The sequence below is a fragment of the Clostridium muellerianum genome, assembly GCF_012926525.1.
GTDB classification, from domain to species: Bacteria; Bacillota; Clostridia; order Clostridiales; family Clostridiaceae; genus Clostridium_AM; species Clostridium_AM muellerianum.
Genome location: NZ_JABBNI010000066.1, coordinates 1 through 57,671, shown reverse-complemented (window position 1 = coordinate 57,671; position 57,671 = coordinate 1). Strand labels below are relative to the sequence as shown.

Annotated in this window: 64 protein-coding genes (1 of these 64 running past the window's edge); 8 read left to right on the top strand and 56 right to left on the bottom strand. The window is 29.0% G+C overall.

The features are described from left to right. The 17 genes from HBE96_RS23865 to HBE96_RS23785 form a co-directional block, all read right to left on the bottom strand. Positions 1-253, bottom strand: partial view of a DUF47 domain-containing protein gene (locus tag HBE96_RS23865; RefSeq protein WP_169300215.1) — the 5' end (the start) only. The gene continues 371 nt to the left of window position 1, outside the view; the window shows 253 of its 624 coding nt (coding positions 1-253); its start codon is at positions 251-253; its stop codon lies beyond the left edge, outside the window. A 378-nt stretch (positions 254-631) separates the two neighbouring features. After that, positions 632-1,288 (bottom strand): phosphate signaling complex protein PhoU, encoded by a 657-nt coding sequence (phoU, locus tag HBE96_RS23860; protein WP_169300214.1) that lies wholly within the window; start codon positions 1,286-1,288, stop codon positions 632-634. Between the two features lie 66 nt (positions 1,289-1,354). Beyond that, on the bottom strand, positions 1,355-2,104 hold the full coding sequence (pstB, locus tag HBE96_RS23855; protein WP_169300213.1) for a phosphate ABC transporter ATP-binding protein PstB: 750 nt from the start codon (positions 2,102-2,104) through the stop codon (positions 1,355-1,357). A gap of 12 nt (positions 2,105-2,116) precedes the next feature. After that, positions 2,117-3,004, bottom strand: a complete 888-nt coding sequence (pstA, locus tag HBE96_RS23850) for a phosphate ABC transporter permease PstA (RefSeq protein ID WP_169300212.1) — start codon at positions 3,002-3,004, stop codon at positions 2,117-2,119. Further along, on the bottom strand, positions 3,005-3,910 hold the full coding sequence (gene pstC, locus HBE96_RS23845) for a phosphate ABC transporter permease subunit PstC (protein ID WP_169300211.1): 906 nt from the start codon (positions 3,908-3,910) through the stop codon (positions 3,005-3,007). It lies immediately after the preceding gene. 59 nt (positions 3,911-3,969) lie between these two features. Continuing rightward, entirely contained in the window at positions 3,970-4,848 is an 879-nt protein-coding gene (locus HBE96_RS23840) for a phosphate ABC transporter substrate-binding protein PstS family protein (RefSeq protein WP_169300210.1), read from the bottom strand. Positions 4,849-5,165: 317 nt separating this feature from the next. Continuing rightward, positions 5,166-6,866 (bottom strand): two-component system histidine kinase PnpS, encoded by a 1,701-nt coding sequence (pnpS, locus tag HBE96_RS23835; RefSeq protein WP_169300209.1) that lies wholly within the window; start codon positions 6,864-6,866, stop codon positions 5,166-5,168. Between the two features lie 11 nt (positions 6,867-6,877). Continuing rightward, complete coding sequence (locus HBE96_RS23830; RefSeq protein ID WP_169300208.1) at positions 6,878-7,573, bottom strand: response regulator transcription factor; 696 nt, start codon at positions 7,571-7,573, stop codon at positions 6,878-6,880. A gap of 24 nt (positions 7,574-7,597) precedes the next feature. Continuing rightward, a complete protein-coding gene (gene pgeF / locus HBE96_RS23825) occupies positions 7,598-8,305 on the bottom strand; it encodes a peptidoglycan editing factor PgeF (RefSeq protein WP_169300207.1) in 708 nt (235 codons plus the stop codon). A 173-nt stretch (positions 8,306-8,478) separates the two neighbouring features. Then, the gene (gene nrdR / locus HBE96_RS23820) at positions 8,479-8,934 is read right to left on the bottom strand and encodes a transcriptional regulator NrdR (protein ID WP_169300206.1); all 456 of its coding nucleotides are present in this window, start codon (positions 8,932-8,934) and stop codon (positions 8,479-8,481) included. Positions 8,935-9,024: 90 nt separating this feature from the next. Continuing rightward, positions 9,025-9,288: a YlmC/YmxH family sporulation protein gene (locus tag HBE96_RS23815; protein ID WP_169300205.1), complete on the bottom strand. Its 264-nt coding sequence runs from the start codon at positions 9,286-9,288 to the stop codon at positions 9,025-9,027. A 138-nt stretch (positions 9,289-9,426) separates the two neighbouring features. Next, positions 9,427-10,200, bottom strand: coding sequence for an RNA polymerase sporulation sigma factor SigG (gene sigG, locus HBE96_RS23810; protein ID WP_169300204.1), 774 nt, complete (start codon positions 10,198-10,200; stop codon positions 9,427-9,429). Positions 10,201-10,276: 76 nt separating this feature from the next. Next, positions 10,277-10,984, bottom strand: a complete 708-nt coding sequence (gene sigE / locus HBE96_RS23805) for an RNA polymerase sporulation sigma factor SigE (protein ID WP_169300203.1) — start codon at positions 10,982-10,984, stop codon at positions 10,277-10,279. 65 nt (positions 10,985-11,049) lie between these two features. Then, positions 11,050-11,844: a sigma-E processing peptidase SpoIIGA gene (gene spoIIGA / locus HBE96_RS23800; protein WP_169300202.1), complete on the bottom strand. Its 795-nt coding sequence runs from the start codon at positions 11,842-11,844 to the stop codon at positions 11,050-11,052. A 211-nt stretch (positions 11,845-12,055) separates the two neighbouring features. After that, entirely contained in the window at positions 12,056-13,183 is a 1,128-nt protein-coding gene (gene ftsZ, locus HBE96_RS23795) for a cell division protein FtsZ (RefSeq protein ID WP_169300201.1), read from the bottom strand. Positions 13,184-13,198: 15 nt separating this feature from the next. Next, positions 13,199-14,470: a cell division protein FtsA gene (gene ftsA / locus HBE96_RS23790; protein ID WP_169300200.1), complete on the bottom strand. Its 1,272-nt coding sequence runs from the start codon at positions 14,468-14,470 to the stop codon at positions 13,199-13,201. Positions 14,471-14,643: 173 nt separating this feature from the next. Beyond that, on the bottom strand, positions 14,644-15,918 hold the full coding sequence (locus tag HBE96_RS23785) for a glycosyltransferase (protein ID WP_169300199.1): 1,275 nt from the start codon (positions 15,916-15,918) through the stop codon (positions 14,644-14,646). A 421-nt stretch (positions 15,919-16,339) separates the two neighbouring features. Here HBE96_RS23785 and HBE96_RS23780 point away from each other — a divergent pair, with 421 nt between their 5' ends. After that, positions 16,340-16,495 carry a hypothetical protein gene (locus tag HBE96_RS23780; protein WP_169300198.1) on the top strand — a complete coding sequence of 52 codons (156 nt, stop codon included), beginning with the start codon at positions 16,340-16,342 and terminating at the stop codon, positions 16,493-16,495. A 40-nt stretch (positions 16,496-16,535) separates the two neighbouring features. Here HBE96_RS23780 and HBE96_RS23775 read toward each other — a convergent pair whose 3' ends face one another. The 35 genes from HBE96_RS23775 to HBE96_RS23610 all read right to left on the bottom strand — a co-directional run bounded on the left by HBE96_RS23775 (position 16,536) and on the right by HBE96_RS23610 (position 48,412). After that, positions 16,536-17,591, bottom strand: coding sequence for a PilT/PilU family type 4a pilus ATPase (locus HBE96_RS23775; protein WP_169300197.1), 1,056 nt, complete (start codon positions 17,589-17,591; stop codon positions 16,536-16,538). A gap of 269 nt (positions 17,592-17,860) precedes the next feature. Further along, positions 17,861-18,562 (bottom strand): RNA polymerase sporulation sigma factor SigK, encoded by a 702-nt coding sequence (gene sigK, locus HBE96_RS23770; protein WP_169300196.1) that lies wholly within the window; start codon positions 18,560-18,562, stop codon positions 17,861-17,863. Between the two features lie 226 nt (positions 18,563-18,788). Beyond that, entirely contained in the window at positions 18,789-20,189 is a 1,401-nt protein-coding gene (locus tag HBE96_RS26900; protein WP_342590222.1) for a penicillin-binding transpeptidase domain-containing protein, read from the bottom strand. Positions 20,190-20,203: 14 nt separating this feature from the next. Further along, positions 20,204-20,446, bottom strand: a complete 243-nt coding sequence (locus HBE96_RS26560; RefSeq protein ID WP_243187055.1) for a hypothetical protein — start codon at positions 20,444-20,446, stop codon at positions 20,204-20,206. A gap of 59 nt (positions 20,447-20,505) precedes the next feature. Beyond that, positions 20,506-21,132, bottom strand: coding sequence for a uridine kinase (udk, locus tag HBE96_RS23760; RefSeq protein ID WP_169300195.1), 627 nt, complete (start codon positions 21,130-21,132; stop codon positions 20,506-20,508). Between the two features lie 25 nt (positions 21,133-21,157). Then, positions 21,158-22,378, bottom strand: a complete 1,221-nt coding sequence (locus tag HBE96_RS23755; protein WP_169300194.1) for a peptidase U32 family protein — start codon at positions 22,376-22,378, stop codon at positions 21,158-21,160. 1 nt (position 22,379) lies between these two features. Further along, the gene (locus tag HBE96_RS23750; protein ID WP_169300193.1) at positions 22,380-23,027 is read right to left on the bottom strand and encodes an O-methyltransferase; all 648 of its coding nucleotides are present in this window, start codon (positions 23,025-23,027) and stop codon (positions 22,380-22,382) included. Between the two features lie 171 nt (positions 23,028-23,198). Further along, a complete protein-coding gene (gene typA, locus HBE96_RS23745) occupies positions 23,199-25,022 on the bottom strand; it encodes a translational GTPase TypA (protein ID WP_169300192.1) in 1,824 nt (607 codons plus the stop codon). A 150-nt stretch (positions 25,023-25,172) separates the two neighbouring features. Then, complete coding sequence (locus HBE96_RS23740; RefSeq protein ID WP_169300191.1) at positions 25,173-25,523, bottom strand: YlbF/YmcA family competence regulator; 351 nt, start codon at positions 25,521-25,523, stop codon at positions 25,173-25,175. 76 nt (positions 25,524-25,599) lie between these two features. Beyond that, positions 25,600-27,267 (bottom strand): ribonuclease J, encoded by a 1,668-nt coding sequence (locus tag HBE96_RS23735; RefSeq protein WP_169300190.1) that lies wholly within the window; start codon positions 27,265-27,267, stop codon positions 25,600-25,602. 162 nt (positions 27,268-27,429) lie between these two features. Beyond that, positions 27,430-27,891, bottom strand: a complete 462-nt coding sequence (locus tag HBE96_RS23730; protein ID WP_169300189.1) for a Fur family transcriptional regulator — start codon at positions 27,889-27,891, stop codon at positions 27,430-27,432. A 156-nt stretch (positions 27,892-28,047) separates the two neighbouring features. Then, positions 28,048-28,314 (bottom strand): DUF1292 domain-containing protein, encoded by a 267-nt coding sequence (locus HBE96_RS23725; protein WP_169300188.1) that lies wholly within the window; start codon positions 28,312-28,314, stop codon positions 28,048-28,050. Between the two features lie 19 nt (positions 28,315-28,333). Continuing rightward, on the bottom strand, positions 28,334-28,750 hold the full coding sequence (gene ruvX, locus HBE96_RS23720; protein ID WP_169300187.1) for a Holliday junction resolvase RuvX: 417 nt from the start codon (positions 28,748-28,750) through the stop codon (positions 28,334-28,336). Positions 28,751-28,895: 145 nt separating this feature from the next. Further along, positions 28,896-29,147 (bottom strand): IreB family regulatory phosphoprotein, encoded by a 252-nt coding sequence (locus HBE96_RS23715; protein ID WP_169300186.1) that lies wholly within the window; start codon positions 29,145-29,147, stop codon positions 28,896-28,898. A gap of 62 nt (positions 29,148-29,209) precedes the next feature. Continuing rightward, entirely contained in the window at positions 29,210-31,849 is a 2,640-nt protein-coding gene (gene alaS / locus HBE96_RS23710; protein ID WP_169300185.1) for an alanine--tRNA ligase, read from the bottom strand. Between the two features lie 371 nt (positions 31,850-32,220). Then, positions 32,221-33,249, bottom strand: a complete 1,029-nt coding sequence (locus HBE96_RS23705; RefSeq protein WP_206155053.1) for an AI-2E family transporter — start codon at positions 33,247-33,249, stop codon at positions 32,221-32,223. Beyond that, positions 33,218-33,781 carry a PRC-barrel domain-containing protein gene (locus HBE96_RS23700; protein ID WP_243187054.1) on the bottom strand — a complete coding sequence of 188 codons (564 nt, stop codon included), beginning with the start codon at positions 33,779-33,781 and terminating at the stop codon, positions 33,218-33,220. Before HBE96_RS23700 ends, HBE96_RS23705 begins: the two co-directional genes overlap by 32 nt. Before the next feature lie 178 nt (positions 33,782-33,959). Then, positions 33,960-34,388 carry a Fe-S cluster assembly scaffold protein NifU gene (gene nifU / locus HBE96_RS23695; protein WP_206155060.1) on the bottom strand — a complete coding sequence of 143 codons (429 nt, stop codon included), beginning with the start codon at positions 34,386-34,388 and terminating at the stop codon, positions 33,960-33,962. Positions 34,389-34,393: 5 nt separating this feature from the next. Next, positions 34,394-35,596 (bottom strand): cysteine desulfurase NifS, encoded by a 1,203-nt coding sequence (gene nifS, locus HBE96_RS23690; protein ID WP_169300183.1) that lies wholly within the window; start codon positions 35,594-35,596, stop codon positions 34,394-34,396. Further along, positions 35,589-36,044: an Rrf2 family transcriptional regulator gene (locus HBE96_RS23685; protein ID WP_169300182.1), complete on the bottom strand. Its 456-nt coding sequence runs from the start codon at positions 36,042-36,044 to the stop codon at positions 35,589-35,591. Before HBE96_RS23685 ends, nifS begins: the two co-directional genes overlap by 8 nt. 79 nt (positions 36,045-36,123) lie before the next feature. Next, on the bottom strand, positions 36,124-37,383 hold the full coding sequence (locus HBE96_RS23680) for a replication-associated recombination protein A (protein ID WP_169300181.1): 1,260 nt from the start codon (positions 37,381-37,383) through the stop codon (positions 36,124-36,126). A gap of 15 nt (positions 37,384-37,398) precedes the next feature. Further along, positions 37,399-38,193, bottom strand: a complete 795-nt coding sequence (locus HBE96_RS23675) for a hypothetical protein (RefSeq protein ID WP_169300180.1) — start codon at positions 38,191-38,193, stop codon at positions 37,399-37,401. Positions 38,194-38,310: 117 nt separating this feature from the next. Next, positions 38,311-38,808: a flavin reductase family protein gene (locus tag HBE96_RS23670; RefSeq protein ID WP_169300179.1), complete on the bottom strand. Its 498-nt coding sequence runs from the start codon at positions 38,806-38,808 to the stop codon at positions 38,311-38,313. A 31-nt stretch (positions 38,809-38,839) separates the two neighbouring features. Beyond that, on the bottom strand, positions 38,840-39,613 hold the full coding sequence (locus tag HBE96_RS23665) for a histidinol phosphate phosphatase (RefSeq protein WP_342590225.1): 774 nt from the start codon (positions 39,611-39,613) through the stop codon (positions 38,840-38,842). Beyond that, positions 39,610-40,215, bottom strand: a complete 606-nt coding sequence (locus HBE96_RS23660; RefSeq protein ID WP_169300177.1) for a hypothetical protein — start codon at positions 40,213-40,215, stop codon at positions 39,610-39,612. The genes HBE96_RS23665 and HBE96_RS23660 overlap by 4 nt, the downstream gene beginning before the upstream one ends. A gap of 145 nt (positions 40,216-40,360) precedes the next feature. Beyond that, positions 40,361-40,696, bottom strand: a complete 336-nt coding sequence (gene hisE / locus HBE96_RS23655; RefSeq protein WP_169300176.1) for a phosphoribosyl-ATP diphosphatase — start codon at positions 40,694-40,696, stop codon at positions 40,361-40,363. A gap of 28 nt (positions 40,697-40,724) precedes the next feature. Beyond that, a complete protein-coding gene (gene hisI / locus HBE96_RS23650) occupies positions 40,725-41,060 on the bottom strand; it encodes a phosphoribosyl-AMP cyclohydrolase (RefSeq protein ID WP_169300175.1) in 336 nt (111 codons plus the stop codon). A gap of 166 nt (positions 41,061-41,226) precedes the next feature. After that, positions 41,227-41,988 (bottom strand): imidazole glycerol phosphate synthase subunit HisF, encoded by a 762-nt coding sequence (gene hisF, locus HBE96_RS23645; RefSeq protein WP_169300174.1) that lies wholly within the window; start codon positions 41,986-41,988, stop codon positions 41,227-41,229. Between the two features lie 24 nt (positions 41,989-42,012). Next, positions 42,013-43,077 carry a histidinol-phosphate transaminase gene (gene hisC, locus HBE96_RS23640; protein WP_169300173.1) on the bottom strand — a complete coding sequence of 355 codons (1,065 nt, stop codon included), beginning with the start codon at positions 43,075-43,077 and terminating at the stop codon, positions 42,013-42,015. Positions 43,078-43,187: 110 nt separating this feature from the next. Then, on the bottom strand, positions 43,188-43,901 hold the full coding sequence (hisA, locus tag HBE96_RS23635) for a 1-(5-phosphoribosyl)-5-[(5-phosphoribosylamino)methylideneamino]imidazole-4-carboxamide isomerase (protein WP_169300398.1): 714 nt from the start codon (positions 43,899-43,901) through the stop codon (positions 43,188-43,190). A 15-nt stretch (positions 43,902-43,916) separates the two neighbouring features. After that, a complete protein-coding gene (gene hisH / locus HBE96_RS23630; RefSeq protein WP_342590221.1) occupies positions 43,917-44,528 on the bottom strand; it encodes an imidazole glycerol phosphate synthase subunit HisH in 612 nt (203 codons plus the stop codon). 10 nt (positions 44,529-44,538) lie between these two features. Then, positions 44,539-45,123: an imidazoleglycerol-phosphate dehydratase HisB gene (gene hisB, locus HBE96_RS23625; protein ID WP_169300171.1), complete on the bottom strand. Its 585-nt coding sequence runs from the start codon at positions 45,121-45,123 to the stop codon at positions 44,539-44,541. A gap of 66 nt (positions 45,124-45,189) precedes the next feature. Next, entirely contained in the window at positions 45,190-46,491 is a 1,302-nt protein-coding gene (gene hisD / locus HBE96_RS23620; protein WP_169300170.1) for a histidinol dehydrogenase, read from the bottom strand. A gap of 49 nt (positions 46,492-46,540) precedes the next feature. Continuing rightward, positions 46,541-47,200, bottom strand: coding sequence for an ATP phosphoribosyltransferase (gene hisG, locus HBE96_RS23615; protein ID WP_169300169.1), 660 nt, complete (start codon positions 47,198-47,200; stop codon positions 46,541-46,543). A gap of 36 nt (positions 47,201-47,236) precedes the next feature. Then, a complete protein-coding gene (locus HBE96_RS23610; RefSeq protein WP_169300168.1) occupies positions 47,237-48,412 on the bottom strand; it encodes an ATP phosphoribosyltransferase regulatory subunit in 1,176 nt (391 codons plus the stop codon). A 192-nt stretch (positions 48,413-48,604) separates the two neighbouring features. Here HBE96_RS23610 and HBE96_RS23605 point away from each other — a divergent pair, with 192 nt between their 5' ends. The 3 genes from HBE96_RS23605 (at position 48,605) to HBE96_RS23595 (ending at position 50,548) form a co-directional block, all read left to right on the top strand. Then, the gene (locus tag HBE96_RS23605) at positions 48,605-48,808 is read left to right on the top strand and encodes a cold-shock protein (protein ID WP_169300167.1); all 204 of its coding nucleotides are present in this window, start codon (positions 48,605-48,607) and stop codon (positions 48,806-48,808) included. A gap of 219 nt (positions 48,809-49,027) precedes the next feature. Further along, positions 49,028-49,669 carry a lactate utilization protein gene (locus HBE96_RS23600; RefSeq protein ID WP_169300166.1) on the top strand — a complete coding sequence of 214 codons (642 nt, stop codon included), beginning with the start codon at positions 49,028-49,030 and terminating at the stop codon, positions 49,667-49,669. Positions 49,670-49,807: 138 nt separating this feature from the next. Then, the gene (locus HBE96_RS23595) at positions 49,808-50,548 is read left to right on the top strand and encodes an ATP-binding protein (protein WP_169300165.1); all 741 of its coding nucleotides are present in this window, start codon (positions 49,808-49,810) and stop codon (positions 50,546-50,548) included. Between the two features lie 788 nt (positions 50,549-51,336). On the opposite strand, the gene HBE96_RS23590 is transcribed toward HBE96_RS23595, so the two are convergent. Beyond that, entirely contained in the window at positions 51,337-51,783 is a 447-nt protein-coding gene (locus HBE96_RS23590) for a DUF4883 family protein (protein ID WP_243187053.1), read from the bottom strand. A 125-nt stretch (positions 51,784-51,908) separates the two neighbouring features. On the opposite strand from HBE96_RS23590, the gene HBE96_RS23585 reads away from it, so the two are divergent. After that, positions 51,909-52,739, top strand: coding sequence for a Cof-type HAD-IIB family hydrolase (locus HBE96_RS23585; RefSeq protein WP_169300163.1), 831 nt, complete (start codon positions 51,909-51,911; stop codon positions 52,737-52,739). A gap of 75 nt (positions 52,740-52,814) precedes the next feature. On the opposite strand, the gene HBE96_RS23580 is transcribed toward HBE96_RS23585, so the two are convergent. Together HBE96_RS23580 and HBE96_RS23575 are read right to left on the bottom strand one after the other, a co-directional pair. Then, positions 52,815-53,285 carry a threonine/serine exporter family protein gene (locus HBE96_RS23580; RefSeq protein ID WP_169300162.1) on the bottom strand — a complete coding sequence of 157 codons (471 nt, stop codon included), beginning with the start codon at positions 53,283-53,285 and terminating at the stop codon, positions 52,815-52,817. Positions 53,286-53,287: 2 nt separating this feature from the next. After that, complete coding sequence (locus tag HBE96_RS23575; protein ID WP_169300161.1) at positions 53,288-54,055, bottom strand: threonine/serine exporter family protein; 768 nt, start codon at positions 54,053-54,055, stop codon at positions 53,288-53,290. A 267-nt stretch (positions 54,056-54,322) separates the two neighbouring features. Between HBE96_RS23575 and glyA the strand changes: the two genes are divergently transcribed. The 3 genes from glyA to HBE96_RS23560 all read left to right on the top strand — a co-directional run bounded on the left by glyA (position 54,323) and on the right by HBE96_RS23560 (position 57,183). Beyond that, a complete protein-coding gene (gene glyA / locus HBE96_RS23570; protein WP_169300159.1) occupies positions 54,323-55,558 on the top strand; it encodes a serine hydroxymethyltransferase in 1,236 nt (411 codons plus the stop codon). Between the two features lie 239 nt (positions 55,559-55,797). Continuing rightward, a complete protein-coding gene (locus HBE96_RS23565) occupies positions 55,798-56,043 on the top strand; it encodes a hypothetical protein (RefSeq protein WP_169300158.1) in 246 nt (81 codons plus the stop codon). Positions 56,044-56,529: 486 nt separating this feature from the next. Beyond that, entirely contained in the window at positions 56,530-57,183 is a 654-nt protein-coding gene (locus tag HBE96_RS23560) for a phosphatase PAP2 family protein (RefSeq protein ID WP_169300156.1), read from the top strand. A 167-nt stretch (positions 57,184-57,350) separates the two neighbouring features. On the opposite strand, the gene HBE96_RS23555 is transcribed toward HBE96_RS23560, so the two are convergent. Next, a complete protein-coding gene (locus HBE96_RS23555) occupies positions 57,351-57,527 on the bottom strand; it encodes an H-type small acid-soluble spore protein (RefSeq protein ID WP_169300155.1) in 177 nt (58 codons plus the stop codon). Between the last annotated feature and the right edge of the window lie 144 nt (positions 57,528-57,671).

Below are 57,671 nucleotides of genomic sequence, written 5' to 3'. Positions count from 1 at the left end.
CCATATCCTTTGCTATAATGTAAATATCCTCCCTATCAAAGGGTGTTATAAAAGTCTTATTTAGTTGTTCAAGTATTTGATGCTGCTTTCTATCTCCTTCGTGTTCCACCTCTTTAAGTTTTTTTAAATTTTCCTCTGAATTGTCAAGATTCTTTAGAAATTCTACTAACATATTAGAAGCCTTATAAGCTATATTAGCAGTTTCTACGAAAAATTCGAAAAATTTGTCTTCTTTTGGAGTCAAACTAAACAATTCTATCCCTCCTGCTTTAAAAGTATAAATTTTCGACCTTATAAAGTATAACATAGATTTTATAAAAATAAAATATAAACTTACCATATATTTGTCTAGTAATCATTTTATAGTGGTACAGTCTACCTTCATTTTTCCATACTTTCTACATTATACTACACAAATATTCTCTATACTACATATTTTCCTAAAACACCTTCATTGATTACAATTAATCCTCTTTATACTGATTTTTTTTAAGATATGTAAATTATAATTTAACTTAGCTGACAAAATATAAAAAGGATGCTGATATTACTTCAACCTCCTTTTTGTAATGCCCATCAATATATCATTTAAAGAATAATGCAAATTTCTATATAATCAAAATTTATTTTTCTATTCATTTAAATCTTTCAATTCTCCTGTAACTAAATATATAGTCCATTCACATATATTAGTTACATGATCTCCAATCCTTTCTAAATATTTACATACAAATAAAAGCTGAGTTATTTGATTTATATTTTCTTTGCTGCTTGCCATTATTGTTATGAGTTCAGTTAAGACACTTTTATATAACCTGTCTATGTCATCATCCATTTTGCATACATCATAAGCTCTGTCAACATCCCTATCTACGTAAGCATCTAAAGCACTTCTTATCATCTTTTTTACTATATCCGCCATTTTAGGAATATCTATAAGCTCCTTAACATACTTTTCATTTTTAAGCCTCTTTGTTATTTTTGCTATATCTACTGCATAATCTGCCATTCGTTCCAAATCCGTTACTAATTTAGTAGTTGTAAAAATATTTCTTAAATCTATAGCTAATGGTTGTTCTCTAGCTATAAGCATTATACACTTATTCTCTATTTCCTTTTGAAGATTGTCTACTAAATCATCATTTTTTATTATGGTATCCGCTAATTCAACATCTTTCTTAACTAATGATTCTATACACTCATATATTTGCTTTTCAACTATGCTTCCCATTCTTAAAAGATCATTATGAAGTTCTTTTAAAGCAGTATCAAATCCAGTTCTGGTCATTAATCATCACCTCTACTTAAATTAAGTTTCTGCATATTAAATATATATTTTTGTTTATAAATAGTTTTAACCAAATCTTCCTGTTATATAATCCTCTGTCCTTTTATCCTGAGGTTTATAAAAAATACTTTCAGTTTTTCCACTTTCAACTATTTCACCATTAAGAAAAAATGCTGTATAATCCGATATTCTTCCTGCCTGCTGCATATTGTGGGTAACTATAATTATAGTATACTTTTTCTTTAGTTCATCCATGAGTTCTTCTATTTTTAATGTAGATATTGGATCTAATGCGGAAGTTGGCTCATCCATAAGTAGTACTTCTGGCTCTACAGCCAAAGTCCTTGCAATACATAATCTCTGCTGCTGTCCACCTGAAAGTCCTAATGCGCTTTTATTCAGCCTATCTTTTACTTCATCCCAAAGTACAGCACCTCTTAAACTATTTTCAACTAATTCATCTAACTTACCTTTATCTTTTACTCCGTGTATCTTAGGTCCATATACTATATTATCGTATATAGACATTGGAAAAGGGTTAGGCTTTTGGAAAACCATACCTACTCTTTTTCTAAGATCTATTACATCGTAATCTTTATATATATTTTTATCTTCAAATAGTACTTCTCCTTCTATTTTTACAGATTCTATTAAATCATTCATTCTATTTAAAGTTCTTAAAAAAGTTGATTTACCACAACCCGATGGACCTATTAATGCTGTAACTGCATTTTTTTCTACATCTAAATTAATTTTTTTCAAGGCCTGAGTACTTCCATAATATAAATCAAGCGCCTTAGTTTGTATTATACCCATTTAGCTTCCTCCTTATTTTTTACCAGCATACGATTCATATATTTTTTTTCCTAATATTCTAGCAATTAAATTAAATAATAAAACCATTATTATAAGTACTGCTGATGATCTATTAGCTATAGCTGTTGCATCTGGTACCATACCCTCTGAATTAAGTTTCCAAATATATACTGACAATGTTTCTGCAGGTCTCATTACACTGAAAGGAGATGATTTTCCGACTAAGCTAAAGTTATCAAACGGAAGTACTGGTGCACTCATACCTGCCGTATATAAAAGTGCTGCCGCTTCACCAAATATTCTTCCTGATGCCAATATTATTCCTGTTAAAATTTGAGGAATAGCCGAAGGTAATATGACATTTTTTATAGTTTGCCACTTAGTTGCTCCAAGACCAAGGCTTGCTTCCTTTACAGATTTACCCGCTGCCACTATAGCATTTTCACTAACCCTTGTTAATGATGGTAAATTCAACACTGTTATGGCTAATGCTCCTGATAAAAGTGTAAACCCCCAGTTAGTCATACCAACAAACACTAAAAGTCCGAAAAGACCTACTACTATAGATGGCAATGAAGCCATAGTTTCAATACATAGCCTTATTATATTTAGTAAAAGTCCCTCTTTTGCATATTCCGCTAGATATATGCCAGCACCTACTCCAAAAGGCACAGTTATTATTAAAGATATAACTAACATGTAAAAGGAATTGAATAACTGAGGCCCTATTCCTCCTCCAGCTTCTCCAACTTTAGGTTTTCCAAATAAGAAAGAAGGATTCAGCGAGTTTCCTCCCTTATACAATATATATCCTATCAAGGCCATTAGAAGCAATATTACAAATCCAGATATAACATATAAAATTCCAGTCCATATCTTATCTTTTAATTTAGCATTCATTTATTTAAGTTCACTCCTTTTCCCAATGGCTCTTATTAACAAAATAAATAGAAATGATATCACTAAAAGCAATAAAGCAAGTGACCATAATGCATCATTCCACGCAGTTCCTGATATTGTATTCCCCATATCCATAGTCAAAATACTAGTTAAAGTAGCCGTTGGGCTTACTAAATCTTTAGGAAATTTGATTGAATTACCTATAACCATTTGAACAGCTAAAGCTTCTCCAAAGGCTCTTGCAATTCCTAATACTATTGAAGTTAATATACCACTTTTAGCTGCTGGCAATATAACCTTACTTATAGTTTGCCATCTAGTCGCACCCAGTCCATAGGATGCTTCTAAATAGCTCTTAGGAACAACTCTAACAGCGTCTGCTGATAAACTAGCTATAGTTGGTAGTATCATAACACTTAATACTATAATACCTGCTATTAAGCTAAATCCAATACCTCCAAAACCTTTTTTAATAAAAGGTAGTAAAACACTAAATCCTATCCAACCATAAACAACTGAAGGTATTCCTACAAATAATTCTAATGCAGGTTGAACTAATTTCTTTCCTATACTTGGTGAAATGAAGTTCATAAAAATTGCTAGCGCAATACTTATAGGTGCACTCAAAATAACTGCACCTATAGATACTAAAGTAGAACCTGCAATAAATATAAGTGCTCCCAATTTAGGTTTTTCACTATCCGGATTCCAATTAGCAGTAAATAAAAAGTCTTTTAATGAATATCCATGCTTTATAAAAGTATTTAATCCCTTTACAGTTACAAACCCTATTATACTTAAAGTTAAAATTATTATTAACATTCCACAAAATATGGCAAAGCCTTTGCCCAAATATTCAGTTTTTAACTTTTTCCAAAAGGTTCTTTTCTTTATACTATTCTCCATGCTCTCTACCTCAATATTAATTTAATGGCTGACTGATTAAGCAGCCAGCCTCCTAGAAACTATTTATTTTTAATTTCGCCCATTGGAATATATCCTAATTTTTTAATTAATTCATTATTTTCACTGTTTACCATGTAATCAATAAATGCTTTTGATAAATCTTTAGCTTCACCCTTTGTATACATATGCTCATATGACCAGAAAGAATATTTTCCAGCAACTATATTTGCTTCATTTGCATCTACTCCATCTATTTTTAATGGTTTCACATTTTCTTTAACCTTATCACTTAAATATGACAGTGCTAAATAACTTATAGATCCTTTTGTAGATTCTATTCCCTTTTCAACATTTCCGTTTGAATCCTGTGTAGTTCCTAATCCTTCTTTTTCATCTTTTCCGCCCATTACTGTATCTTTAAATGTTCCCCTTGTACCAGAAGATTTAGCTCTATTTATTACATTTATAGGTAAATTATCTCCGCCCACCTGATTCCAGTTAGTAATTTCACCAGTAAATATTTTTTGTATCTGATCTTTTGTCAAAGAATCAACTTTTACATCTTTATTTACAACTACTGCAAAACCAATAGCACAAACTTTATGATCGACTAATTCTTTTACCTTTTGTGCATCTAACTTGGCTGCTTCTGCTGTTATATCAGAGTTTCCTATATCAACAGTACCTTCTGATACTAGTTTCATTCCAGTACCACTTCCTCCACCTTGAACATTAATAGTTGCTCCTGAATTTTTTTCTGTGAATTTTTTTCCAACTTGTTCAGCTAATGGTTGAAGTGCAGTAGAACCTCCTAACGTTATTTGTTTTTTACTATCTTCTGAAGATGATTGTTGTTTTGATCCACATCCTACAAATGCACCTGTTACAAATATAACTGCTAGTGCAGCTATCATAATTCTAAAGCCTTTTCTCTTCATTACATAAACCTCCTATAATTTTTAATGTTTATTAGATTTAATTTATTCCCTATGAATACTATAATAACTTTACAAGGTTAATCCATTATTATACATAGGTTAATTAAAATTAACATAGTTAATTTAATTATTTTTACCTCTTTTATTAAAAATATAATAAAAGAACATTTAAATACACTGCATTTAAATGCTCTTTTCAAAATATTCAATAAAATTATTTAATTTTACTTACTTAACAAACACTTAACATTACTACCATAAGTACCGAAAGTTTCTTACAGTAATGTAAATATTTTAAGTACTATTATAATTAAAATTTATATAATAGGTACTTCTAAAATAAATTTACTTCCTTTCTCCACTTCACTTTCTACTCTAATGCTGCCATTTAGAGACATAACTATATGTTTTACAATAGCAAGACCTAATCCTGTTCCTCCTTGTTCCCTTGATCTTGATTTATCAACTCTATAAAACCTTTCAAAAATTCTATTCATATGCTCTTTTGAAATACCTACGCCTGTATCCTCAACCCATATTATACAATTGTTATTTTTAACCCCTGTACCTATTTTTACAATTCCATTATTATCGGAGTATTTTATAGCATTGTCTATTAAATTTATAATCATTTGCTTAAATCTGTCACTATCGCCTCTTAAATTCGGAACTTTATCTCCTAATATAATAATTTTTATATTTTTCTTTTTAGCTGAATTTTTCACCAAACAACATACATCTTTTATAATAAGATTCACATCAATTTCTTCTAATTTATGCTGTATACTATTTTCTATATTTGAAAGTGTTAAAGTATCATTAATTAGCCTGGTTAACCTATCAGCTTCATCATTTATAATGTTCAAAAATTTTTCTTTATTTGCTGAATCATCTACATATTTTAAAGTTTCTGCAAAACCTTTTATTGAAGTTAGTGGTGTTTTAAGTTCATGAGAAACATTAGCTACAAATTGTGATCTCATGTTTTCCAATCTTTTTATATCCGTTATATCTTGTACTACAGCAACTGTACCAATTTTTTCTTTAACATTTATTATATCTGCAGTTCTTATCCTTAAGTTTCTTTCCTTAGGCCATAATATCCTTATTTCCCTGTAATCTTCATTAGTATTTTTAAATACATCTTCAAATTCAAAATCTCTTATATTGTCCATAAGATTTTCACCAATGATATCTTTAGTTACTCCAAATATCTTTTTTGCGTAAGGATTCATCATAATAATTTTATAGTTTACATCCACCGCTATAACTCCACTATCCATACTCTTTAGTATAGCTTCTAATTTATTTTGTTTATCTAAAACATCATTTAAAGTACTATTAAGTTTATCTGCCATATTATTAAAAGTTATACCTAATTGCCCTATTTCATCTTTAGAAATTACCTTTACCCTTCTATCCATTTTACCTGACGCAATACTTGATGTAGTGAGTTCTAAATCTTTAATAGGTTTAACTATGGTATAAGAAAGCTTTGACGCAAATATTATAGAAACTGCTATAGAAAACATCACAGTAATTATATAATATTTAAGGTAACTCATTTCTATTCCTTTAATAATTTTCATATCTATAGCACTTCTTATTATATACCCATTATTAACTGATGTAGCAAAATATAAGGTCTTTTTTCCTAAAGTAGTACTATATCTGATACTATATCCTACACCATATTTTCTTGCGTCTTTAATTTCTTTCCTGCTATTATGATTATCCATAGTTTCTGCATCGGCTGTAGTATCACTTAAAACTTTTCCTTTTTCATCTATTAATGTTTCTCTAATAACATCATTCTTAAAATTATCTCTAAAAGAAAAATTTTTATTATTAAACCCTTCAGTTTTTAATACATTTATTATAATCTGATTATTTATTTTTAAGTTTTTCTTTGCATTCTCCATGTACTCATAATTTTCAATAAATACAAATAAAGTAGTAACTATACCAAAGGTAACAAGCAAAGTAATAAGCATAGTTATCATTAATTTTTTTTTCATTTTATCACCAATTAATCTCCAGAGGTAAATCTATATCCTATTCCTCTAATAGTTTCTATAAACTTGGGGTTCTTATCATCTTCCTCTATCTTTTGCCTTAAATGTCTTATATGAACATCCACAGTTCTTGTTTCTCCTATATATTCATACCCCCATACTTTATCTAATAAAAAATCTCTTGTCATAACTCTTCCTTTATTTTTTATTAAAAGTTCTAATACTTCAAACTCTTTTAAAGTAAGCTCTAGTTTCACTCCATCTTTTAAGATCTCGTACTTTTCAAAATTTATACTTATTTTTCCAAAGTCGTAAATTTTATCTACAGATTTAGCATTAGTTCTTCTTAACACCGCCTTTACTCTAGCTAATAATTCCCTTATAGAAAATGGTTTAGTAATGTAATCGTCCGCTCCAAGCTCCAGTCCTAGTACTTTATCAAATTCTTCTCCTTTTGCAGTTATCATTATTATAGGTGTTGAGGATATAGAATTATCTTTTCTAACTTCTTTACAAACATCATATCCATCCATTCCAGGCAACATAATATCTAGTAATATTAAATTGGGATTTTCTATTTTAGCTAACCTTAATGCATCTAAACCATTACCCGCGCAAATCGTTTTATACCCATTATTATCTAAATTAAATTTCATTAATTCTGTTATGTGTTCTTCATCATCTACAATAAGTATTTTCTCTTCCGACATAAACCTTCCCCCCCATTCACAAAACTATTTTAAATAAATAAATGAGAATAATCTTCCATAATTTTTATTTCTTCTATAAGAGTGAGTTTTATATTTTTTATTACAAAATGTACATATATTTAAATCTTTTATATTGCTTTCATCTATATTTTTTAAATTTAACTGATGCATTATACACTTTTTCAAGCTCAAATATCTTTTATTACATATATCCACATTTTTATATATTTCTAAACTTTTAAACTTATCTATAAGATCTTCACTTACTTCATAACAACACTCATGTATATGAGGCCCTATATAAACTATTAAATCTTCACACTTGGTTTTATACTGCATCTCCATTTTTTCAATAGTCTTCAATACTATACAATTAAAAGTCCCTCTCCATCCACTATGTACTGCTGCTATTACATTTTTAACTTTATCATATAAAAGAATTGGAACGCAATCGGCTGTAAAAACACCTACCGCTAAATTTCTTTTATTTGTAATTAAAGCATCTCCTTCTTCTATTTCTCCTTTATAGTCAACAATTTTATCACTATGTATTTGATTTAAAAAAGCAACTTCACTTACTCCAAACCACTTTTTAATATTTTCCAAACTTTGTTTCCCACTAAAAGAATTTTTATTAAAATCCAATTCACATTCAGCAGTAGAAAAAATCATATCCGCCTCTCCTAGGGATACTTTTATAAATTTATATTGCTCAATTTTTAATTCTTCCATTTTACTCCTCCATATACAAGCCTTTAATTACATTTTAACATTGTTCTTTTTACACATATAACATTTTTAAAAAAATTAACAATTTTAACTTGAATTTAACACACTTCACTCTTATTAATAACTGTTAAATTTAATTAATGATAAATAAATAGCATACTATATAAGTATGCCATTTATTTATCACTAATTAAATTTTTAATTTCCTCCATAAAAGTATTTATGTCCTTAAACTGTCTATATACAGAAGCAAATCTTACATAAGAAACTTCATCTATGTTTTTTAGATATTCCATTATCATTTCTCCAATATATTCAGAATTTACTTCTGTTAGCATTTCATTACTAATTCTTTTTTCAATTTCATCAGCTATGCTTTCTATTTGCTGTCTAGACACAGGTCTTTTTTGACAAGCTTTTATTAATCCATTTATTATTTTTGTTCTATCAAAATATTCTCTATTCATATTTTTCTTTATTACTAGTATAGGAACATTTTCAATCTTTTCATATGTAGTGTACCTTCTACTGCATTTTAAACATTCCCTTCTTCTTCTAATAGACATATTGTCCTCTGTAGATCTTGAATCTACAACTTTACTTTCTCCATAGCCGCAATAAGGGCATTTCACATCTATTCACGTCCTTCTAAACTCAATTTTAATTTTTCTTAAGATTATTTAATATATATATTATACACTTTTTTCAATAAATTTCTACTATTAATCTTTTATAGCAAAATCCTGGCTTTCAACCAAAACTACATCTACACCTATTTTTTTAATATTCTCCCATGGAATTTCTATATCATCACTCTTGCCAAACCAAGAAATTTTTGCAGATGGTAAAACAATTGATATAATTTTGCATTCATCACAATCTACTTTTAAATCTTTTATAAACCCTAATTTTGCTCCAGTATTTATTTCTATAATTTCCATAGACCTCAAATTACCTATAGAATATAATCCTTTTTCTTCTTCCATTTTCATCCTCCTTTTTATCCTTTTTATTAATATATGAACTATGCAAACTATTAATTACTATAAAAAAAAGTGCTGAAAATAACTTAATATTTTCAACACTTTATAAAACTTATTTATAAACATTATAATTACTAATATTCAAACATACTTTCTCATATGTCTTAAAGCAGTTTTTTCAAGCCTAGACACCTGTGCTTGTGATATGCCTATCTCATCTGCCACTTCCATTTGAGTTCTCCCATCAAAGAATCTTAAATTAAGTATGAGTTTTTCTCTATCATTTAATTTTTTCATAGCTTCTTTTATAGCTATATTTTCAAGCCAGCTATCATCCACATTTTTATTATCACTTATTTGATCCATTACATAAATTGCATCCCCTCCATCATGATAAATTGGTTCAAATAAGGATACTGGATCCTGTATAGCATCTAAAGCAAACACCACTTCCTCCCTAGGAACTTTTAGTTCCTTTGCTATTTGTGCTACTGTAGGTTCTTTATTGTTTTCACTTATAAGTTTATCTCTAACCTGTAATGCTCTATAAGCAATGTCTCTAAGAGATCTACTTACTCTTATAGAATTATTATCTCGTAGGTATCTTCTTATTTCTCCAATAATCATTGGTACAGCATATGTAGAAAACTTTACATTTTGGCTTAAATCGAAATTGTCAATTGACTTAATAAGTCCTATGCATCCTACTTGAAATAAATCATCTACATTCTCTCCTCTGTTATTGAATCTTTGAATTACACTAAGTACTAATCTTAAATTTCCTTTTATAAATTTTTCCCTACAGCTTAAGTCTCCATTTCTCATCCTTATTAGTAATTCTTTCATCTCTTTTTCTTTTAAAACTGGTAGTTTTGCTGTGTTTACACCACAGATTTCAACTTTATTAATTATCATAAAGTCATCAGCCCCTTCAGAATATATCGCATTTTAATTGTTTCCTAAGGAGCTAAATTTTATACTAAAGACAACCTTATAACATTTTATTTATTTCCTTTTTCAATCTTTTTATTATCCTTTTTTCTAATCTTGAAATATAAGATTGAGAGATACCAAGCATATCAGCTACTTCCTTTTGAGTTTTCTCATTTTGTCCATTTAATCCAAATCTTAAATTAACTATTTCTTTTTCTCTATCACTAAGTTTTTTCATAGCTACCATAAGTAACTGTTTATCTACTTCATCTTCTATTAAGTTATAAACCACATCATTATCTGTACCTAATATATCAGATAAAAGCAATTCATTTCCGTCCCAATCTATATTTAAAGGCTCATAAAAAGATATTTCTGCTTTCACCTTACTATTTCTTCTTAAATACATAAGTATTTCATTTTCAATGCATCTTGAAGCATATGTAGCCAACTTTATTTTTTTGCCTGGATCAAAAGTATTAACAGCTTTGATAAGCCCTATAGTTCCTACAGAAACTAGATCCTCTACATTTACACCTGTATTTTCAAATTTTCTTGCTATATAAACTACAAGTCTTAAATTGCGCTCTATTAAAGTTGATTTAACATTTTCTTCTCCCCCATCCAGTTTTGATACTAAATCGTCTTCTTCCTTCTTAGTAAGCGGAGGAGGTAACACATCGCTTCCTCCTATATAATAAACTCTTTTAGCCAAACACTTAATTTTAATTAATATTCTATTTAGCAGTATTTTTAGTTTTATCATAATCATCCTCCAATTAATAAATGTTATTGTACTTCACCATATTTTTACAAAACTAATTTTTGTCATCATATAACTCCTCTAGATAAAAGTGCATGATATTCATTAAAATCACTTAATTTTTCTTCACAAAAGGCCACTATAACTTGTCTCACTAATTCTTCTTTTGATCCATATATTTTTATACATTCAGGTTTAAATCCTTCTAAATTACCACTTTTCCCACTAACAACTCTATAAGGAATATAAAATTTGTCATAAACGTTTAAATCTACATCTTTAAATATTGATTTTTCCACTATTATTACTGGTAAATTTGTAGCAGGTTCTCTTAATTCATTACCTGTATCTAAAAAAGCTTCCACTGTCTTTTTAGAATTTTTTAGTACAATATCTATATTGTATGTGAAACATTTTAATTCTTTTCTATCTTTTATATAAATTATTATTCTATGAATTAGCATATATATTATCATAATTGAAATCATAAGTTTTTTATAAGAAAAATTTATAATCGCAAAGTAATTATTATTGAAGCCACTGTATTCTATAAAAATACACGCACCAGCAAGTACCATAGAATATAAAACAAATATTGATAGAGCTTTACAAAAAACCATAAACTTTAATCTTCTGAAAACTATTAGTATCATAATCCCAGCCACTACCACCTTAAATGGTAAATACGAAAAAACTTTTAATTTAGGATAAAGTAAAGTTATTACATAAATACTTCCTATAGATGATGACAAAATCATATTTAATAATTTGGGCTTTATCCTTAATGTTTGAGCTGTTACATATAAAAGAAATAAATTTACTATTAAATTTTCCATGATCAATACGTCTAAATAAACAACCAAGTAATCTTTTCACCTCCACCCAATTATTACCAAATCCACATTTTTATTATATAACTAATTTTTCTAAAATTTTGTCACTTTTTAATAAAAAATAATATTTTTATTTCTCATATTACCCCAATAATTTCAAATTTAATTTTTTAAACAGTAAAATAAAAAAACCATGCATAATTTTTATTAATTATACATGGTTTCTCATTTTACTATTTCATTATCTTTTTTGCCTTCTTAAGAAAGCAGGAATCTCAAGGTTATTTTCATCATAATTATATTCAATCTTTGAAACAGCAGCCTCATCTTTATTATTAAAATCATTTACAGGATTGTTATGTTTAGATTGTTCCATATTATTTTTAGCAGTAACTTCTTGTTTAACATTTTTATCTTCTGATTCAAATCCCGTAGCAATTACAGTAATTCTTATTTCATCTTTTATATTTTCATCTATTACTGCACCAAATATAATATTAGCATCTGGATCTGCCGCTTCCTGAACTATTTCTGCTGCCTCATTTATTTCTAGAAGTCCTAAATCCGCTCCACCTGTTATGTTTAATAGCACACCTGTAGCACCTACTATGGAAGTTTCAAGCAATGGACTTGATATAGCTTGCTTAGCTGCTTCTTGAGCTCTGTTATCCCCTGTGCCTCTACCTACACCCATATGAGCAAGACCCTTGTCTATCATAATAGTTCTAACATCTGCAAAGTCTAAATTCACAAGTCCGGGTATAGTAATAAGATCAGATATACCTTGAACACCTTGTCTCAAAATGTCATCTGCAAATTTAAAGGATTCCATTAAAGTAGTCTTTTTATCTACAATACTAAGTAATCTCTCATTTGGTATGGTAACTAAAGTATCCACCCTATCCTTTAGTTCTTTTGTCCCTAATTCTGCATGAAGCATTCTTTTTCTACCCTCAAAAGGAAAAGGCTTTGTAACTACTCCTACTGTGAGTATTCCCATAGATTTAGCTATTTCAGCAATAACAGGTGCCGCCCCTGTACCTGTTCCTCCACCCATTCCTGCGGTGATAAAAACCATATCGGCTCCTTTTATAGCTTGAGATATTTCTTCTTTACTTTCCTCTGCCGCCTTTTGTCCAATTTCAGGATTAGCACCTGCTCCTAATCCTTTAGTTAGCTTATCTCCTATTTGTATTTTTTGCGATGCTTGTGATAACATCAACGCCTGTTTATCTGTATTTATAGCTATAAATTCAACATTTTTAAGTCCTTCTCTTATCATTCTGTTGACAGCATTATTACCGCCGCCGCCGCATCCTATTACCTTTATCTGAGCAAATTGTTGAACATCAACATCAAAATCTAGCACAATACTACCTCCTCATTAGAAAAAATCCGTAAAAAATTCTTTTATTTTTAACACAATTCCATTTTTATTTTCACTCTTAACTTCTTTTTTGTCTTTACCTTTAGTATACCCTTTATATTCATTTTCTTGAAGCTTTTCAGTTTTTCCTGAAAAATTACTGCCTTTTGCTGCATATGAAACATCTTTTACTATTCCAGCTATACATGCATACAAAGGATTAGATGAACCAACAGTGCCTGGAGTTCCTACTCTAACTGGTTTTTTAATTATATTACTACTAAAATCCTCAATACCTTTAATTAACCCTAAACCTCCACCAACTATAACTATACCTGACACTTTTTCATAGTACTCGCTACTCCTTAATTTTTCATCTATGATATATAATAATTCTTCAACTCTAGCTTCCACTATTTGCTTCAGCGTATAGTAGTCTACTTGAATTTTATTATTATAGTCAGCATCAACTTCTATTTTTGTGTTATAGTTAGCATCATCTTCACCTACGCTGGCATATTTAATTTTTAAATTTTCAGCTTCTAAAAAAGGGATTTTTAAGCACACAGAAATATCGTTAGTTATAATACTTCCACCTAATGCTGCTGTTTCAATATTGGTTAAATTTCCTCCTTCGTAAACATAAATATTTGTACATTCAGCACCCATATCTATCACTGCTACACCTCTTTGAATTTCATCATCTTTAAGTACAGCCTGTGATATAGCCAAGGGCTGAAATACTACTCCTAAAACTTTAACCTCAGCCTTAATTACACTTTTAAAAAGATTATTAACAACAGTAGTCTGCGCTAAAATTATCTGTGAATCCACTTCTAATCTTAATCCGCTCATACCTATAGGATCCTTTATCTTATCATAACCATCTATTATATACTGCTCAGGTATGACACCTATAATTTCTTTATCGGACGGAATGGTAACAATTTTAGATGCTTTTAAAACTCTTTTCACATCATTTTCTCTTATTTCTCTATCCTCCGAAGATACCGCTACTACACCTTTATTCCAAAGTAATTCACTTATACCGCCTGGTAATGATATATATGCTTCTTTAATTTTTATATCTACCATTCTTTCTAAAGCCGTAATGCACTCTCTTACAGCTTCTGAAGTATTATCTATATCAACAACAATTCCTTTTTTTACTCCATTACATTTTGCTGATGTAATGCCAATAATTTGTACTTTACCGTACTTGTCCATTTTTCCGGCAGCAGCACGAACTTTTGATGACCCAATATCTATTCCTATTATATATTCATCCATCAAGTACATTTCCCCCCTTAGAGAACCATCCAAAAGTATATATTCAACACAAACTGCATTTTTCCTCTTATTATTTTATCACATTTCAATAAAATCTCAAATACAGTTAAATAATATATTTTTTAAATGTAAACATCGCAAAAATAAGGAAAGAACTTGAAGCCTTCCCTTTTTTAGTTAGCCTTATCTAAATCATTTATCTTCACACTTCTAGTATGTGTAGTATGACTCCATTCCTTTTTATTCCTATCTATAATTCCCTGAACTGAAATAGGAAACCAGGTAATGGCATATATCGGATATAATATATAATACCATAATATTTTTTTATTTAATTTTTTTTCTAATATTAATATGAATGGAGTATATACTAATTGAAGTATTACCAACAATGCTACTGTAACGTTAAGTAAATCAAAGTTAACAGAATATACAACTGTATTAAAATTGTTAATTAAATTAAGCGCTTTCATCCAATTTTGGATTATACCTGTTACAGCAGAAATGCCTATTAAAATGGCCACTATAGGTTGTATACTATATAATGCACAATCTAATGCTGTAAAACTAAAACTAGTTAAGGCTTTCTTTAATAGCTTGAAAAAATACCTACTTGCAACATCTGCAAATCCCTGCATCCACCTTTTTCTCTGCCACCAGGATTGAGAAAGTGTTAAAGGCTTTTCATCATATATTATTGCATCATGAGCCCACCCTACTTTATATCCAGCTAATACAATCTTGCATGTAAACTCTAAATCTTCTGTTAAACAAGTTGCTCCCCAGCCTAGCTCCTTTAATATTTCAACATCAATACAAAAACCAGTACCACCTAACTGGTTAGATAACCCTAAATTACTTCTGGAATTTTGAAACATTCTGTTGTTTGACCAAAAGGATATAGAATAACTTCCTGTAATCCATGTGTCTTCTGGGTTTTTACTATCCAAATACCCTTGGACAACTTTAAAACCTTCACATAATTTTTTATTCATTTCTTTTAAGAAATTTTTATGAGCTAAATTATCAGCATCAAATATAGCAATAGCATCGTACTTTTTATCTAACTTAAATATTTTATCAAACATCCACTCTAAAGCATAACCTTTTCCTCTCTTTTCTTTGCTTTTTCTTTCATATACAATAGCACCTTTTTCTCTTGCTTTCTTCGCAGTTTTATCTGTACAATTGTCTGCAATAACAAAAATATCATAAAGTTCTTTAGGGTAATCGATCTCTTTTAAACTTTCTACAATATCACCTATGACAATTTCTTCATTATGTGCTGCTACAATTAAAGCAAAACTTTTTTTAGGCTTTAAGTCTCCTTGATTCTTCTTCCTCCATATACCAAAAAATGATATACATAAATAATATATAGTTATGACATATACTACGCAGGTAAAAACACTAGAGGTGCCATGAATTATATCTTTAAAAATGCTCACTACTTATCCCCCCTAATTCAAAGTTATTTTAGCATAAATAGAAATTAATTACTATATAATTTCTAATAAATAAGTAAAAAATATTTTGCATGCATTTGGAAAAATGATTAACCTTGAGATATACATAGTAAAAATATATCATAGTATTTTAATTATTAATATTAAAAATTTTTTCAACTTTAAATTACTTTAATGCCATATATACAGTTTGTTATTAATTCTGATGTATGCTATCATGTTGTTGTAATAAATGAATTTACTGTTGTTGTACAGTATATGAAAAGGGGGTAGAGCCTTATGAGGCGCTACGAACTGATCTTTTATATTGATCTTAGAAGGCTTCATAAAAAAGACGAATCCTTTGGATAAGTTTTCTTTAAAAATTTAAAATCAAATTTTTAAATTTTAAGGAGGTTTGTTTATGGATGCCGTACTTGAAAAAATAGATAGTATAGACACTATAGATGTTGTAAATATATATTCTAGCACAAAAGAGAATGATGATGAAATTGAAAATAACCTTTCTTCTCAAAAAGACAAAATTTGTTTAAAAATGTTTGATTACTTTATATTTTAATAAATAAAAATAGGACTTGAGTCCTATTTTTATTTATTATCTATAAAGAAATTATTCTACTTAACATATCTCTATCTGTAGCATAACTTAATGCACATTCATAAGATACCATTCCTTTTTTATACAACTCAGCTAAAGACATATCCATAGTTTTCATACCATATTTAGCACCTGTTTGCATAGAAGATTCTATTTGATGAGTTTTTCCTTCTCTTATCATGTTTTGAATAGCTGCAGTAGCTATCATTATTTCTAAAGCTGCAATTCTTCCATTTCCATCAACTTTAGGCAAAAGCTGCTGTGATATTATTCCTTTAATAACTGCTGCTAATTGCGTTTTTACCTGCTGCTGCTGATATGGAGGAAATACATCAACTATTCTATCAATTGTTTTAGCTGCACCTATTGTATGTAATGTAGAAAGCACTAAATGTCCTGTTTCTGCAGCAGTAAGTGCTACCGAAATAGTTTCTAGATCTCTCATTTCTCCTACAAGAATGACATCTGGATCTTCTCTCAAAACAGCCTTTAAGGCATTATGATAGCTTAAGCTATCTTTTCCTATTTCTCTTTGATTTATTATGGATTTATTATGTTTATGAAGATATTCAATTGGATCTTCGAGAGTTATAATATGCGATGCCCTAGTGCAATTAATTTCATTTATCATTGCTGCTAACGTAGTACTTTTTCCTGAACCAGTAGGACCTGTAACTAGCACAAGACCTCTTTTGTTTGTTGTAATTTCCTTTATTACAGAAGGAAAGTTCAAATCACTTATTGTAGGTATTTTTAGTCCAACAACCCTTATAGCTAATGAACAGCTTCCTCTTTGTTTAAATAAGTTAACTCTAAATCTTCCTAATCCTGATATAGAAAAAGAGGTATCTGCCTCACCATTTTTATCATATTCATCATAGCTTTCATTCAGAATTTCTCTGCTATAGTTCTCTGTATCTGATGGCTGAAGTTTTTCACTATTAATAGAAGACAACTCTCCATTTATTCTTATTGTTGGTGGAACCCCTACTGTTAGATGTAAATCTGAAGCATTTTCTTTAATAGTTATTTCCAATAATTCTTTTAGTGATATCACTTTAAGTTCTCCTTTCGTCAATCCTTGCCATAAATAACTTTATAAATTCAAGATATTATCTATATTAGTATTTATATTGTCTGTATTAATTTTTCTAAAATGTATTATAGCATAATTTAATCTTTTCTAATTAAATTTCATTTACTTTAAGTTATATTCTACAAATTTTTTTAAATTCCTTTTACAAAACATAAATTCGTAAATAAAACTAAAAATTAATGACTAAGAATAATTGAAATCTTAATCATTAATTTTTAATCTTTAATCTTTCACTTTTTCCCATGATTTAATTCTCTATATAATTTTTTCAATGCCCTTTTTTCTATTCTTGATACATAAGACCTTGATATACCAAGAAGCTTAGCTATTTCCCTCTGAGTCTTAGGTTTACCTTCTAAAAGACCATACCGCATCTGAACTACACTCTTTTCTCTTTCTGCTAAACAAGTATTCATTTTTTCATAAAGCTTTTTTACTTGTATCTTACTCTCCACAATTTCAATTATAGAATCTTCATCACTGCTAAGTACATCTAAAAGCGATATTTCATTTCCTTCTTTATCTATTCCAATAGGATCTTGAAGATATATTTCCCCTTTGGTTTTTTTATTATTTCTTATAAGCATAAGTATTTCATTTTCTATACACTTTGCAGCATAAGTAGCAAGTCTAGTTCCTTTTGAGGCATCAAAGGAATCTATAGCCTTTATTAAACCTACAGTACCAATTGATATCAAGTCATCTACTTCTTTTCCTGGATACGAATATTTTTTTACAATATGAGCTACTAACCTTAAATTTCTTTCAACTAAAACATTCTTAGCTAATAAATCCCCCTCCTTAAGTTTCTTTAAGTAGTATTCTTCTTCTTTATCATTTAAAGGTTGTGGAAAGGAACTGTTATTTGTAATATATGCAGTAAGAAATACCATGCTGCCTGCGAGATCTAATAAGCAGTTAGTTAAAAACACCAGATGCTCCTCCTAATAGTGCTTATTAATATATTATGAGTTAATACTAAAAAAAGTGCATGTACAAAATAATTTTTAAATTTAACATAAATATTCTATAATTTAAACAAAGATGATATATTATAGGCTTATTTTTTATAAAAGTTAACTATATATTTGTAAATACAAATCAGAAATAAGTAGTAACAAGAAATTATCTAGTAATCTCTTGTTACGGATTACTTAATTACTGAATTATTAATTTACTGACCACATCCTTAAAAACTGGGGCAGCTGTAATCCCACCACTGTCTTTATCTTTATCTATATCCTTTACCAATACAACCATAGAGTAATATTTTTCTTTAAATTTAAAAAAACCTGTAAACCATCCATCTGAATGTTCTTCTGCTTTAGCTGATGATTTTGATACTTCTACTCTTTGAGTTGATCCTGTTTTACCTCCAATATCCATACCATCTATATATGCTTCCTTACCAGTTCCTTGTTTCACTACTTCCATCATTTGATTTTTTAATATGCTAGCTGTAGATTTTTCTATGACAGGGTGACTATTAGACTCTAATTTTTCCATTTCTTTATTATTATCATCAACATAGGAATCTAAAATTTTAGGTTTTACATAAACACCTCCATTAACTACTGTATTAGATATACTTATAGCTTCTATTGGAGTTATTCTTATATTTTGGCCAAAAGCTGCTGACGCCAAACTTCCATCACTATATTTAGGATTTTTAACCTCAAATGCACCTTCTTTTTCACATTCTAACCCTAATGTTTTTTCTAATAGTCCTTGGGATTTAGCATTATCATAAAAGTTATTAAATCCTACCTTATTCCCTATCTGACCAAATACATCATTACAAGATACTATTAGTGCTTGTTCTGGAGTTAAAGTTCCATGTTTTTCTTTCTCATTCTCATACAATCCTCTACATGTAAATTTATCATTTAAATTTAATGTTTTTCGATCTAATCCAGCTTCTTCTACTATTATCTTAAATATTGATCCTGGAAAAAATCCATGGTTAGTTGCTGCTCCTAAATTTATATTAGGTTGACTATCATCTTTTTGAACCATAGCTTTTATATTTCCTGTACCTGCTTCCATTAGTATTACTCCTATTTGACTAAAGTTCTTATACTTATCCTCTTTTAAAGTTTCTTTAATTTTATCTTCTATATTCTTATCTACAGTAAGTCTTACATTTAAATTATTTTTAGGTAATTCAGTTTTTTCATTTGTTACATTGCCATTTACATCTCTATCTATTATAATTTGAGGCTTTTTATTACTTTTAGTTTTACTCACAATTTGCATTTCTAATGAATTAGGCGATTTTAGTTGATTGCTATCAGTCTTTTTATTACTTGTTATTAAATTTTCTATTTTCCAGGTACCTTCTTTATTTACTGCAGAATAAGTATAAGTATAAAATCCTTTTACTCCCTTTATATTTTTCAACTTGTTATATGTATTTTCGTCTATTTCATAATATAACTTTTGGCTACTGCTTAAATTTGTTATATTAGATAAATCATATTGATTATTATAATTTCTTAATGTATATATCAATGTTAACATCTCATCTGAAGTTGTATCTTGGTTATTTTTTATAAACACATCTGGGCAAATAACTACATAATATTTTTTTTATAATCAAGCAATTGTTTTCCATTTGAATCAAAAAGCATATAATTAGCGTCTGTAATATCTTCCTTATAAGAATACTGTGAATTGGCCATAACACTTAACTTGTAAGAACTAAAATATTGAAAATAAACTATTCTACCATAAACTGCTATTATAAACACTATAAACAAACCCAAAACCATATATTGCCTTTTTTTCATTACTGATCTATTTAATTTTATCATCATAAAAAACACCTCATCTCAGACTAAAATTTTGTCCAAAATGAGGTTTTTTATTCAATAATCTACTCTTCTCTTTGTAAAAATTGTTTTATATTAGCAACTATAATATCTATAGCAACTTTATTATGCCCACCTTCAGGTATTATAATATCAGCATATCTCTTAGTAGGTTCTATAAATTGAGTATGCATTGGTCTTACTACGTTTAAGTATTGATTTATAACAGAATCTACAGTTCTACCTCTTTCATTTATATCTCTAAGTATTCTTCTTATTATCCTTACATCTGCATCGGTATCTACGTATAACTTTATATCTAAAAGATTTCTTATTTCTTCCTCTTCAAGCACAAGTATACCTTCTACTATAACAATTTCCCTAGGCTCAACTCTTACAGTATCTTTTTTTCTATTGTGAGCTTCAAAATCATAAATTGGTTTATCTATAGCTTCTTTTTTTAAAAGACTGTTTAAATGTTTTATTAAAAGCTGTGTGTCAAAAGCATTAGGATGATCATAATTAGTTTTTATTCTTTCTTCCATAGAAAGATTACTTTGATCTTTATAATAAGAATCCTGTTCTATCATAGCTATGCAATCTTCACCGAATTTATTGTATATTTCTTTTGCAATTGTACTTTTTCCTGAACCAGTTCCGCCAGTAATACCTATTAAAATTGGACGCTTCATCTGTATCCCCCTCAACTTTATTATACTAATTTTTACTTTTTATAAGCATGTCATCCTTCTTTAATTCTACTGACGTGCTAATTGTATATATCATTTGAGCTGAAGGTGCTGATTCTATTTTTTCGCCCTTTTCGTTTTTCATATCTTTTAAACATATTTCAAAACCATCATCTTTTGGTCTTAAAACCTCTACTTTGTCACCTTCAAATACTTTATTTCTTTGTTCTATAGTAGCAATACCTGTAGATTTATCATAATCTCTAACTACTCCTACAATATCATAATTTCTTATGTAAGCAGAGGATTCATATGATTGTTTGTTAGGATCTCCAAAATAAAATCCTGTATAGTACACTCTATGACTTGCCTTTGCAAGCTCATCCATCCACTTTTTCTGAAACTTATATTCTTTAGGATTTTCAAAATATGTATCTATTGCCTGTCTGTAAGCCTTAACTATACTAGCGACATAATACGAGCTCTTCATTCTACCTTCAATTTTAAGAGAATTTATTCCCGCTTGAACAAGTTCTGGTATATGTTCTATCATACATAAATCTTTTGAATTTAGTATATAAGTTCCTCTTTCATCTTCAATTACAGGAAAATATTCATTAGGTCTTTTTTCTTCCATTAAGTAATATTTATATCTGCATGGTTGAGCACACTGTCCCCTATTTGAATCTCTACCTGTCATGTAGTTTGAAATTACACATCTTCCAGAATAAGCCATACACATAGATCCATGTACAAAAGCTTCTATTTCACAATCTTCTGGTAACTTATTTCTTATTTCCTCGATTTCAATTAAAGATAACTCTCTAGCTAAAACAATTCTCTTTACTCCTTGTTTATGCCAAAACTGTGCAGATTTCCAATTAACATTATTGGCTTGTGTACTTAAATGAATTTCTAACTCAGGCACAGTTTCTCTAGCAGTCATAATAATTCCTGGATCTGATACAAGTACAGCATCTACCTTTAAATCATATAACTTTTTTAAATATTCTTCTAATCCCATTAAATCATCATTGTGCGGAAAAACATTTATAGTAACAAATACTCTTTTTCCTCTTTCATGAGCATACTTTAATCCTTCTTTTAATTCCTCATCTGTAAAATTATCTGCAAAAGCTCTTAAATTAAGCTTACTACCTCCTAGATAAACAGCATCTGCTCCAAAATTTATGGCCATTTTCAACTTTTCTAAATTTCCTGCAGGTGCTAATAATTCAGGTTTTTTCAAATTAATCCCTCCTTGTTGTAACCGCTATTCCATCGCCCATAGGTATAACTGAAGTTATAAATTTTTCATTGTCAGATACAAGCTTTAAATACTCTCTCATTCTTTTAACTATAGTTATCTTTCTTCTTTCCACTAATTCTTTTGAAGCAACCATTCCCCTAAATAATGCATTATCTGCTATTATTATTCCGTCCTTATTTAACAACCTCATACAATGAGGAAGAAAATGATTATAATGACCTTTTCCTGCATCCATAAATATTAAATCATATTTACCATCAAGTTTTTCTAATACCTCTAAACATTCACCTTGAATAATTTTAATTTTATCTTTAAACCCACATTTTTCAATATTATTTTTGGCAAGTGTTATCATCTTTTCATCTCTTTCAATAGTAGTTATTTCACTATTGCCTTTGGAACTTATATTCATAAGAATAGCAGAATATCCTATAGCAGTGCCAAGTTCTAATATTTTTAAAGGCTTTTTTATATTTATCATAAGCTCTAAAAATCTAGCAACCTCTTTATGTACTATAGGAACATTATTTTCATGAGCATAATCTTCTAATTGTTTTAAATATCCACTATGCTCCTCTATGAGAGATCTTATATATTGTTCCATATAATCATACGTAATACCCTTCATTATTTCCTCCAAACATCAAATTAAACGAAAATAAGCTACTTTAAAAATATTTTATATAAAATTTTCCAGAAGTACATTCTTTAAAAAAAGATTATACTTCTGGTCTATTCATACTTAATATTCTTAATTTATATATGATTTAATAAAACACTTTTTTCATTATTCGTTAATTTATTTTCTTCTTGAAGCTCTCTTTCTAAGATCAGCATCTAGTATTTTTTTTCTCATTCTAATACTCTTAGGAGTAATTTCTACAAGTTCATCAGAACCTATAAACTCAAGACTTTGCTCTAAGCTCATCTGAGTTACTGGTACTAATTTTAAGGCATCATCTGCACCTGATGATCTAGTATTAGATAAATGTTTCTTCTTACATACATTAACTTCTATATCATCTGCTCTTGAACATTGTCCAGCTATCATTCCAGCATATACATCTGTAGCTGGTTCTATAAATAATGTTCCTCTTTCTTGTGCATTGAACAATCCGTAACCAATAGATGTACCTGTTTCAAACACAATCAGTGATCCTCTAGTTCTTTCAGGAATTTCTCCTCTATATGGTTCATATCCACTTAATACGTGGTTCATTATACCATTACCTTTTGTATCAGTCATAAATTCATTTCTAAATCCTATAAGTCCTCTTGCAGGAATCTTAAATTCAAGTCTTGTATATCCATTAATAGCAGATGTCATGTTTACCATCTCACCTTTTCTAGGTCCTAGCTTTTCCATAACAACTCCCATGAATTCTTCTGGTACGTCTATTGTAAGGTATTCAATAGGTTCGCACTTTTTACCATTTTCTTCTTTAAATATAACCGATGGCTTAGAAACCTGGAATTCATATCCTTCTCTTCTCATAGTTTCAATTAAAACTGAAAGATGAAGTTCTCCTCTTCCACTAACTTTAAAGCAATCAGCACTTTCTGTTTCTTCTACTTTTAAAGATACATTAGTTTCTAATTCCTTCATAAGTCTATCTCTTAAATGTCTTGAAGTAACAAATTCTCCTTCTCGTCCTGCGAATGGTGAATCATTAACCATAAAGTTCATACTTAATGTAGGTTCATCTATCTCAACAAAAGGAAGAGCCTCTGGATTAGCACTATCTGCTACAGTTTCTCCTATATTTATATCAGGAATACCAGCAACTGCTATTATATCTCCAAGTTTAGCTTCATCTGTTTCTTCTCTTTTAAGTCCATTATACACATAAAGACTAGAAATTTTTACATTATCTATTTGTCCATCTGTTCTTACTAATGCTACTTGTTGATTCTTTTTTATACTTCCTCTTTGTATTTTACCTATACCAATTTTACCTACATATTCATTATAATCTATAGTTGTAACTAGCATTTGAAGCGGCATGTCCAGGTGACCTTGAGGTGCTGGAACATTTTTTACTATAACATCAAACATTGGATCCATGTTATCTGATTCATCTTCTAATTCTTTTTTTGCAAAACCCGCTCTTGCTGAACAATAAACTACTGGAAAATCAAGTTGCTCATCACTTGCACCAAGCTCTACAAACAAGTCAAATACTTCATCTAAAACTTCAGCAGGTCTTCCATCTGGTCTATCTATTTTATTTATAACTACTATAGGTCTTAAGTTAAGCTCTAAAGCTTTCTTTAATACAAACTTAGTTTGTGGCATTGGTCCTTCATAAGCATCTACAACAAGTAGCACACTGTCTACCATTTTAAGTACACGCTCAACTTCTCCTCCAAAATCAGCATGTCCTGGAGTGTCTACAATATTTATTTTAATTCCATTATGCATTACTGCTGTATTCTTAGAAAGTATAGTGATACCTCTCTCTTTTTCAAGGTCATTTGAATCCATTACTCTTTCTTGAACTTTTTCATTTTCTCTAAATACATGGCTTTGCTTAAGAAGTGCATCTACTAATGTAGTCTTACCATGGTCAACGTGTGCGATTATTGCCACATTCCTTATATCGTTTCTTGTAAATAATTCCATTATTATTCCTCCATTTTTGTTTAAGTAACTAAATGTCACTTTTCATCCTAATAATCACTCAAAAAAATTGGATACTTTATAAAGTACCCAATTATGCTTACCCTATCTATTTTAGTATCATAATTTTAAAAAGTCAACTTCTGTAGAATTTTATTTATCCATTCCAAACGAAAAATCTACACCTATGGCATCATTTAAAATTTTTAATACATCATTCCATATAACGCTAAATCTTTGCTCTGCTTGAATGTAATTGCTTACAGAAGGATTAGCAGATATAACTGGTCCTAAATTTTTAAGCTTTTCTGTTATTTCATCAGATACTTTTCCAGTTTGCATTTGCTGGGAATATGCCTCTATTTGTAACTTTCTAAAGTCATCTAACATTTTTTTGTTAGTATCATTATTCTGTATGTTTTTACTAGCTTCTCTAAGATTAACAACTTCTGGGCAATCTTTTAACTCTTTTGCAAACTCATTAGCCTTATCATAGATATTCATAAATAAATTCCCCCTTAAATATACTTGAAAATTTTAGTTCTAAACCAAATATAATATTGGTAGTTTAAGTAAATAACTATATTTCCATAATTATAGGAAGTATCATTGGCTTTCTCTTTGTTTTTTCATAAAGGAATATTCTAAGAACTTCCTTTATATTTGATTTTATGCTTGCCCATTCTGTTATATGTTTTTCCTCACATTTTTTCAAAGCATCTTTAACTATTTCTCTTGCTTCTTCCATTAAATATTCAGATTCCCTTACATAAACAAATCCTCTTGAAATAATATCAGGACCCGCAATCACACTTCCACTTTCTTTTTCAATAGTAACTACTACTGTAAGTATACCATCCTGTGAAAGGTGTTTTCTGTCTCTTAAAACTATATTTCCAACATCACCTACACCTAATCCATCTACAAATACCTGACCAGACATAACAGTTCCATTCTTCCTTATAGAATCTCTTGTTACCTCTATCACGTCACCATTATCGGCAATTACTAAATTTTTTGATGGAAGTCCTAACTTAACAGCTAGTTCACCATGCTGTTTTAAATGTCTGTATTCACCATGCACTGGTATAAAAAATTTAGGTTTTACAAGTGTATGCATAAGTTTTAATTCTTCCTGACAAGCGTGGCCAGATACATGAACATCTGCTAATGCCGAATAAATTACATCTGCACCTTTTTTAAATAATTGATTTATCACTTTTGAAACTAACTTTTCATTTCCAGGTATAGGAGTTGCAGATATAATAACTCTGTCACCAGGTATTATATTGACTTTCTTATGTTCTGAAGACGCCATCCTCGAAAGGGCTGACATAGCTTCTCCTTGGCTTCCCGTAGTAATGATAGTTATTCTATTATTTGGATATTTATTTATATTATCTATGTTAACAAATATATCTTTATTAGCATCTATATAGCCTAACTCCATTGCTACTTCCATTATATTTTCCATACTTCTACCAGAAACAGCCACTTTTCTATTATATTTTTCTGATTCTGTAATTATCTGCTGTATTCTGTGAATATTTGAAGCAAAAGTTGCTACAATTATTCTTCCTTTAGCATCAGTAAAGATTTGCCTGAATGTTTCTCCTACAGTACTTTCGGACATAGTATATCCTGGCCTTTCCACATTAGTGCTGTCTGCCAGCATTACTAGTACCCCCCTTTTTCCTAATTCTGCAAATCTTGCTAAATCAGCTACACATCCATCAATAGGCGTATAATCAATTTTAAAATCTCCTGTATGCAAAATAACACCAATAGGTGTATGAATAGCAATAGCCACCGAATCTGCTATACTGTGGCTAGTTCTTATGAATTCCACTGATACATTTTCTAATTTAATTATATCCTTAGGTTTTACACATTTTAACTCTACTACACTTAGTAAATTGTGCTCTTTTAACTTTGTTTGAATAATGCCTAATGTTAACTTTGTTCCATAAACAGGCACATTCATCTCTTTTAGTACATATGGTAGTGCTCCAATATGATCTTCATGGCCATGAGTTACAAATATACCTTTAACTTTCTCTATGTTTTTTTGAAGATATCCTGTATCTGGTATTACCAAATCTACTCCTAACATTTCATCATCAGGAAACTTTAATCCACAGTCTATTACTACTATGTCATTTTTATATTCTATTGCCGTAAGATTCTTTCCTATTTCATTTAATCCACCTAATGGAATAATTTTTATTTTTTCTTTTTCCTTGCGCAAAAAATCTTCCCTCCTTTTTTTTAATTTTTAAAATATTTTACCCAATAGCTAACCTAACAATACTGCTTTTATAAAAGTAATATATGTTTACTGTCAAGCTCGGATAAATTCAGCTAAAATTTAGATAGCATGTAAATGCTACCTAAATCAAGTTTCATTAAATTATTTATTATGATTCTTCATACAATCACTACATATTCCATAGAATTTCACACTGTGATTAGTAATTTTGAAATTATGTTTTTCTTGAATTTCATTTTCCAAATCATCTAATAAATCATGTTGAACCTCAATTACAGCTCCACAATTAGTACATATTAAGTGATGATGCTGATGGTTTTCTTCTTCATGAATTAACTCATATCTACTGCATCCATCGTTAAGTTCCAATTTACATATTACACCTAATTCTTCTAACAATTGAACTGTTCTATATACTGTAGCCAATCCTATTTCTGGACAATCTTTTTTCACTAAATCATATAATTCTTCTGTTGTAAGGTGGCTACCTTCATTTCTTATTATTATATCTACAATAGCTCTCCTTTGAGGCGTAAGCTTATAGCCTTTTTCTTTTAAATTATTCTTAAGTTTTTCTGTTTCTTCAGGTGAAAGCTTTGCCATTGTATAACCCCGTTTCAATAATTATTTTCAAACCATAGTTTAATACGTATTTGTGTTATTGTCAATTGAAAATCAATTAATTAAAAAATTAGTTTTTTTAACCATGTTATAGTAAAATTATAAAAGCTATGAATATCATAGCTTTTGCATTAAATATTAATTAAGTTGACTATCGCTAAACAAGGTTTCATAAGCTTCTTCTACCATTGCAAATTCATCTTCATCCTCTACAGTGGCTAATATCTCATTGCCTTCTTCATCTATGTCTATCCTTAATGCTATAGCTTCATCCACATTTTCCTCGTCTTTAGGAGCAACTATTACATATTCTTTATCTTCTATATCCATCTTAGTAATTACATCGAATTCTACTTCTTTTCCATCTTCATCATTTAAAACAATAGTTGTTACATCATTTTCCATGGTTGTTCACCTCATTTATTTATTTATTTGAAATGCTATCTAAATATCCTTGAAGTATGTATATAGCAGCCATCTTATCAACTATTTTTTTCCTTTTATTTCTAGACAGATCAGCTTCCAGCATAGCCCTATGTGCTGCTACAGTAGTTAATCTTTCATCCCACATTTTTATTGGGAGCCCTATGCTTTCTTTTATTATTTCACAAAACTTCATTACCTTTTCACTTTGAGGTCCTAAAGTTCCATTCATATTCTTAGGCAGCCCCGACACAATAGTGTCTACATTATATTCATCACAGATACTTTTAAGTTCTTTTATATCCGCATCTTTACTTTTTCTTCTTATAGTAGTTATACCCTGTGCTGTAATTCCAAGGGGATCGCTTACGGCAACACCAATAGTTCTATCTCCTATGTCCAATCCTAGTATTCTCATTTTCATTCTCCTAATTTCTTATTATATTGTATAGTTAATTTCTAGCAAATGAAATTCTAAAAAAATTACAATATACATAATTAGCTTTAACTTTTTTATAGTATAACTCACTTCAAATGGGCATAAAACCCATTTGAAGTAGATCTTACCTTATTCCTAAATATGCCTTCAGTACTTCTTCTAATATTTCATCTCTTTCTAATTTTCTAACTAAGGACCTAGCTCCGTTGTAATTTGTAATATATGTAGGATCCCCTGAAATTAAATAACCAACTAATTGATTTACAGGGTTATATCCCTTTTTAATTAGAGAATCGTAGACTTCAGTTAATATTTCTTTAGTCAAATCTTCTTTATTCTTAGGAATATCAAACTGAATAGTATTATCGTTACACATTTATATCACCCCGCTAGTAATTCTACTAATTCTATTATAGACTATATTTATAAAAATGTATACTATTTAACTAATTTTTCCAAAACAGACATACAGCTTGATATTGCATCTTCTAACTTTTCAGGAAGCTTGCCACCGGCTTGAGCCATATCAGGTCTTCCGCCGCCGCCACCTCCAGCTATAGATGCTACTTCTTTTATAATTTTGCCGCAATGAACGCCTTTAGCAACTGCTTCTTTAGTAGTCATAGATACAAACTGAACTTTACCATCTACTGCACTTCCAAGAACAACAACACATTCTCCTCCCTTGCTTCTAATCTTATCTGCTAAATCTCTAAGTGCATTTCCATCTACATCTTTGAGTACACCAGTGAAAAGCTTTATTCCTTTTATTTCTTGAAAACTATTTAGTATTTCTTCTTCTGAACTTCCTGCAAGCTTAGACTTTAATTCTGCAATTTCTTTATCCTTTTCTTTTATCTCAAGTGTCTGCAAATCTAATTTGTGAATTATTTCTTTCTCAGAACATCTTAACTTATTACTGATTTCCTTAATAAGATCATTTTTGGCTTCTACATAGGCAATAGCTTTAGATCCAGTGACAGCTTCTATTCTTCTTACACCAGCAGCTACACCTGTCTCTGATATTATTTTAAATAGTCCTATTTCTCCTGAATTTGATACATGTGTTCCACCACATAATTCTTTACTAAAGCTTCCTATTGAGACCACTCTAACTTCATCTTTATATTTATTATCAAATAATGCAATAGCACCTGTTTTTCTTGCTTCTTCTAAACTCATAACTTGAGTTTCCACATTTAATACTTTTACCACTTCATCATTAACTAAAGTTTCAACCTTCTTTATTTGCTCATCACTTGGTGCCTCAAAATGATTAAAGTCAAATCTTAGTCTTTCATCATCTACATAAGAACCAGACTGGTGAACATGTTCTCCTAGTACTTTTCTCAATGCTTCATTTAATATATGAGTTGCTGTATGATTTCTTCTTATGTTATTTCTTCTACCTTCATTTACAGCTAAATTTATTTCATCATCTACTTTTATAGCTCCATTTAATACTTTTACAAAGTGAAGTATTTTTCCTGCTACATTTTTCTTACAATCAAGAACTTCTGCTTTAAAAGAATCTGTAAATATTATACCTGTGTCACCTATCTGTCCTCCCATTTCTGCATAAAAAGGAGTACTTTCTGTAACTATTACACCTTTATCCCCTTCTTCTATTGACGAAACAAATTCTTCATTTTTAATTAGAACTTTAACTTTTGATATATCTTTTAATCTGTCATATCCATTAAAACTTGTTTCTATTTCTAAAGATATTTTATTTAGTATAGTATTTTCTGCACCCATATAGTTTGTTTCTTCTCTTGCAGCTCTTGCTCTCTCTCTTTGATTTTGCATTTCTTTATTAAAACCTTCTAAATCTACCTTCATATCCTTTTCTTCAAGTATTTCTTCAGTAAGTTCTATAGGAAATCCATAAGTATCATATAATTTAAATGCTTTTTCTCCTGACAAAATAGTATCATCTTTAACCTTTAATTCTTCTATAAATTCATTTAAAATTTGCATACCACTGTCTATTGTTTCATCAAATCTCTCTTCTTCTAATTTTACTACTTTTTTTATATAATCTCTTTTTTCTGCAAGCTCACCATAGTTTCCGCAGGAATTATCTATAACTATATCTGTTAGTTTATATAAAAATGCATTATTTATTCCTAAAGATTTGCCATGCTTTGCAGCTCTTCTAAGCAATCTTCTAAGAACATATCCTCTTCCTTCGTTAGAAGGCAGTATTCCATCACTAATCATAAAACTAACACTTCTAATATGATCTGTTATTACCCTTATAGATATATCACTTTGTTCACTTTTTCCATATTCAACTTTTGCTGTTTTGCTAACATCATCTAATATAGCTTTTATAGTATCAACTTCAAAAATACTATTTTTCCCCTGCATTATTGTGGCTATTCTTTCAAGCCCCATACCTGTATCTATATTAGGATTTTTTAGTTTATTATAGTTTCCATCTTCATCTTTATCAAATTGTGTAAATACCAAATTCCAAAACTCAACTACTCTATCATTATCTGCTGCTTCTAAAAATTCTTCTACTGTATTTACCTTTCCATCGCCTCTATCAAAATGGATTTCAGAACAAGGTCCACAAGGTCCTGCGCCATGTTCCCAAAAATTATCATCTTTTCCTAATCTAAATATTCTTGATGGGTCTATATCTGTCTTTTTAACCCATATATCATTTGCTTCATCATCCTCTAAATAAATAGTTACATACAACTTATCTTTTGGAATTTCTAATACTTTTGTAGTAAATTCCCATGCCCATGGAATAACTTCCTCTTTAAAATAATCTCCAAAAGAGAAGTTACCAAGCATTTCAAAAAACGTACCATGTCTTGATGTCTTACCCACATTTTCAATATCACCAGTTCTTATACACTTCTGACAAGTTGTAACTCTTGTTTTTGGAGGTACTTGCAATCCAGTAAAGTATGGCTTCAAAGGTGCCATTCCTGCATTTATAAGTAATAAACTTTTATCATTTTTAGGCACAAGTGAAAAACTTGGCATTCTTAAATGTTCTTTACTTTCAAAGAATTTTAAATACATTTCTCTTAGTTCGTTTAAGCCTATTTCTTTCATAAATTATCTCTCCTTATTTATGTAATATTCTGTAACAAAAAAACTCTCATCCCAGAAGGGACGAAAGTTGTTTCCGTGGTACCACCCTAATTACACAGCTTAAAAATTTTAATTCTTAAATGCACAAAAATTAAAAATCAGAATACTTAAGTAATTCTCTAAATAAAGCTGTGTCTCTTTAAAGCCTATGACTCCTGGACTGCTTCAATATACCCTACATGAAGTTTGCACCTACCACTTCTTCTCTTTATGTAAAAATATAAATACTCCTTCCAATCATTGCCTCCATATGTAATTATGATACAAATTATAATTAAAAATAGCACATATGTCAACAGTGTCAGTTTAAAAACCCTAAAACTTTACTCGTTTTAAAATAAGTAATAATTTAAATCTTCATATATTATCTTTATTATAACTCCAACTGGAATAGCTAATATCATACCTAAAAATCCTGCTGCTTTTCCACCTATAATAAGTAATATTATAACTACAAGAGGGTGCATATTTACACTATCTCCTGTAATCTTAGGTGATAGTATATTGCCTTCTATTTGTTGCAACAGATATAACCATATTAGTACCCATATGGCTTTTTCTGGAGACTTTATAAATGCCATAAAAACTGCAGGTATAGCCCCAAAAACTGGACCAAAATAAGGTATTATATTAAAAAATGCATTTAATATAGATAAAATTATAGGAAAATCTATATGAAAGAACACTAAAATTACAAATGTTATAGCTCCTATAAATACACATAAAAGTAACTGACTAACTATGTATCTACCTAATATCTTATCTATATCCTTACCTACCTTTTTTATCATATTCTTGCTTTTAATAGGAAAGAAATTCAATATCTTATTTGCTATATTATCACCATCTGACAAAAAGTAATAGGATATTATAGGTATAACTGCAATGGATACTATATTCTGTCCTATATTTAGAGCTGAGTCAAACATCTTTGAAAATAAGCTAATAAATTGATAATTTATCTTTGCAGAAAAATTATTTATTATTGTATAAATAGTTTTATTACTACTTATAGGTTTTAACTTTAAATAAAAATTATCTATAATTTTTTGTATATTATTTATTGTATTATTTATATTTAAACTTTCTTTAAAAGCAGAAGGTATGATTAATAAAAAAATTGTCATTACTATTATTATTAACATACATATGAGACATATAGCTGCAAATCTTTTCTTTATTCCATTCTGTTCCATGTATCTTTGTATAGGTCTTAATGTATACGCAATAGTAAAAGAAATAAATAATAAGTACGCTACCTCCCTAATAGCAGCACTTCTTAAGCATAAAAATATTATAAAAAATGTGACAATAAAGGCTATTATGTATTTATATATTCTTTTCAGTTTCATCTTTTTCATTTAAATCATCTTCCATAAATAATTTATGTGGTAAGCTGCAAAAATTTAAATTTGGATTTCTTCCATTATATAACAGGCTCTCTTCTCCTATTAGAATATCCTTAATTAGTATTATCTTTTTACCAGTTAAAAAATTACTTAAAAAGCCCATTGATACTACTAGTGCATTTATTTTAAAGGATATTTTATCAAATATTATATCTTCTACCATGCCTAATATATTACCTTTTTCATCTCTTACATCCATATTTTTAATATTTTTAAATTCTAAAAAGCTTTCTTCAGTTGTTGCTGTAATAACCATTACAGAATTAAAACTAACTACATCACCTATACCTACATTTAAATTTTTTTTTAAGAAACCATAGGTGGCAATACTAAATCCTGTTATTTTTTTAATATTAAAATCTACAAGTAAATCATTTATAAATCCTAACCTTTTACCATTCACATTTATAACATCCATAAGACTAAAATCTTTTGATCTATACAAGTCTACACCACCCTTGTTATAGTTAACACATAAACTCAAAATAATCCTTCTACAGCATATTTTCTCCAGTAAAAAAAAAAATATAACCTCAAAATGAGGTTATATTTCGTCTAGAAATTATATTTCACTATTATTGATATAATAACTTAGCTATTTAACATTCGTTTGTAAATTTCAACATCAAATGTTAAGAAAAGATTTATGCTATGAAGCTTTTTTAGTTTCCATGTACATGCTCATGAATAGTTTCTGAATGATTTTTTGTTGCCCAAGGTTCTAATCCTTGAGATTCTCTATAATTATTTATAGCCTTATGAATAGCTTCTTCTGCAAGAACTGAGCAATGCATCTTTACTGGTGGAAGTCCATCTAAAGCCTCTGCCACTGCTTTATTAGTTAATTCCCATGCTTCATCGATCTTTTTTCCTTTTATAAGTTCTGTGGCCATACTTGAAGATGCTATAGCTGAACCACATCCAAAAGTTTTAAATTTTACATCTTTAATTATATCATCTTGAACTTTAATGTATATCTTCATTATATCTCCACATTGTGGGTTTCCTACTTCTCCAATACCATTAGCATCTGGAATTTCTCCAACGTTTCTAGGATTTCTAAAGTGATCCATAACTGTTTCACTGTACATCATATCTATCTACCTTCCTTTTTTGCATTTTCTTTTTTAATAAAGTCTTCCCAAAGTGGTGACATTTCTCTTCTTCTTTCAACTACTTTAGGTATTACTTCTAAAGCATAATCTACTTGTTCTTCAGTAGTTCCCGCTCCTAAACTTAATCTTAAAGATCCATGCGCTACTTCATGTTTTAACCCTAATGCTAAAAGTACGTGGGATGGATCTAATGATCCTGATGCACAAGCACTTCCTGTAGAAGCAAATATACCTGCATCATCCAAATCTAATAATAAAGTTTCTCCTTCTATACCAATAAAACTTACATTAACATTTCCAGGCATTCTTTTTTCGCCTATTGGTCCATTTACCTTAACATAAGGAACTTTTTCTACAAGACCATTTAAAAGCTTATCTCTAAGTTTAGTTAATCTCTTAGATTCTGGTTCTAATTCTTCTACAGCAAGTTCTATTGCTTTACCAAGTCCTACTATACCTGGTACATTTTCAGTTGTAGCTCTCTTTCCTTTTTCCTGTCCACCACCATGGATTAAATTCTCTATTTTAGTTCCTTTTTTCAAATATAATGCACCAGCACCCTTAGGTCCATAGAATTTATGTCCAGCTAAAGACAATGCAGTTATATTCATAGCCTGAACATCTATCTTCACATGTCCTACGGCTTGCACTGAATCGGTGTGAAAATAAATGTTATGTTCTTTACATACTTTTCCTATTTTTTCTATAGGTTGAATTGAACCCACTTCATTGTTAGCAAACATTACTGAAACAAGTATAGTTTTATCAGTAATTGCTTTCTTCAAATCTTCTATGCTTATAAGTCCATACTCATCTACTGGTAAATAAGTTACATCAAAACCATTCTTCTCTAAAAATTTGCATGTATGTAATATAGCATGATGTTCTATCTTTGTAGTTATTATATGGTTTCCTTTATTTTTATTTGCGAAAGCTATACCTTTTAATATCCAGTTGTCACTTTCAGAACCTCCTGCAGTAAAGAATATTTCATCTTTAGAAGCATTTAGTGCCTTTGCTACTCTTTCTCTTGCTTTATCTATAGCTTTTCTAGGAGCATCTGACATTGAATATAATGATGATGGATTTCCGAAGTATTCTGTGAAATATGGAAGCATCTCCTTTAATACCTCTGGCTTTGTATAAGTAGTAGCTGAATAATCCATATAAACATTTTTATTCATTAATATTATCCCCTTTCATCTTAGTACTTTTCATTTTTTTATAATCTTCTACCATATCTTCAAGAGTAGTAGATTTCATAACTCCATCTATACTTTCTTTTATTCTTGACCATAAAAGTCTAGTAGCACAACAATCCATGTTACCGCAAGAATTGTCATTATTTTCATCTATGCATTTAGATATTTCTACTGGTCCTTCTAACACTTCCATTATTTCAAACACAGTTATATCCTTTGGCTCTCTTTCAAGTACGTAACCGCCTTGAGCTCCTCTTATGCTTTTTATCAAATTAGCTTTTCTAAGAGGTGAAAATAATTGCTCTAAATAGTATTCCGAAATATTTTGTCTTTCTGCTATATTTTTTATGGATGATGGTCCTTCACCATAGTGAATAGCCAGATCAACCATAGCTTTTACTCCATATTGTCCCTTAGTTGATAGCTTCACTTAACCACTTCCTTTAATGTTGAGTATTTTACTATGGTTTAATAATATCAAATCAGAGTGAACTTGTCAACAATAAACTTTACTTTATTTTATCCCAATATGCTTTACTTATTTGCTCCATTTTATTGTTTCCAAAGTTATAATATTGTTTTGTTTTTACCTTATCAGGAAGGTACTGCTGCTTTACATAACTATTTTTATAATTATGAGGATATTTATAATCTTGCATTCTTCCCAAAGCTTTTGCCCCTTCATAATGGCCATCTTTAAGATATAAAGGTATTTCTCCAACATCTAACGTATCCAAATCTTTAAGCGCTGCGTCAATAGCTAAAATAGCAGAATTAGATTTAGGCGCTGTTGCCAAAAGTATAACCGCTTCAGCAAGCGGTATTCTTCCTTCTGGAAACCCTAATTGTAATGCTGCATCAGTACAAGATTTCACTATAGATATAGCTTGTGGATAAGCAAGCCCTATGTCTTCCGAAGCAATAACTAAAAGTCTCCTACATATTGATGTTAAATCTCCTGCTTTTATAAGCATTCCTAGATACAATATTGCCGCATTTGCATCACTGCCTCTTATAGACTTTTGAAATGCACTTAAAATATCATAATGACTATCTCCATCTCTATCATAATTTAATATTTTCTTTTGTGAAAACCTTTCTATAGAATCTAAAGAAATACATATTTTATCTTCTTTTATAGAACTTGAATATACTATTAACTCCAATATATTTAAAGCTCTTCTCATATCTCCTTCACATAGTTCTCCCATATAATCCAATGCCGATTCATCATAACTTATAGATTTTCCTGGGAAATCATCTTTAACAAGTTCTAATGCTCTTTTTATACCTTCTACTATATCTTCCTTAGTAAGTTTTTTAAATTCCAGCACTATGGATCTACTTAAAATAGCTTTAAATATATAAAAATATGGATTTTCTGTAGTACTACCTATTAACGTTATTTGTCCATTTTCAATAAATTCTAGCAAACTCTGTTGAATTCTTTTTGTAAAATGATGAATTTCATCTATATAGAGAATTACACCATTGTATCCCATTATAGTATTTAGGTCTTTTATAATATCCTTTATATCTTTTAAAGAATCTGTAGTAGCATTTAATTTATAAAACTTTTTTCCTGTAGCAGAAGCTATTATATTAGCTACAGTAGTTTTTCCTGTACCTGGAGGTCCATAAAAAATCATGTTCATTAGATGACCTGAACTTATCATATCCTGAAGTATTTTTCCTTCTCCTAGTAAATGCTTCTGCCCTATTACTTCATCTAAATTTTTAGGTCTTATTTTATTGGCTAAAGGATTCATATATGTGTCTCTCCTCTATTTCTTATTGTTTTTTAATATAAATTTATCCGCTGCAAAATCTATTATTCTCTCACTAGTTTTAGTAAGCTTCTTCCCTTGTTTCAAAATCATATGTGATGTGCCTTTCACACCTGAAATAACTATATTTTTTTTATAATTTTCTGCAAACTCTCTTATCTGTTTTCTTGTGGCCCCTAGTTTTATAGCTTGATTAATTGCCCTTTCATAAGTCCATTTATTTTTATCTACATTATCTTCTATTGCTCCTCCTACAAATTCCATAGTAAGGTCAATAGTACTTCCAATCATATCCCAAGGTGCTTTTATTCCATTTATAATCAAAAAAGCTTTTTTATGAAATTTTATAGTTTCTGCTAGGTTGAGCCAAACATAAATATTCTCTGGACTCTTTTTCACTAATTCTTGTGCCTTTTCAATATCAGATATTCCTGAAACTAAATCATCTACTGCAGTAGCTATAGGAAGTTCTTCAAATTCTTTTTTTACCTTTTGAACAGTATTTAAATGTTTAACTTCTTCTTTTCTTTCTCTATTTGAAACTTCAACTTGTTTTTTCAACTCTACAGTAATCTTTTTTCTTCTTTCACTTTCATTTATTTTCTCTTCTTCTATTTTTTTCTGCATATTTTCTTTTTCTATTATTAAATGAGCTGCTTTTTTGTCATCTGTATCTTTAATTCTATTATTTAAACTTTTAATATTTCTTTCTAGATATTTACACTTAACTTTCTCTTTAGTTGAACTTACCACAATATTGCTTATTTTAGATATTTTACTTATAATCCCCATAACATCACTCCTAAATAAATAATAATATTATTACTTATTTTTAACAAGTTTAAAAAAATAAATGATAATTAAATAAAATATCAAGAACTTTTTAGCTCTTGATATTTTCTCTAATTACTATTCACTTTTATAACACTTTAGAATTTCTCCATAGTATATAGTATGATAATTTTCTCCATTATAAATTTCCTTATCTGTATTCTTATCCATTAAGTCTGGGTTTATACAGTTTTTATATAACACTTTGCATTCATACTGCATTCCAACACATTTTATAGTCGGAGTAAAGACACTCTTGCCTTCTTCAGTTTGCAAATTACACTGCTTAAACTTATCTATATCTCTTCCTGACTTTGAACCACAAATAGCTAAAGCTTCTTTCATAGCATCATTTAATGGAATTGTTACAGTAAATTCCCCTGACTTTTCTATAAGTTCACGAGTATACCTTGATTCTCTAATCATTACTGTGAATACTGGTTTCTTCCACATGAAACCAATACTTCCCCAACTTATAGTCATAGTATTTAACTTATCCTCACTTTTACAAGTTAAAAATGCTCCACCTTTATGTAAGCATTCCATAGCTCTGTCTAAATCATTTGTAAAGTCCATATTACATTCCTCCATATAGTAATGTATTTATTTAATATTTGTCGTATTTTCGTTTTCTATTTTTAAAATATACTATTCTTAACTTACACAGCTCCGCAATATCCTTTGCCACATTGAAATTACTTCCAATAGCCTCTATATTATGAGCATCTGATCCTATTGTTATATTATTTCCACCTAACTCTTTAAACCTTTTGTATATAGGTATTATATTTTTAACTGCATTTTCATTATTAAGTCTTCTAGTGTTAAGTTCAATACATTTATCTGTTCTTATCAAAACTTTCAATATTTCATCTATAATATCCGAATATTCCTCATAATATATTTCTTTATCTTCATATTTAGCATACCTTGAAATATAATCTATATGACCCATACTATCTATAAAATCATAGTTCTTTATAGCTTCTAACATAGATATAAAATATTTTTCATAAGCTTCCTTTTTACTTTTTCCTTTATAATATTCTTCATAATAAATATCTAAATTATTCACTAAATGCACAGATCCTATTATATAATCAAAAGGATTATTCTTTATAACCTTCCCACTTTCCTCTACACAATCTTCTTTCATTCCAATTTCAACACCAAGTAAAAGATCATCTGCCCTATATTTATAGTACTCTTTAAAATACTCTGCCACATCAAAACAAAACATTCCGTCTTTAGGAAACTTTAAATCCATGTGTTCAGTTATTATCATTGATATATTTTTATTCTTTGCACATTTTATAGCATCTTCTATTTTCATCTTTGAATCGGAAGAAAATTTCGTGTGTATATGAGTATCAAACATTATTTATCCTCCAAATCTATGTACATACATACATCTCCAAAATTTGAAACTAAATCAGCAATTTTTTGAACAGTTTCTTTTGTATTATCCTTTAATAAGTCTTTTGCCACTTCTTCATTATGAGATATGAATTGATATACATTTAAAGTTATGTAATCCCTAATTTTAAAATACAAATAATCTTCCTCTAAAGCAGAAATTCTTTGCGTCAATTCAGAAATTGAAGTATATCTTTCTACGAATGCTAAATCATTTTTATCTAAATTTTTTCCATTTTTAAATATTATTTTGCCATTCTCTATACAAGTTTCAGATTGTTCTTCTATATAATTAATAACATTATTAATTTCTTCTGGTCCAGGAATTTTTGCTTGTTTTCCCCATGCATATATTATATCAAGTTCATTATTCCAAAGACTTCTAAAATAAATAAGTCTTGATTGTAGATAAATTGAATATTCTTTTTCACTATTAACATTTTCTTTTTTTTGCTTTAATGTGTTATAAATACTTTCGTGCCAATAATTTTTAGCTGTTACTACTGGTTTGGCAGCCAACTCTACTAATTCTGATATTATTTCATTTTTTTCAGAACTCTTTTCCATTTATAATTCCCCCCCACATTACATAAAATGCATTACAATTACATAGTACCATATTTTTGTAATATAAGGTATGCTTATTTAATATTGTTTTTCACATACTTAATGACCTAAGACATTTTATATCTTAGGTCACTAACTTTAATTCTTAATGTATACTTTCTACTTCTTTTCTTTCTGGTTTTTTATTGCATATTTTTTGTCTTCTCTTTTCAAGTTCTTCTGTTATATCTTCTATTTTTATACCCTGTGCTGCCATTAAAACAACAATGTGATAAATCAAATCACTTATTTCATAAACTGTTTCCTCTTTACTATTATTTTTAGCTCCTATAATAACTTCTGATGCTTCTTCTCCTATTTTTTTTAGGATTTTATCTATTCCTTCTTTAAAAAGATAACTTGTGTAAGATCTTTCTATTGGGTTGTCTCTTCTAGCTTCTATAATTTCATAAAGTTGTTCTATTATGTTTTTTGATTCCATTTCAATTCCTCCTTAATAAATTATACTTTTAAATTGAAACATTTCTATAAAAACAGGTTCTCTTTCCTGTATGACAAGCAGGTCCTATTTGATTTACTTTTATAAGAAGAGTATCCTCATCACAATCCACATAAATAGCTTTTACATATTGATAATGCCCTGATGTTGCTCCTTTATTCCAAAATTCATTTCTAGATCTACTCCAAAACCAGGTTGTTCCTGTTTCAATAGTTTTTCTCAAAGATTCTTCATTCATATAAGCAAGCATAAGAACTTCATTGTTTTCAAAGTCTTGAACTATTGCAGGAACTAAACCATTGTTAAAACTTATTTTTTTTAAATTTACCTTATCCAAATTTTCCATACTGTTACCTCTTTGCTATAATAAATCTTTAGCTATTTATTTTTCTAGATACTTAATATTTTTTTAGAGGATAAACTAGTTTTCCAATGTAAGGAAGAAAACTCAACTTCATTGTCCTCTGAAAAAGTTGCTTCGCAATATGTGCGAAAGTTGAGTATCTTATAATCTAATCTCTTATTTCTATGTTTTTTTCCTTTAAATACTTTTTAACTTCCTTTATACTTAATTCTCTATAGTGAAAAAGTGAAGCTGCTAATGCTGCATCTGCTCCTGAATTTGCAAAGATTTCGTAAAAATGTTCTAAAGTACCACAACCTCCTGATGCTATTACAGGAATATTTACTGATTCTGTTATAGCTTTTGTAAGCTTTATATCGTATCCAGACTTTGTTCCATCGGTATTCATACTTGTTAAAAGTATTTCTCCAGCTCCAAGCCCTTCCGTCTTTTTAGCCCATTCTATAGCATCTAACCCTGTGTCTATTCTTCCTCCATTTATAACTACATTCCAACCGCTTTTATCTTCTCTCATTCTAGCATCTATGGCTACTACTACACATTGACTTCCAAATTTATCTGAAGCATCTTTTATAAGCTCTGGATTTCTTATTGCTGCTGAGTTCACAGATACTTTATCAGCACCAGCCCTTAAAATATTTTTAAAATCTTCTAGATCTTTTATACCGCCGCCAACTGTAAGGGGAATAAATACTTTTTCCGCTGTTTTTCTAACTACATCTATCATAGTTTTTCTTCCTTCATGGGTAGCAGTTATATCAAGAAATACAATTTCATCTGCGCCTTCCTTATTGTAGGCTTCTGCTATATCTACAGGATCTCCTACATCTTTTAAATTTACAAAGTTAACCCCTTTTACTACTCTGCCCATTTTTACATCTAGGCATGGTACTATTCTTTTTGTAAGCAAAATTCTCACCTCTTTTCATAAACATTAAACTTCATCTATAATTTCCTGGAATTTTTCAATAAAAAAATCCATTTCCTCATCTGATCCTATACTTACTCTCAAATAATTATTTATTTTTTCCTTATTGAAATATCTTACTAACACACTTTTTTCTCTTAACTTAATAAATAAATCATTAGCAGCATAATTCTTATGTGTTATAAAAATAAAATTGGCTTCAGAAGGTATTACATTAAATCCTAGAGAATTTAGTTTTTTTACAATTCTTTCTCTCGTTTTTATTATTTTTTCTACACATTGTTTAAAATAATCTTCATCTTTTATTGCTGCCATCGCCGCTGACGCTGCAACTCTATCTATGGTATAGGAATTAAAAGAATTTTTCACTCTATTTAATCCCTGTATAAGTTCTTTATTTCCCATAGCAAAACCTACACGAATTCCCGCCAGTGATCTTGATTTAGAAAGTGTTTGTATTACTAAAAGATTATCATAATCTTTTATAAGCTCTACCACTGAATCTCCACCAAAATCTATATACGCTTCATCAATTATAACTACCTTATTAGAATTACAATTTAAAATCTTTTTTATAGAATCTACATCAAGATACCTGCCTGTAGGTGCATTAGGATTTGGAATAACCACTCCTCCATTTTTTCCTATAAACTCGCTAATTGGTATTGAAAAATCTTCTTGTAATTTTGCAAGTCTATATTTTAAATTATATAAACCAGCATAAACTGGATAAAAACTATAGCTAATATCTGGGAAAACAATAGTTTCATTAGTATTAAAAAATGTTAAAAATGAAAAAGCTAAAACTTCATCAGAACCATTACCTATAAAAATTTCATCTTTATTCAAATTATAATACTCAGCAATAGTACTTCTAAGTTCATCACAATCAGGATCTGGATATAATCTCAAATCACCATTAGCTGCATTTTTTATTGCTTCTAATACTTTAGGTGATGGTGGATATGGACTTTCATTTGTATTCAATTTAATATATTTCTTGTCCTTAGGCTGCTCACCACACACATAAGGTTCTATACTTTTTGTAATCTCACTCCAATACTTACTCATAACTTAAATCTTCCTTCACTATTATTATTTTCTACAAACTTTCCCAAATTCAAAATTTAAACTTAATATAAGCATATTGCAATTTACAACTTGACAGGTTAAGAATTAATCTATTTACAAACCTTTATAGCTTCTTCTAGATCTATGTTTCCAGAATATATAGCCTTACCTGTAATTGCTCCATAAATCCCCATTTGATTTATGACTTTTAAATCCTCTATACTCTTAATTCCACCGGAGGCTATTATATTGCAACTTACACTGTTTTGTATTTTTTCTAATTGTTCTAAATTAGGTCCTTGAAGTGTTCCATCCTTACTTATATCAGTAAAGATAATAGTTTTAACGCCTATTCTTTCCATCTCTTTTGCAAAATCTATGTAATCTACACTACTTACATTCACCCAACCATCTACAGCTACTTTTTCATCTTTTGCATCTATTCCTACTGCTATTTTTTCTCCATACTTTTTAACTGCCTCAATTACTAGATTAGGATTATTTAAAGCTGCTGTACCCAATATAATTCTGCTTATTCCTCTGGTTAAAAGATAATCTATTTTTTCCATATTTCTTATTCCACCGCCAACTTCTATAGGCAATTTAACCTTATCTACTACATCTAAAATCTTATTTATATTCTTCATAGAACCTTTAACTGCTCCATCTAAATCCACCATGTGAATATATTCTGCATTGCATGTTTTAAATTCTAATGCTGTTTCCAAAACATCTTTAGCTACTATTTCAGAAGAATCCATTTTTCCTTGATATAATCTTACACATTTTCCATCCTTTAAATCTATAGCTGGAAGTATTATCACTAAAAACACCTCTTTCTAAGTTAAACTAGCAAAATTTTTAAGAATTTTTATGCCTACATCTCCACTTTTTTCAGGATGAAACTGTGTTCCAAACAAATTGCCTTGGCTTACAACTGCTGGTACATCTATTCCATACTTACTAGTAACATTTAATACGTCTTTATTTTCTATTTCTGCATAAAACGAATGAACAAAATACACATAACATTCCTCATCTATTCCTCTTAGAAGCTCACATGTTTTTTCTATTTTAAGACTATTCCATCCCATATGAGGTATTTTTATATTTCCATACATCTTTTTTATGGTTCCTTTAAAAAAACCTAAACCATCGCATTCTCTTACTTCTTCGCCTTTTGAAAATAAAAGCTGCATTCCAAGACATATGCCAAGAGTAGGTATTCCTTTATCTACAGCTTCTTTTAAAGCTTTATCTAATGATTTTTTTTTCAAATTTTCCATAGCATCTGGAAAAGCACCTACTCCTGGAAGAATAATACCATTACTATTTAGTATCTCCTCTGTATTTGAAGTTACTAAAGCTTTCTCTCCTATATATTCCAAAGCTTTTTGAACACTTCTTAAATTTCCCATTCCATAATCTATAATTGAAATCAATATATTCACACCTCTTTCACTATAAGCTGCCTTTTGTGGACATAACTCCTTTTATTCTTTCATCCCTTGTAACTGCTTCTTTTAATGCCTTTCCAAAAGCTTTAAATAAAGCTTCTATCATATGATGGCTATTTTTCCCATAAAATATTTTTTCATGAAGAGTTATGCCTGCATTAAAAGCCACTGCTCTAAAAAATTCTTCTACTAATTCCGTATCCATTTCTCCCACCTTATCTGAGCTAAATTCAGCATCAAACACTATATAAGGTCTTCCGCTTATATCCATAGAAACCATAGCTAATGCCTCATCCATGGGAAGAAATACTGTTCCATATCTTTTTATACCACTCTTGTCTTCTAAAGCCTTTTCTATGCATTTTCCAAGAGTTATACCTACATCTTCAATAGTATGATGGGGATCTACATAAAGATCTCCTTTTGCTTTTATCTTAACATCCATTAATCCATGCTTTGACATAAGACATAACATATGATCAAAAAATCCTATGCCCGTATCTATATCATATTTTCCACTTCCATCTAAATTTATCTCTATACTAATATCTGTTTCTGAAGTTTTTCTATCTATATGTGCTTCTCTCATACTATCACCTTCCATAACTCTTAACTTTTTAGGTTACTAACCTTCAACTTAATATTTTGTATTATGTTAATCTTCCATTCTTACCTTTATTGAATTTGCATGAGCCGTAAGTCCCTCAGTTTCAGCTAACTTTACAATTTTATCTCCAACATCTAATAAAGCTTCTTTTGAATAACGTATGAAACTGCTCTTTTTTACAAAATCGTCTACGGAAAGAGGTGAAAAAAATCTTGCAGTTCCGCTGGTTGGAAGTACGTGATTAGGTCCAGCTATATAATCACCTAAAGGTTCTGGTGAAAAATGTCCAAGAAATATAGATCCCGCATTTTTTATATCTCCTAAAGTTAGAAATGGATCTTTTATACATAGTTCTAAATGTTCTGGCGCTATATTATTTGATATTTCGATAGCTTGCTCCATATTATCTGTTAGTATAATAGCACCATAATTTTTAAGAGAATATAATACTATATCTTTACGACTTAATTTTTCTACCTGTATTTTTAATTGTTCTTTAACTTTTTTTGCCAGCTCCTTTGAAGTTGTTATTAATATGGAGGAGGCTAACTTATCATGCTCAGCTTGAGACATTAAATCTGCTGCTATATATTTTGCATTAGCACTTTCGTCTGCTATAACTAATATTTCACTAGGTCCTGCTATCATATCTATATCTACATTTCCATAAACACTTTTTTTAGCCATAGCTACATATATGTTTCCAGGTCCCACTATTTTATCAACTCTTTCTACTGTTTCTGTACCAAAAGCCATTGCAGCTATAGCCTGTGCTCCACCTATTTTATAAATTTTATCTACTCCAGCTATATCTGCTGCAACTAAAATATTAGGATTTATACTTCCATCTTTTAAAGGAGGAGTCACCATAGTTATATTACGAACCCCTGCTACTTTTGCTGGAATTGTATTCATAAGTACTGATGATGGATAAGCTGCAGTTCCTCCTGGTACATATACCCCAACTTTTTCCAATGGTCTTACTTGTTGTCCCAATACAACCTCCTTATCCTTTGTAATCATCCAAGAATTTCTTTTTTGTTTTTCATGAAAAAATTTTATATTCTCCACTGCTAAATTTATGGCATCTATAAATTCTTTTTCTACACTTTCATAAGCTTTTTCTATTTCTTCTTTAGTCACCAAAATATTTTTTACATTTACATTTTTACTATCAAACTTATTAGTATAAGAAATTAATGCTTTATCTCCATTTTCTTTTATATCTTTAAGAATAACTTGAACCTTTTGGGTTATTTCTTCATGCACTGCTTCTTCTCTATTTTGTAAGCCTTTTAAAAATTCCTTCCCTTCTTCTGTATTTCCATATATAGTATTTATAATACTCATGTTTATTACCTCCACTGCCATGATTTAAAAACATATAAAATGATATTTATTATTCCAATACTAATTCTCCTAGTTTCATTTCAGTTTGAACCAAATCTACTATTTCTTCTATTTCATTCTTCTTCATTTTCATACTAGCTATATTTACTACCAATCTTGCACTAATACTGCATATATCATCATATACAACTAATCCATTTTCCTTTAATGTATTTCCCGTTTCCACAATATCAACTATAGCATCTGCTAACCCTAGTATTGGAGCTAACTCCACGGAACCTTCTATTTTTATAATTTCTACATCCTGACCTATTTTTCTAAAATAATTTCTAGCTACATTAGGATATTTTGTAGCTATTTTTTTTCTATTATAACCTTCATAAAAATCTGAATTTTTAGGTCCTGCAACTGCAAACCTACACTTTCCAAATTTCAAATCCAATACTTCATAAAAACTCCTATTTTGCTCTAGTAAAGTATCCTTTCCAACTATACCCATGTCAACTACTCCATGTTCCACATAAGTTAAAACATCTGGAGCCTTTACTAAAACAAAATCTATATTAAATTTCTCATTATGAAATATTAACTTTCTACCTTTATTCATCAGCTCACTACAATCTATACCTGACTTATGGAATATATCTACAGCATATTTTTCAATTCTGCCCTTGGTTAAAGCTATTTTAATTGTTTTTCTATTTTCCATGTCAAAACGCTCCATTTCTATGCTCTATTCTAAATTCTATATTTTAATAAATTCCATTTCCTTTTCTCTTGCATATTTCTCAGCATCATTTTCAAAGTCAAATAAACTTAATTCTACAACAGCACCACTTTCTCTAAGTTTCAACGCTGCATCATAAGCTTTTTTAAAATTTTCATTTTTATAGTAAATTAGAATCCTTCTTAATGTATTTTCAGTAATTTGTCCACTATTTTCTAAAGCCCTTATAATGCTATCTACATTTACCGCAAAACCAGTAGCTTCCTGCTGCTGACCAAATTGTTTTATTAAATTATCATATCTTCCTCCACTGAGTATGTTTCCTCCAACCCCTTCTGCATATCCTCTAAAAATTATTCCTGTGTAATAATTCAAGTAATGCACCATTCCTAAATCTACAGATACATAACCGCCAAGCCCTGCATCTTTTATTATTTCATATACCACTTTTATATTATTTATGGCTTCTAACGCCTTCTGGTTGTCTATATAAGTACAAGCTACATCTAATATATCCATATTTCCAAACAACTTTGGTAATTCTTTTAAAATTTTTAATGTATTTTCATCCATACTATTTTTATTTCTATCTAAAAACTCACATAACGCTGTAAAATTTTTATTTTCTATATATACTCTAAGTTTTTCTTTTTCCTCATCGTTTATTAATACATCTTCTATAATAGCCTTAAAAAATTCGGCATGACCAAGCTCTATTTTAAAATCCTCTACTCCACAATTTATTAATGCTGTTATACCTGTGATTATAGCTTCCGCATCAGCCTTTAAACTTTTAACTCCAATAATCTCAATACCCGACTGAGTAATTTCACTATTCTTACCATTTAAGCTTTCGTTTACCCTATAAACATCTGATGTATAGCATAACCTTAGTGGATGAGTTACTTCTTTTAATTTTGTAGCTGCTATTCTTGCTATAGGAGTTGTCATATCCGGTCTAAGCACTAATATTCTTCCGTGATTATCAAAAAGCTTATACATTTTTTCCTGTGGAAGCGTATGATCTTCCCCGCTAAAAACATCATAAAATTCTAAAGTGGGAGACTTAACTTCTAAAAATCCGCTGTGTATATAAGTTTTTCTAAGTATACTTTCTATTGCTACTTTCCTTGAACATTCCTCAAATAACGTATCTTTTGTTCCTTCTGGAATATATCTTTTCCAACTTATCATATGTTTCACTTCCTTATTTTATCGCGTTATCAATTTAGTATGCTAAATCGTTAAAATAATATAACGTTATTGTAACAAGTTATAAAAAAAAAATCAATACCTAAAAAGTTAATTATTAATGATGTATTATAAATTAAATAGTGCACATAATAAAAAAATAATAATTTTATTAAATTTTTGGAGGTTTTAACAATGTTAACAGGTACAGTAAAATGGTTTAATGATGAAAAAGGATTTGGTTTTATATCAGGAGAAGATGGATCGGATGTATTTGTACATTATTCTGCTATAAAAGAGGACGGAAAAAGAAAGGATTTAAATGAGGGACAGCAAGTTCAATATGATGTAGTTAAAACACCAAAAGGACTTCAAGCTTCAAATGTTCAAAAAATGTAATTAATGAACTCCATTGTCAAAGGGATATTTTAGGTTAGTATCCCTTTAGTTTTTTATTATTATCTCTTTCTCAGTAACTTTGCTGCATTTAGTATTTAATTCTTTGCACTTCATACATCTTATCTGACCTTCTTCAACTTGTTCTTCTTAACATTGAAAAACAAATATAAATTTTATATACTATATTTAAATCTAGAATAAATTTTGGAGGTGTACATAATGGATAATAATGCTCAATGGGTGTTGGATGAAAAAGTTAAAAGAACTATACAAGCTCTCGAAAAAAATAATATGGAAGCCTGTTTTGTAAAAGACGAAAATGCTCTGTTAGATAAAATAAAGGAATTCGTTAAAGAAGGAGATACTGTATCCGTAGGGGGATCTATGACTCTTTTTGAAACAAATATTATTGATTTTCTAAGATGTGGTAACTTTAATTTTCTTGATAGATATGAAAACAATTTAACACCTGATGATATAAAAAATATTTTTAGAAAAACCTTTATGGCAGATGTATACTTTGCAAGCAGTAATGCTGTTACTGAACAAGGCGAATTATATAATGTAGATGGCAATGGTAATAGAGTTGCTGCTATGATTTATGGACCAGATAAAGTAATAGTAATTGTCGGTGTAAATAAAATTGTAAGCAATTTAGATGAAGCCATAAAACGTAATAAAAATTGTTCAGCTCCAGCTAATGCAAAAAGACTGAATAGAAATACACCTTGTGCTAAAGTGGGATATTGTGTGGATTGTAATAGCAATGAAAGAATATGTAATGACTATGTACTAATAAGAAGACAAGGCCAAAAAGGAAGAATAAAGGTTATAATAGTTGGAAAAGATTTAGGATATTAAAACTTGCAGGTTATCACAAATTTTTACTTTTGGGATAACCTTTTTTTATTTTCGTAACATAAGTTACAGAATGTTTTATTCAACTCTAATATAATGAAATCATAAAATCAAGGAAACACGTTTTAGGAGGAAAAAATAATGAAAAGAAAAATAGTTAGTATAGATGAAAAAAAATGCAATGGTTGCGGATTATGCATTGAAGGCTGTCATGAAGGTGCTATTGAACTTATAAATGGTAAAGCTAAATTAGTAAGCGATGAGTATTGCGATGGACTTGGAGATTGCCTTCCTCATTGTCCAACAGATGCAATAGAAATCATTGAAAGAGAAAGTAAAGAATATGATGAAGAAGCTGTAAAAAAGAGAATGGCAGAAAAAACAAAGGAAAAATCCACATCAAAATCACTTCCTTGCGGATGTCCAGGAACTATGGCTAAAAAAATTGAAAGAAAAACTCTAAATATTGCTAATAATATTGTTAAGATAAAAGAGGATAACTCGCAGTCAACTGTACAATCTCAATTATCTCAGTGGCCTGTTCAACTAAAATTGGTTAATCCTAATGCACAATATTTTAAAAATGCAAATCTCTTAATTGCTGCCGATTGTACTGCTTATGCTTATGCAAACTTTCATAATGATTTTATTAAAAACCACATAACAGTAATAGGATGTCCAAAGCTTGATGATAATGAATACTATAAAGAAAAGTTAGCGGAAATTATAAAAAATAATAATATTAAAAGCATAATTGTAGTAAGAATGGAAGTCCCATGCTGTGGAGGTATTGTAAGTGCTGTGAAAGGGGCAATGCTTGAAAGCCAAACTATAGTACCTTATAGGGAAGTTACAATTTCTACAGATGGAAATATAATATAACTCAACTTTCGCACATACAATTTTTGCTTAATAAAAGCATAATGCGATGCAAGTAACCGAAGAAACGTTAAGCTGTATTCCGGCTGATATATGTTGTGCAGGAACACTCGCTTCATTTAAGAAGTTCTAATGCCTGAGATATAAAAAAATGCCTACCTCCTCAAATGTGACCTCCTGTCACTTTCGGAGCTTTTGCCGTCCTGGCAAAAATTACGGCATTTTTCAATATCTCAAGCATAAGAACTTCTAAAATTTGCTCGAATGTTCCTGCACAACATATATCAGTCTTCATACAGCTTAACGTTTCTTCTTACTTCAGTCTATATATATACTATTATCCCTATTATACTAAAATGAATATTTTTTGAGTTATCTTTCTATCCTGAAGGCTTTCGCCTGAATTTTTAAGAGCTAAATTATAAAATTATCAATATTAATATATACAACTGAAGTTACTAGTTTTGATTTTAACTTTTATGTAGGGATATAGGATAAGCGTTTACTCACATTAGCTAAATTGTTTTCTTATTAGTCTTAGCGAGAAGTTAAGCCTTAGAACTTTAGCCTTGTTTGAGGGAACCGAGTTTGGCAAAGTTCTTAGGTTTTCATGAATTTTGAGCTTAGAATAATTAAAAACATTTAGCAGTTATGAAACACTTATTATATATCACGTAGTAAAAGTTAAAATACAAACTACTACCGCACTTCAATATCTTAGTTGTGCCGCATTATTTTTAAACTGCAAAAAGTATGACATAATGCTTTATAAAAATACAGTAGGCTTGTACCTATTTAAACATAAATTTACATAAAGAATATAAATTAAGTGATAAAGGTACTCCACTCATATCTATGTAATCCATACTATAATCGCCATCCCAAGGATAAATAGAAATAAATTTCTCGTTATAAACATTAACTACTAATTTATCTTTATTAAAGGTAAAAAACATTTTATATGCAGGCTTATCAGGCAAATCCTTAGGCTTTTGTATAAAATTGTTCTTATTTAATGATTTAAGCATATTTTTAACTACAAATTTGTTATCATTTTGAACTTCTTTTTCTTTGGACAAATTTGTATCTAAAATTATACATTTGTATGAAGCTTCTAATGTTAAATTTTTTGCTAATATATTTGTATAGTAAAAATTATTGGGCTTGTTTTTACTATATATAATATTACTCAAATTAAGATTGCATCCCATAAATAAAATGGCTATAATAAATGACATACTCAGGCAAAACCATACTTTTTTCAATATTATCACCTCTAAAACTAAATTATGTTAAAAACAGAACATTTATTACTAACATAATTGGTTTTATTAGATTAATTATAGGAGGCAAAAATTTAAATATGAAATATAAAATAATAGCGTCAGACATGGATGGAACTTTATTAGATGACAACAAAAACATATCAAATTATAATCTAACTATGATAAACAAAGCTATTTCCCTCGGTGTTAAATTTGTAATAGCTTCTGGAAGGGTTCCTGCTAGTTTAAAATTTTATCAAGAATCCATAGGTAAAAATCAACCTATGATTTGTGCTAATGGAGCTATAGTACTTGATCATAATAAAACCATAATTTACTCAAACCCTATTTCTAAAAATAACCTTATAAAGATTATAGATATTCTTCGCAAAGAAAAAGATACATATTTTCATTTTTATGATGGTGACGTTTTCTGCAGTGAACAGTTTAATTTCACTGGAAAAAATTTTTATGATTTTAATAGAAAAGTTGACAAAAAGTATAGAATGGAAATACGACTTATAAAAGATGCTAAAGATTATATACTAAAAAGCAATTCAAATATAGATAAAATAGTAGTAATGGATAACGATTTAGACTATTTAAATTATTTAAGAGATAAAGTAAATAATTTAAATGGAATTGAAACTACAAAATCAGAAATAAATAATATAGAAGTTCTGTGCAATGGAACTTCTAAAGGTAACGCATTAGAACTTTTAGCTAAACATTATGAAATACCTATAGATCAGTGCATTGCTGTAGGAAATGATGAAAATGATATAAGTATGATAAATGCTGCTGGTATGGGCATATCTATGTCTAATGGAAGAGACTGTTTAAAACATTGTGCAAATTATATAACAAACAAGGATAACAACAATGGAGGAATTGGTGAAATCATAGAAAAGTTCATATTAAATTTTTAAACTTAAACATCTAAATTGAAAGTGAAATAATTTCAATCCTAATTATGTTTCTAAAATAATTGCTAGTAACTATTTTTAGTTACTAGTTTTATTAAATTTTTCAGTTTTGAAAAATTTATTTTTGTTAATTAGCACAAATATTTTTGCTATAGAAGATACAAAAAATACTCCTACAGCTATAGTTCCTGCAATATAAAGAGTTTCAAGTCCTAACATTAAAGAGTCATTCATATTTCCTTGAACAGATTGAAGCATAGTATTATACATACCTGCTCCAGGCACTAGCGGTATAATTGCACCTATAATAAAAGTAGTAACAGGTGTTTTAATAACTCTAGCCATTATCTCACAATATAATGCAGATAATACTGAAGCTGCAAAAAAAGAAAAAATATTAGAAAGATGCATGTAAGAAGATGCTGTTAAGTAAACTAACCAACTTAATCCCCCTCCTATAGATGCAAAAATTAGCTTTTTACCTCTTATATTAGATAAAATACCAAAACAAAATGTAGCTATTAAAGTATATAAAGTATTTAATAACATATCTACACTCCTCCAAAATAATTAAACCACAGTTTAAGAACAACTCCTGTACCAGCAGCTATAGCTACAGCAATTAAAAATGCTTCTATTCCCCGTGAAATACCTGATATTAAATCACCAGCTATAGTATCTCTAATAGCATTAGTTATTGCAAGTCCAGGAACCAAAAGCATAATAGATCCTATTATTATCTTATCTGAGTTAGTAGCAATACCAAAGTGCACCATGCTTAAAGCTGTTACTGCAGTTAAAGCTCCACACAAAATATTTATAAAAAACTCATTAGTTTCTAATGAACTAAATTCTATAGATATTATTCTAATTAAACAACCTATTATAAAAGCTATTGAAAAATCTCTTATATTCCCTCCATAAACTAAAGTAAAAAATGCTGCAACCATACCAGAAAATACTACATTTACTTTATTACTATAAGGTTTCATAGAATCTATATTTTTTAATTTATCTTCTACAAACTCTAATGTATATCCTTTATTTCTTATGTTACGTGATATATCATTGACTCTAGATATTTTTTCTATATTTAAAGTCCTTTTTTTTATTCTTTTTACAACTGATATAGTTTGTTGATACTTTTGCTCAGCAGAAGCCATTATAACAGTAATAGTTACGAATGTATCCACTCCATATATACCGTAAGCACTGCATATTCTTACTATAGTTTCTTCTACTCTATAAATTTCTGCTCCATTTTCCAACATTATTTTACCAGCATAGGTTGCCACATTTATAATCCTATTAACATCCATATGATATATCTCCTTGATATTAATGACAAATTAGTTAATTACAAATTTTTATAGGATTATTATATCACAGAAACAATCATAGGAAATTAACAACTTGTATAAATATTTACAAAAACTTAACGAAATAGCTTATTGTAAAAATTTAAAATTAAACTTATAATTTTAATAATATATTTATGGAATTTTTAAGATATGGGGTCATTTATTATCTAATTTTCAATAAATACTATTAAAAATTGTATTTTATTACTAGAAGGGGGCAAACAAATGAATTTTAAAGAATTAGAAAAAACGGATAAGGCAGTTTTCGATGTTATTCAAAAAGAAGAAGAAAGGCAAGAAAATGGTATAGAACTTATAGCTTCAGAAAATTTTACTAGTAAATCTGTAATGGAAGCCATGGGATCATTTTTAACTAATAAATACGCAGAAGGATTACCTGGAAAAAGATATTATGGTGGATGTCATGTAGTTGATATAGTAGAGGATTTAGCAAGAGAAAGAATGAAAAAATTATTCAATGCTGAATATGCTAATGTTCAGCCGCATTCGGGTTCTCAAGCTAATATGGCTGTTTATATGAGTGTACTAGAACCAGGTGATACAGTGCTTGGTATGGATTTGACTCATGGGGGACATTTAACCCATGGTAGTAAGGCGAGTTTTTCAGGTAAACTTTATAATTTTATATCTTATGGAGTAAATCAAGAAACTGAAACAATAGACTATAATGAGCTTAAAAACTTAGCATTAAAACATAAACCTAAAATGATAGTATCTGGCGCTAGCGCATACCCAAGAGAAATAGATTTTAAAAAAATAAAAGATATATGCGATGAAGTAGGTGCTTATATGATGGTTGATATGGCTCATATTGCAGGTATAATAGCTGCAGGAAAACATATGTCACCAGTACCATATGCAGACTTTGTAACTACTACTACACATAAAACTTTAAGAGGACCAAGAGGAGGAGCTATACTTTGTAAAGAGAAATATGCAAAAGCTATAGATAAAACAGTTTTTCCTGGAGTACAAAGTGGACCTTTAATGCATGTAATAGCTGGTAAGGCTGTATGCTTTGGAGAAGCTCTTAAAGATGAATATAAAACATATATAGATCAAGTACTAAAAAATTGTAAAGTTCTTGGTGATGAACTTATTAAGTATGGATTTAGATTAGTTACTGGTGGAACTGATAACCATTTAATACTAATAGATTTAACGAATAAAAATATAACTGGAAAAGATGCTGAAAAACTCTTAGATGATGCAGGAATTACAGTTAACAAAAATACTATACCTTTTGAAAAATTAAGTCCTTTTGTAACTAGTGGATTAAGATTAGGAACTCCAGCTGTAACTACAAGAGGTTTCAAAGAAGAAGAAATGAAGAAAATAGCTTACTTCATAAATTATGTAATAGAAAATAGAGACAGTGATTTAAACGAAATAAAGAAACAGGTAAATGATTTGTGTGCTAAATATCCTATATACAAATAATTTTAAATTAAAAATAAGCTTAGACTTAGTTTATCAAGTGATTCTTAAATTCAGATGGAGTTTACTTATAAGAATAACTTTCTTCAAAGCATTGTAGCGATGGATAAACTATATTATGAAAAACAGTAATGTTACTTAATAACTAAAGTAGCATTACTGTTTTTTATAGTTAAAACACAAAATATTTTGAAAATTATTGCATATAATTTATTAATTACAAAAATACAGGGAGGTACACTATGATAAAAAGAGGTAGTTTAGTAGAAATTGAAGAAATAAGTTATAGTGATAACTATCCAAATATTAAGGTTTATATACGCGGAAGCTGTTTAAGTAATTGTAATATAGGAGAATTTGTGAATATAAAAACTATTACAGGTCATATTATGAGTGGTATTGTATCAACTCATAAGTTTCTTTATTATAATAACAAAAAAATTAAAAAAAATTTCAAAGAAATATTACTAATAAATTTAAAAAAATAAATCTTTATACTTACAAATGCTAATCTTTAATAACTAATATATATTTAGTATCATAAAAGTTGTTATTGACTAAGTAGGTAAATAAAGTATAATATTACTCAGTAGTAATTGTTAAAAATATCAAGTGATTCTTAGCCTTATGTGGTATTTTTTTATGATGAATACATGTTACATCTGAATATAAAAAATATTCAATGGCGTATGAGTAATTATAAGGAGTGTTATAGATGGTATAAATCTAATAATTTGTACTACTGAGTAAAGTTTTTATTATATGAATACTAATACATTAACTGTTTTATTCTAAAAAATCTTAAAACTTAAGAAATTTTTAATGATTTTTGTTATAAATAATTAATATATTTCATGTATAATTTTAGTTATAGTTTTGTTCAATTTAACTAAACTTATTTAGGAGTATATATCGACCTTTAAGTAAACTATAGATAAAACTCCTTTTTTAACTTAGAAAGGCGTGATAATAAAATGAATTTATTGAAAAAAAATTTAATTCCTTTAACTTTAATGTTATTAATCCCAATAGAAACTATCCTCTATGGGGTCCTCAATAATTCTTTAAGAGGAGTTCACTATCTTGTAACCCCTTTAGATAATTCTATACCTTTTTTAAAAATATTTATTATACCTTACTTATTATATTATCCTTTTATAGCATTTACCTTAATATATCTGTGCTTTTATTATAGAAAAGTTTATTATAAAACCATAGTTAGCTTATTTTTAGGTATGCTTATAAGCTATCTTGTGTATTTTATATTTCAAACTGCTACCCCAAGACCTCAACTGCATGGAAATGATCTTCTTACAAGCCTTGTAGTTTTTATATATAATCAGGACAACCCTTTTAATTGTTTCCCAAGTATACATGTTTTAACAAGCTACCTTATGATTAAAGGTATTATGAAAAGTGATGAAAAAAGTTTATTAATTAAGGCTTCTGTGTGGTTAGTAGGTTTATCAATAATATTGTCAACTCAATTTATTAAACAACATGTAATTCTAGACTTGGTTTCTGGCATACTATTAGCCGAAATTATCTATAAAATTGTAGATATAATTAATTCAGAAATGTGTCCTCTTTGGATAAAAAAATTATACTCTCTAGATTCAACAAAATGAAAATTTAAAATATTATTATTCTATCTATAATCAACTACATATATTTACAGTGTTTGGAATGTATAATTTATAAGAGAAGTCATTCAAAGACTTCTCTTATAAATTATACATATTTTTTATTAACATATAATTGTCAGCTTTCTTTAAAATTTTAACATTTCGGCAAATCAACTTTTTTCTAAATCTGTAATATCTACACTAAATTCTTTAGATGTATTTATATCTTTAACCTTTGCTGTATTACTTTGTTCATTAATAATTTCTATCCAAACAGGGCTTCCTTTATATTTTACTTCTATTACACCTAATGACTCAACAATCTCAATAGCTTTTTCTGTATCCATAAATATAGCTCCTCTGGATATCTCGTGTAGCCTAGGCTACACGAATTGAATTCATTTAATTTGTACATTGTTTATATGTAATCAATGTAACTTTATAACTTTTCATATAATTTACCTCTAAGAACTTCTAATTGATCTTTAAGT

Bases quoted from the DNA above. Each gene is read 5' to 3' on its own strand.
- phoU (WP_169300214.1), bottom strand. From the start codon at position 1,288: ATGACCAGAACTGGATTTGATACTGCTTTAAAAGAACTTCATAATGAT.
- pstB (WP_169300213.1), bottom strand. From the start codon at position 2,104: ATGGGTATAATACAAACTAAGGCGCTTGATTTATATTATGGAAGTACT.
- pstA (WP_169300212.1), bottom strand. From the start codon at position 3,004: ATGAATGCTAAATTAAAAGATAAGATATGGACTGGAATTTTATATGTT.
- pstC (WP_169300211.1), bottom strand. From the start codon at position 3,910: ATGGAGAATAGTATAAAGAAAAGAACCTTTTGGAAAAAGTTAAAAACT.
- HBE96_RS23840 (WP_169300210.1), bottom strand. From the start codon at position 4,848: ATGAAGAGAAAAGGCTTTAGAATTATGATAGCTGCACTAGCAGTTATA.
- pnpS (WP_169300209.1), bottom strand. From the start codon at position 6,866: ATGAAAAAAAAATTAATGATAACTATGCTTATTACTTTGCTTGTTACC.
- HBE96_RS23830 (WP_169300208.1), bottom strand. From the start codon at position 7,573: ATGTCGGAAGAGAAAATACTTATTGTAGATGATGAAGAACACATAACA.
- pgeF (WP_169300207.1), bottom strand. From the start codon at position 8,305: ATGGAAGAATTAAAAATTGAGCAATATAAATTTATAAAAGTATCCCTA.
- HBE96_RS23815 (WP_169300205.1), bottom strand. From the start codon at position 9,288: ATGGAAGAAGAAAAAGGATTATATTCTATAGGTAATTTGAGGTCTATG.
- sigG (WP_169300204.1), bottom strand. From the start codon at position 10,200: ATGATAATTAATAAAGTTGAAATCTGTGGTGTAAACACAGCAAAACTA.
- sigE (WP_169300203.1), bottom strand. From the start codon at position 10,984: ATGATAAAACTAAAAATACTGCTAAATAGAATATTAATTAAAATTAAG.
- ftsA (WP_169300200.1), bottom strand. From the start codon at position 14,470: ATGGATGAATATATAATAGGAATAGATATTGGGTCATCAAAAGTTCGT.
- HBE96_RS23780 (WP_169300198.1), top strand. From the start codon at position 16,340: ATGGATGCCGTACTTGAAAAAATAGATAGTATAGACACTATAGATGTT.
- HBE96_RS26560 (WP_243187055.1), bottom strand. From the start codon at position 20,446: ATGATGATAAAATTAAATAGATCAGTAATGAAAAAAAGGCAATATATG.
- udk (WP_169300195.1), bottom strand. From the start codon at position 21,132: ATGAAGCGTCCAATTTTAATAGGTATTACTGGCGGAACTGGTTCAGGA.
- HBE96_RS23750 (WP_169300193.1), bottom strand. From the start codon at position 23,027: ATGAAGGGTATTACGTATGATTATATGGAACAATATATAAGATCTCTC.
- typA (WP_169300192.1), bottom strand. From the start codon at position 25,022: ATGGAATTATTTACAAGAAACGATATAAGGAATGTGGCAATAATCGCA.
- HBE96_RS23740 (WP_169300191.1), bottom strand. From the start codon at position 25,523: ATGAATATCTATGATAAGGCTAATGAGTTTGCAAAAGAGTTAAAAGAT.
- HBE96_RS23730 (WP_169300189.1), bottom strand. From the start codon at position 27,891: ATGGCAAAGCTTTCACCTGAAGAAACAGAAAAACTTAAGAATAATTTA.
- HBE96_RS23725 (WP_169300188.1), bottom strand. From the start codon at position 28,314: ATGGAAAATGATGTAACAACTATTGTTTTAAATGATGAAGATGGAAAA.
- ruvX (WP_169300187.1), bottom strand. From the start codon at position 28,750: ATGAGAATACTAGGATTGGACATAGGAGATAGAACTATTGGTGTTGCC.
- HBE96_RS23715 (WP_169300186.1), bottom strand. From the start codon at position 29,147: ATGTGTAACGATAATACTATTCAGTTTGATATTCCTAAGAATAAAGAA.
- alaS (WP_169300185.1), bottom strand. From the start codon at position 31,849: ATGAAAGAAATAGGCTTAAACGAACTAAGAGAAATGTATTTAAAATTC.
- HBE96_RS23705 (WP_206155053.1), bottom strand. From the start codon at position 33,249: ATGAAAAAGATGAAACTGAAAAGAATATATAAATACATAATAGCCTTT.
- nifU (WP_206155060.1), bottom strand. From the start codon at position 34,388: ATGTACAGTGAAACAGTTATGGATCACTTTAGAAATCCTAGAAACGTT.
- nifS (WP_169300183.1), bottom strand. From the start codon at position 35,596: ATGAATAAAAATGTTTATATGGATTATTCAGCTACTACTTATACAAAG.
- HBE96_RS23680 (WP_169300181.1), bottom strand. From the start codon at position 37,383: ATGAATCCTTTAGCCAATAAAATAAGACCTAAAAATTTAGATGAAGTA.
- HBE96_RS23675 (WP_169300180.1), bottom strand. From the start codon at position 38,193: ATGGGGATTATAAGTAAAATATCTAAAATAAGCAATATTGTGGTAAGT.
- HBE96_RS23670 (WP_169300179.1), bottom strand. From the start codon at position 38,808: ATGGACTTTACAAATGATTTAGACAGAGCTATGGAATGCTTACATAAA.
- HBE96_RS23660 (WP_169300177.1), bottom strand. From the start codon at position 40,215: ATGGAAAAGAGTTCTGAAAAAAATGAAATAATATCAGAATTAGTAGAG.
- hisE (WP_169300176.1), bottom strand. From the start codon at position 40,696: ATGGAATCAAAAAACATAATAGAACAACTTTATGAAATTATAGAAGCT.
- hisI (WP_169300175.1), bottom strand. From the start codon at position 41,060: ATGGAAAATTTGGATAAGGTAAATTTAAAAAAAATAAGTTTTAACAAT.
- hisC (WP_169300173.1), bottom strand. From the start codon at position 43,077: ATGAGTAAGTATTGGAGTGAGATTACAAAAAGTATAGAACCTTATGTG.
- hisB (WP_169300171.1), bottom strand. From the start codon at position 45,123: ATGAGAGAAGCACATATAGATAGAAAAACTTCAGAAACAGATATTAGT.
- hisD (WP_169300170.1), bottom strand. From the start codon at position 46,491: ATGAGTATTATAAATACTATATATGGAAATACAGAAGAAGGGAAGGAA.
- hisG (WP_169300169.1), bottom strand. From the start codon at position 47,200: ATGGAAAATAGAAAAACAATTAAAATAGCTTTAACCAAGGGCAGAATT.
- HBE96_RS23610 (WP_169300168.1), bottom strand. From the start codon at position 48,412: ATGATAAGTTGGAAAAGATATATTCCAGAAGGAACAAAAGATACGTTA.
- HBE96_RS23605 (WP_169300167.1), top strand. From the start codon at position 48,605: ATGTTAACAGGTACAGTAAAATGGTTTAATGATGAAAAAGGATTTGGT.
- HBE96_RS23600 (WP_169300166.1), top strand. From the start codon at position 49,028: ATGGATAATAATGCTCAATGGGTGTTGGATGAAAAAGTTAAAAGAACT.
- HBE96_RS23595 (WP_169300165.1), top strand. From the start codon at position 49,808: ATGAAAAGAAAAATAGTTAGTATAGATGAAAAAAAATGCAATGGTTGC.
- HBE96_RS23590 (WP_243187053.1), bottom strand. From the start codon at position 51,783: ATGTCATTTATTATAGCCATTTTATTTATGGGATGCAATCTTAATTTG.
- HBE96_RS23585 (WP_169300163.1), top strand. From the start codon at position 51,909: ATGAAATATAAAATAATAGCGTCAGACATGGATGGAACTTTATTAGAT.
- HBE96_RS23580 (WP_169300162.1), bottom strand. From the start codon at position 53,285: ATGTTATTAAATACTTTATATACTTTAATAGCTACATTTTGTTTTGGT.
- HBE96_RS23575 (WP_169300161.1), bottom strand. From the start codon at position 54,055: ATGGATGTTAATAGGATTATAAATGTGGCAACCTATGCTGGTAAAATA.
- glyA (WP_169300159.1), top strand. From the start codon at position 54,323: ATGAATTTTAAAGAATTAGAAAAAACGGATAAGGCAGTTTTCGATGTT.
- HBE96_RS23565 (WP_169300158.1), top strand. From the start codon at position 55,798: ATGATAAAAAGAGGTAGTTTAGTAGAAATTGAAGAAATAAGTTATAGT.
- HBE96_RS23560 (WP_169300156.1), top strand. From the start codon at position 56,530: ATGAATTTATTGAAAAAAAATTTAATTCCTTTAACTTTAATGTTATTA.
- HBE96_RS23555 (WP_169300155.1), bottom strand. From the start codon at position 57,527: ATGGATACAGAAAAAGCTATTGAGATTGTTGAGTCATTAGGTGTAATA.